Source organism: Streptomyces sp. NPDC026092 (genome assembly GCF_040638605.1).
Lineage (GTDB): Bacteria > Actinomycetota > Actinomycetes > Streptomycetales > Streptomycetaceae > Streptomyces.
Genome location: NZ_JBEZYN010000035.1, coordinates 1 through 53834, shown reverse-complemented (window position 1 = coordinate 53834; position 53834 = coordinate 1). Strand labels below are relative to the sequence as shown.

The 53834-nt window shown below is 71.1% G+C and carries 53 protein-coding genes; 32 read left to right on the top strand and 21 right to left on the bottom strand.

Annotated elements, in window-relative coordinates; all coding sequences use genetic code 11:
- The first annotated feature begins 110 nt into the window (after nt 1–110).
- The 8 genes from AB0F56_RS34915 to AB0F56_RS34880 all read left to right on the top strand — a co-directional run bounded on the left by AB0F56_RS34915 (nt 111) and on the right by AB0F56_RS34880 (nt 6945).
- Nucleotides 111–758: an HAD family hydrolase gene (locus AB0F56_RS34915; RefSeq protein WP_362017178.1), complete on the top strand. Its 648-nt coding sequence runs from the start codon at nt 111–113 to the stop codon at nt 756–758.
- Nucleotides 759–801: 43 nt separating this feature from the next.
- Complete coding sequence (locus AB0F56_RS34910) at nt 802–2004, top strand: MFS transporter (protein WP_362017176.1); 1203 nt, start codon at nt 802–804, stop codon at nt 2002–2004.
- Entirely contained in the window at nt 1973–3151 is a 1179-nt protein-coding gene (locus AB0F56_RS34905; RefSeq protein WP_362017174.1) for an acetoin utilization protein AcuC, read from the top strand. Before AB0F56_RS34910 ends, AB0F56_RS34905 begins: the two co-directional genes overlap by 32 nt.
- Before the next feature lie 91 nt (nt 3152–3242).
- Nucleotides 3243–4058: a phosphatase gene (locus AB0F56_RS34900; protein WP_362017172.1), complete on the top strand. Its 816-nt coding sequence runs from the start codon at nt 3243–3245 to the stop codon at nt 4056–4058.
- Nucleotides 4059–4186: 128 nt separating this feature from the next.
- Nucleotides 4187–4396 (top strand): helix-turn-helix domain-containing protein, encoded by a 210-nt coding sequence (locus AB0F56_RS34895; protein WP_158988220.1) that lies wholly within the window; start codon nt 4187–4189, stop codon nt 4394–4396.
- A gap of 121 nt (nt 4397–4517) precedes the next feature.
- The gene (locus AB0F56_RS34890) at nt 4518–4616 is read left to right on the top strand and encodes an AURKAIP1/COX24 domain-containing protein (protein WP_003948845.1); all 99 of its coding nucleotides are present in this window, start codon (nt 4518–4520) and stop codon (nt 4614–4616) included.
- A gap of 218 nt (nt 4617–4834) precedes the next feature.
- A complete protein-coding gene (locus tag AB0F56_RS34885; protein ID WP_362017170.1) occupies nt 4835–5875 on the top strand; it encodes an NAD-dependent epimerase/dehydratase family protein in 1041 nt (346 codons plus the stop codon).
- Nucleotides 5876–5877: 2 nt separating this feature from the next.
- Nucleotides 5878–6945, top strand: coding sequence for a lysophospholipid acyltransferase family protein (locus AB0F56_RS34880; protein ID WP_362017168.1), 1068 nt, complete (start codon nt 5878–5880; stop codon nt 6943–6945).
- Between the two features lie 71 nt (nt 6946–7016).
- Here the strand turns inward: AB0F56_RS34880 and AB0F56_RS34875 are convergent, their stop codons facing one another.
- The 3 genes from AB0F56_RS34875 to AB0F56_RS34865 all read right to left on the bottom strand — a co-directional run bounded on the left by AB0F56_RS34875 (nt 7017) and on the right by AB0F56_RS34865 (nt 10761).
- Nucleotides 7017–8225 (bottom strand): DUF5667 domain-containing protein, encoded by a 1209-nt coding sequence (locus AB0F56_RS34875; protein WP_362017166.1) that lies wholly within the window; start codon nt 8223–8225, stop codon nt 7017–7019.
- A 340-nt stretch (nt 8226–8565) separates the two neighbouring features.
- The gene (locus AB0F56_RS34870) at nt 8566–9357 is read right to left on the bottom strand and encodes an ECF subfamily RNA polymerase sigma factor, BldN family (protein ID WP_361964681.1); all 792 of its coding nucleotides are present in this window, start codon (nt 9355–9357) and stop codon (nt 8566–8568) included.
- A gap of 447 nt (nt 9358–9804) precedes the next feature.
- The gene (locus tag AB0F56_RS34865) at nt 9805–10761 is read right to left on the bottom strand and encodes an HAD-IB family hydrolase (protein WP_362017164.1); all 957 of its coding nucleotides are present in this window, start codon (nt 10759–10761) and stop codon (nt 9805–9807) included.
- Nucleotides 10762–10926: 165 nt separating this feature from the next.
- Here AB0F56_RS34865 and AB0F56_RS34860 point away from each other — a divergent pair, with 165 nt between their 5' ends.
- From AB0F56_RS34860 to AB0F56_RS34830, 7 genes are all read left to right on the top strand, one after another.
- On the top strand, nt 10927–11211 hold the full coding sequence (locus tag AB0F56_RS34860) for a glutaredoxin family protein (protein WP_362017162.1): 285 nt from the start codon (nt 10927–10929) through the stop codon (nt 11209–11211).
- 272 nt (nt 11212–11483) lie between these two features.
- Nucleotides 11484–12275 carry a redox-sensing transcriptional repressor Rex gene (locus AB0F56_RS34855; protein WP_362017160.1) on the top strand — a complete coding sequence of 264 codons (792 nt, stop codon included), beginning with the start codon at nt 11484–11486 and terminating at the stop codon, nt 12273–12275.
- Nucleotides 12272–13627, top strand: coding sequence for a glutamyl-tRNA reductase (locus AB0F56_RS34850; RefSeq protein WP_362017158.1), 1356 nt, complete (start codon nt 12272–12274; stop codon nt 13625–13627). The genes AB0F56_RS34855 and AB0F56_RS34850 overlap by 4 nt, the downstream gene beginning before the upstream one ends.
- Nucleotides 13624–14610, top strand: coding sequence for a hydroxymethylbilane synthase (gene hemC, locus AB0F56_RS34845; RefSeq protein ID WP_362017156.1), 987 nt, complete (start codon nt 13624–13626; stop codon nt 14608–14610). The genes AB0F56_RS34850 and hemC overlap by 4 nt, the downstream gene beginning before the upstream one ends.
- The gene (locus AB0F56_RS34840; RefSeq protein WP_361964669.1) at nt 14607–16277 is read left to right on the top strand and encodes a uroporphyrinogen-III synthase; all 1671 of its coding nucleotides are present in this window, start codon (nt 14607–14609) and stop codon (nt 16275–16277) included. Before hemC ends, AB0F56_RS34840 begins: the two co-directional genes overlap by 4 nt.
- A 261-nt stretch (nt 16278–16538) precedes the next feature.
- Nucleotides 16539–17546, top strand: coding sequence for a porphobilinogen synthase (gene hemB, locus AB0F56_RS34835; protein WP_362017154.1), 1008 nt, complete (start codon nt 16539–16541; stop codon nt 17544–17546).
- Between the two features lie 81 nt (nt 17547–17627).
- Nucleotides 17628–17897: a DUF1876 domain-containing protein gene (locus AB0F56_RS34830; RefSeq protein WP_362017186.1), complete on the top strand. Its 270-nt coding sequence runs from the start codon at nt 17628–17630 to the stop codon at nt 17895–17897.
- 78 nt (nt 17898–17975) lie between these two features.
- Here the strand turns inward: AB0F56_RS34830 and argS are convergent, their stop codons facing one another.
- Nucleotides 17976–19736, bottom strand: coding sequence for an arginine--tRNA ligase (argS, locus tag AB0F56_RS34825; protein WP_362017152.1), 1761 nt, complete (start codon nt 19734–19736; stop codon nt 17976–17978).
- A 197-nt stretch (nt 19737–19933) separates the two neighbouring features.
- On the opposite strand from argS, the gene lysS reads away from it, so the two are divergent.
- The gene (gene lysS, locus AB0F56_RS34820; protein ID WP_362017150.1) at nt 19934–21658 is read left to right on the top strand and encodes a lysine--tRNA ligase; all 1725 of its coding nucleotides are present in this window, start codon (nt 19934–19936) and stop codon (nt 21656–21658) included.
- 134 nt (nt 21659–21792) lie between these two features.
- Nucleotides 21793–21999 carry a hypothetical protein gene (locus AB0F56_RS34815; protein WP_362017149.1) on the top strand — a complete coding sequence of 69 codons (207 nt, stop codon included), beginning with the start codon at nt 21793–21795 and terminating at the stop codon, nt 21997–21999.
- A 19-nt stretch (nt 22000–22018) separates the two neighbouring features.
- Here AB0F56_RS34815 and AB0F56_RS34810 read toward each other — a convergent pair whose 3' ends face one another.
- The 3 genes from AB0F56_RS34810 to AB0F56_RS34800 form a co-directional block, all read right to left on the bottom strand.
- Nucleotides 22019–23269, bottom strand: a complete 1251-nt coding sequence (locus AB0F56_RS34810; RefSeq protein ID WP_362017147.1) for a DUF2637 domain-containing protein — start codon at nt 23267–23269, stop codon at nt 22019–22021.
- 164 nt (nt 23270–23433) lie between these two features.
- The gene (locus tag AB0F56_RS34805) at nt 23434–24159 is read right to left on the bottom strand and encodes a DUF3558 family protein (RefSeq protein WP_362017146.1); all 726 of its coding nucleotides are present in this window, start codon (nt 24157–24159) and stop codon (nt 23434–23436) included.
- Nucleotides 24160–24265: 106 nt separating this feature from the next.
- Complete coding sequence (locus AB0F56_RS34800; RefSeq protein WP_362017144.1) at nt 24266–25120, bottom strand: DUF3558 domain-containing protein; 855 nt, start codon at nt 25118–25120, stop codon at nt 24266–24268.
- 173 nt (nt 25121–25293) lie between these two features.
- Here AB0F56_RS34800 and AB0F56_RS34795 point away from each other — a divergent pair, with 173 nt between their 5' ends.
- Nucleotides 25294–26487 carry an RtcB family protein gene (locus tag AB0F56_RS34795; RefSeq protein ID WP_362017142.1) on the top strand — a complete coding sequence of 398 codons (1194 nt, stop codon included), beginning with the start codon at nt 25294–25296 and terminating at the stop codon, nt 26485–26487.
- A gap of 140 nt (nt 26488–26627) precedes the next feature.
- On the opposite strand, the gene AB0F56_RS34790 is transcribed toward AB0F56_RS34795, so the two are convergent.
- Nucleotides 26628–27392 carry an SDR family NAD(P)-dependent oxidoreductase gene (locus AB0F56_RS34790; protein ID WP_362017184.1) on the bottom strand — a complete coding sequence of 255 codons (765 nt, stop codon included), beginning with the start codon at nt 27390–27392 and terminating at the stop codon, nt 26628–26630.
- Nucleotides 27393–27570: 178 nt separating this feature from the next.
- Here AB0F56_RS34790 and AB0F56_RS34785 point away from each other — a divergent pair, with 178 nt between their 5' ends.
- Nucleotides 27571–28038 carry a hypothetical protein gene (locus tag AB0F56_RS34785; RefSeq protein ID WP_362017141.1) on the top strand — a complete coding sequence of 156 codons (468 nt, stop codon included), beginning with the start codon at nt 27571–27573 and terminating at the stop codon, nt 28036–28038.
- A gap of 38 nt (nt 28039–28076) precedes the next feature.
- Here AB0F56_RS34785 and AB0F56_RS34780 read toward each other — a convergent pair whose 3' ends face one another.
- Entirely contained in the window at nt 28077–29504 is a 1428-nt protein-coding gene (locus AB0F56_RS34780; protein ID WP_362017139.1) for an FAD-dependent monooxygenase, read from the bottom strand.
- Nucleotides 29505–29631: 127 nt separating this feature from the next.
- On the opposite strand from AB0F56_RS34780, the gene AB0F56_RS34775 reads away from it, so the two are divergent.
- Together AB0F56_RS34775 and AB0F56_RS34770 are read left to right on the top strand one after the other, a co-directional pair.
- A complete protein-coding gene (locus AB0F56_RS34775; RefSeq protein WP_362017137.1) occupies nt 29632–30192 on the top strand; it encodes a TetR family transcriptional regulator in 561 nt (186 codons plus the stop codon).
- Nucleotides 30193–30282: 90 nt separating this feature from the next.
- Nucleotides 30283–30768, top strand: a complete 486-nt coding sequence (locus tag AB0F56_RS34770; protein ID WP_362017135.1) for a MarR family transcriptional regulator — start codon at nt 30283–30285, stop codon at nt 30766–30768.
- A gap of 36 nt (nt 30769–30804) precedes the next feature.
- On the opposite strand, the gene AB0F56_RS34765 is transcribed toward AB0F56_RS34770, so the two are convergent.
- Together AB0F56_RS34765 and AB0F56_RS34760 are read right to left on the bottom strand one after the other, a co-directional pair.
- Complete coding sequence (locus tag AB0F56_RS34765) at nt 30805–31542, bottom strand: Mut7-C RNAse domain-containing protein (RefSeq protein ID WP_362017134.1); 738 nt, start codon at nt 31540–31542, stop codon at nt 30805–30807.
- Complete coding sequence (locus AB0F56_RS34760; protein ID WP_362017132.1) at nt 31539–32588, bottom strand: NAD(P)H-binding protein; 1050 nt, start codon at nt 32586–32588, stop codon at nt 31539–31541. Before AB0F56_RS34760 ends, AB0F56_RS34765 begins: the two co-directional genes overlap by 4 nt.
- A gap of 133 nt (nt 32589–32721) precedes the next feature.
- Between AB0F56_RS34760 and AB0F56_RS34755 the strand changes: the two genes are divergently transcribed.
- Nucleotides 32722–33165, top strand: a complete 444-nt coding sequence (locus AB0F56_RS34755; RefSeq protein WP_362017130.1) for a GNAT family N-acetyltransferase — start codon at nt 32722–32724, stop codon at nt 33163–33165.
- Nucleotides 33166–33172: 7 nt separating this feature from the next.
- Here AB0F56_RS34755 and AB0F56_RS34750 read toward each other — a convergent pair whose 3' ends face one another.
- The 3 genes from AB0F56_RS34750 to AB0F56_RS34740 are packed head-to-tail and all read right to left on the bottom strand — an operon-like array spanning nt 33173 to nt 34859.
- Nucleotides 33173–33739 carry a GNAT family protein gene (locus AB0F56_RS34750; RefSeq protein ID WP_362017128.1) on the bottom strand — a complete coding sequence of 189 codons (567 nt, stop codon included), beginning with the start codon at nt 33737–33739 and terminating at the stop codon, nt 33173–33175.
- Nucleotides 33740–33753: 14 nt separating this feature from the next.
- The gene (locus tag AB0F56_RS34745; protein ID WP_362017126.1) at nt 33754–34617 is read right to left on the bottom strand and encodes a helix-turn-helix domain-containing protein; all 864 of its coding nucleotides are present in this window, start codon (nt 34615–34617) and stop codon (nt 33754–33756) included.
- The gene (locus AB0F56_RS34740) at nt 34614–34859 is read right to left on the bottom strand and encodes a hypothetical protein (RefSeq protein WP_362017125.1); all 246 of its coding nucleotides are present in this window, start codon (nt 34857–34859) and stop codon (nt 34614–34616) included. The genes AB0F56_RS34745 and AB0F56_RS34740 overlap by 4 nt, the downstream gene beginning before the upstream one ends.
- Nucleotides 34860–35166: 307 nt before the next feature.
- On the opposite strand from AB0F56_RS34740, the gene AB0F56_RS34735 reads away from it, so the two are divergent.
- Entirely contained in the window at nt 35167–36039 is an 873-nt protein-coding gene (locus tag AB0F56_RS34735) for an ABC transporter substrate-binding protein (RefSeq protein ID WP_362017123.1), read from the top strand.
- Between the two features lie 164 nt (nt 36040–36203).
- Here the strand turns inward: AB0F56_RS34735 and AB0F56_RS34730 are convergent, their stop codons facing one another.
- On the bottom strand, nt 36204–36590 hold the full coding sequence (locus tag AB0F56_RS34730) for a MerR family transcriptional regulator (RefSeq protein ID WP_362017182.1): 387 nt from the start codon (nt 36588–36590) through the stop codon (nt 36204–36206).
- A 79-nt stretch (nt 36591–36669) separates the two neighbouring features.
- Here AB0F56_RS34730 and AB0F56_RS34725 point away from each other — a divergent pair, with 79 nt between their 5' ends.
- Nucleotides 36670–38655 (top strand): APC family permease, encoded by a 1986-nt coding sequence (locus tag AB0F56_RS34725; RefSeq protein WP_362017121.1) that lies wholly within the window; start codon nt 36670–36672, stop codon nt 38653–38655.
- Between the two features lie 6 nt (nt 38656–38661).
- Here the strand turns inward: AB0F56_RS34725 and AB0F56_RS34720 are convergent, their stop codons facing one another.
- Nucleotides 38662–39264, bottom strand: a complete 603-nt coding sequence (locus AB0F56_RS34720) for a hypothetical protein (protein ID WP_362017120.1) — start codon at nt 39262–39264, stop codon at nt 38662–38664.
- 268 nt (nt 39265–39532) lie between these two features.
- Here AB0F56_RS34720 and hemL point away from each other — a divergent pair, with 268 nt between their 5' ends.
- From hemL to AB0F56_RS34680, 8 genes are all read left to right on the top strand, one after another.
- Entirely contained in the window at nt 39533–40840 is a 1308-nt protein-coding gene (gene hemL, locus AB0F56_RS34715; protein ID WP_362017118.1) for a glutamate-1-semialdehyde 2,1-aminomutase, read from the top strand.
- Entirely contained in the window at nt 40837–41574 is a 738-nt protein-coding gene (locus AB0F56_RS34710; RefSeq protein ID WP_362017116.1) for a histidine phosphatase family protein, read from the top strand. Before hemL ends, AB0F56_RS34710 begins: the two co-directional genes overlap by 4 nt.
- A gap of 285 nt (nt 41575–41859) precedes the next feature.
- Nucleotides 41860–43110 (top strand): hypothetical protein, encoded by a 1251-nt coding sequence (locus tag AB0F56_RS34705; RefSeq protein WP_362017114.1) that lies wholly within the window; start codon nt 41860–41862, stop codon nt 43108–43110.
- A gap of 95 nt (nt 43111–43205) precedes the next feature.
- Entirely contained in the window at nt 43206–43811 is a 606-nt protein-coding gene (locus AB0F56_RS34700) for a TlpA disulfide reductase family protein (RefSeq protein ID WP_362017112.1), read from the top strand.
- 4 nt (nt 43812–43815) lie between these two features.
- Nucleotides 43816–44553 (top strand): cytochrome c biogenesis protein CcdA, encoded by a 738-nt coding sequence (locus tag AB0F56_RS34695; RefSeq protein WP_362017110.1) that lies wholly within the window; start codon nt 43816–43818, stop codon nt 44551–44553.
- Between the two features lie 3 nt (nt 44554–44556).
- Nucleotides 44557–46314, top strand: coding sequence for a cytochrome c biogenesis protein ResB (locus tag AB0F56_RS34690; protein WP_362017108.1), 1758 nt, complete (start codon nt 44557–44559; stop codon nt 46312–46314).
- Between the two features lie 11 nt (nt 46315–46325).
- The gene (ccsB, locus tag AB0F56_RS34685) at nt 46326–47417 is read left to right on the top strand and encodes a c-type cytochrome biogenesis protein CcsB (protein ID WP_362017180.1); all 1092 of its coding nucleotides are present in this window, start codon (nt 46326–46328) and stop codon (nt 47415–47417) included.
- 47 nt (nt 47418–47464) lie between these two features.
- Entirely contained in the window at nt 47465–47995 is a 531-nt protein-coding gene (locus AB0F56_RS34680) for an SRPBCC domain-containing protein (protein ID WP_362017106.1), read from the top strand.
- 20 nt (nt 47996–48015) lie between these two features.
- Here the strand turns inward: AB0F56_RS34680 and AB0F56_RS34675 are convergent, their stop codons facing one another.
- The 5 genes from AB0F56_RS34675 to AB0F56_RS34655 form a co-directional block, all read right to left on the bottom strand.
- Nucleotides 48016–48453, bottom strand: a complete 438-nt coding sequence (locus AB0F56_RS34675) for a DUF5959 family protein (RefSeq protein ID WP_362017104.1) — start codon at nt 48451–48453, stop codon at nt 48016–48018.
- An 84-nt stretch (nt 48454–48537) separates the two neighbouring features.
- Nucleotides 48538–50076, bottom strand: coding sequence for a hypothetical protein (locus AB0F56_RS34670; RefSeq protein WP_362017102.1), 1539 nt, complete (start codon nt 50074–50076; stop codon nt 48538–48540).
- A gap of 4 nt (nt 50077–50080) precedes the next feature.
- A complete protein-coding gene (locus AB0F56_RS34665) occupies nt 50081–52141 on the bottom strand; it encodes a hypothetical protein (protein WP_362017100.1) in 2061 nt (686 codons plus the stop codon).
- 123 nt (nt 52142–52264) lie between these two features.
- Nucleotides 52265–53173, bottom strand: coding sequence for a 2-oxoglutarate and iron-dependent oxygenase domain-containing protein (locus tag AB0F56_RS34660; protein ID WP_362017098.1), 909 nt, complete (start codon nt 53171–53173; stop codon nt 52265–52267).
- The gene (locus AB0F56_RS34655) at nt 53166–53618 is read right to left on the bottom strand and encodes a nucleoside deaminase (RefSeq protein WP_362017096.1); all 453 of its coding nucleotides are present in this window, start codon (nt 53616–53618) and stop codon (nt 53166–53168) included. Before AB0F56_RS34655 ends, AB0F56_RS34660 begins: the two co-directional genes overlap by 8 nt.
- Nucleotides 53619–53834: the final 216 nt, after the last annotated feature.

Here is a 53834-nt window from a genome sequence, read left to right as displayed (position 1 = left end):
AGGGGGGACCCTGTGGGAGAGTAGGACGCCGCCGAACAATCATTGTGGGAAAGCCCCGCACCTTATGGTGCGGGGCTTTTCTGCGTTTACGGCCCGCCTATCGTTGAGCCATGCGCTATGACCTGGTCGTCTTCGACAACGACGGTGTGCTCGTCGACAGTGAGCCCCTCGCCAACACCATCCTGGCCGGCTATCTGACCGAGCTCGGGCACCCCACCTCCTACGAGGACTCCCTGCGCGACTACATGGGCGCCGCCGTCCATCGCGTACACGATCTGATCCACGAGCGGACCGGGCAGCGGCTGCCCGCGGACTTCGACGAGACGCTGCACGCCCGCACGTTCGCCGCCTTCGAGCGGGAGTTGGAGCCCGTCGCCGGGGTGACCGAGGTGTTGAAGCAGCTCGTCGCGGACAGGGTTCCGTACTGTCTCGCGTCCTCCGGGTCCCATGAGCGGATCCGCGTCGGGCACCGGAAGACCGGGCTCGACGCGTGGTTCCGGGACGAGAACATCTTCAGCGCCGAGGACGTCGGTCGGGGCAAGCCGGCGCCCGACCTCTTCCTCCGTGCCGCCGAGCGGATGGGCGTCGCGCCCGAGCGGTGTGTGGTCGTCGAGGACAGCCGGCTCGGGGTCCAGGCCGCGCTGGCCGCCGGGATGGACGTGTACGGGTTCACCGCGATGACGCCTGAGGACCGACTCGTCGGGGCCAACGGGTACTTCGGTGGGATGGCCGAGCTTCCGGCGATATTGGGTCTGTGATCCATCTACCCATGGGTAGATCCGGGGCCTACTCTGTGCCGCCATGACGGATGCGCGGGTGCGGCGTGGGCGGGGATCCCTGGCGGTCAGCTTCTTTGTGCAGGGAGTGACGTTCGCGCTCCTGGTGACCCGAATACCGGCGATCCAGGACCGGTACGGGATCTCCGACGGGCTGCTGCCCGTGTTCCTCGCCGCCGTGCCGATCCTCGCCGGTGTGTCCAGTGTGGCCACGGAGAAGGTCGTGGCGCGGGTGGGGCCGGGCGTGGTGCTGCGGTGGGCTCAGCCGCTCGTACTCCTCGGCCTGCTGGCCGTCGGAGCGGGGACGGAGCTGTGGCAGGCCGCCCTCGCCCTCGGCGTCTTCGGGCTCGCGGTCGGTGCCCTGGACGCCTCCATGAACATGCTCGGGGTGAGCCTCCAGCGGGCGTACGGGCGGAGCATCATGCTCGGGTTCCACGCCGCGTACAGCCTGGGCGGGATCGCCGGGGCCTCGCTGGCCTGGGCCGGGGCGCACTGGGATCTGCCGCTGTTCGTGTCCTACCTGCCCGTGGTGGCGGTGCTCCTGCCGGCGGCGTTCGTGGGGAGCCGGTGGTACTTCGGTGGGGAGACCGTCACCCCGTCCGTTGATATCGGCAAGGGCGAGAGTGGGGGCGTCGCCTTCACGTTGCTGTTGCCGCTCTGTCTCGTCATGACCTTCGCGTACATCGGCGACTCGACCGTCTCCAACTGGAGCGCCAAGTACCTCCAGGACGTGCTCGGCAGCTCGGAGGAGCTGGCGACCGTGCCGTACAACGCGTACATGGTCACCACGCTTCTCGGGCGGGCCGTGGGGGACTTCGGGGTGCGCCGACTGGGGGCCACGGCCGTCGTGCGGGGTGGGGCGGTCCTGGCGGCGCTGGGGTTCGCGGTGGTCGCGGTGGCGCCGGGGGCCTGGGTGGGGATGGCCGGGTTCACGGTCCTGGGGCTCGGGCTGAGTGTGATCGTGCCGCAGACGTTCGCGGCGGCGGGGCGGCTCTTCCCCGGGGCGAGCGACGCGGCGGTCGCGCGGCTGAACGTCTTCAACTACGTGGGGTTCCTGATCGGGTCCCCGTTGGTGGGGGCGCTCGGGGACGCGTGGAGCTATCGGGGGGCGATGCTCGTGCCGATGGTGCTGGTCCTGGTGACGGTGGTGTACGCCACGTCGTTCGGTTCTCGGGCGGCCCGATACGGTGGCGGGCATGAGCGGCCGCGCACTGTTGATGTGGGATGAAGCTGTCACGCAGTACGACTTCGGGTCCCAGCACCCGATGGATCCGGTTCGGCTCGCGCTGACCATGGGTCTGGTGCGGGCCTACGAGCTCGACCGTGCCGTGGACGTGGTGGCGGCGAAGCCGGCCGGTGACTCGACGCTGCGGCTCGTTCACCGCGAGGACTATGTGGCGGCCGTGCGGGCCGCCTCGGCGAACCCGAGGGCCGCGGACCAGGCGTACGGGCTCGGTACGGTCGACGACCCGGCGTTCTCCGGGATGCACGAGGCGTCCGCGCTGATCGCGGGGCAGTCGGTCGGGGCGGCGGAGGCGGTGTGGCGCGGGGAGGCCGCGCACGCGGTGAACTTCGCGGGCGGGCTGCACCACGCGATGCCGGGCTCGGCGTCCGGGTTCTGCATTTACAACGACGCCTCCCTGGCGATCGCCCGGCTGCTGGAGCTGGGCGCGGAGCGGGTCGCGTACGTGGATGTGGACGTGCACCACGGGGACGGGGTGCAGGCGGCGTTCTGGGAGGACCCGAGGGTCCTGACCATCTCGCTGCACGAGCACCCGCGGACGCTGTTCCCGCAGACCGGGTGGCCGGAGGAGACGGGTGCGGCAGGTCCCGGCGAGGGGTCCGCGGTGAACGTGGCGCTGCCGGCGGGGACCGGGGACGCGGGGTGGCTGCGGGCCTTCCACGCCGTCGTACCGGAGCTGATCGCGGACTTCCGGCCGCAGGTCCTGGTGACGCAGCACGGCGCGGACACGCACTTCGAGGACCCGCTGGCGCATCTGGCGGTGTCGCTCGACGCGCAGCGGGCGGTGCAGGTCGCCTGTCATGAGCTGGCCCACGCGCACGTGGACGGCGGGAAGTGGGTCGCGCTGGGTGGCGGCGGGTACGCGGTGGTGGATGTCGTACCGCGGTCGTGGACGCATCTGGTGGGGATCGCCGGGCACGCGGAGATCGATCCGGCGTCGGAGATCCCGTCGTCGTGGCGGGACCTGGTCTACGCGCGGACGCGGCAGCCGGGGCCCGCGCGGATGACGGACGGGCGGTGGCCGGTGGGCTGGCGCGAGTGGGAGGAGGGGTACGACCCCGCCGACCGGCTAGACCAGGCGGTGCTCGCGACGCGGCGGGCGTCGTTCCCGCTGCGGGGGCTGCTCGCGTAAGCCGGCTCGCAGCTGGTCGGCGGTTACGCCGACTGTGGGGTATCGGACGGGTTTTGGCCCCTCGTCAGGTGTGCTGCGTCAGCATCGAGAGGTGCTGAGTACCGGGGCGCTGCGGGCGCATCTGTTGGCGGCGGGGTTGGCCGGGACGGTGGCGACCTCGCGGGAGGAGAGTCTGCGCAGCTATCGGCTCTTCGCCGCGCGGGATCCACGGGTGATGCTGGGTCTCGACCCCGAATGGGGCTGGGGCGAGGGAGACTTGCTGCGGCTGATGGCCGACAAGTGCGGGGTGTCGGGGGATCCGACGCACCGCTCGGGGCTCGATGTCATCGATCCGGAGCGGACGTTGAGCGCGTTGGACGCGTTCGCGGAGCGGCTCGGCGAGGCGGCCGCGCGGCGGGCTCCGGTGCTGTTCGGGACCGGGCATCCGCACCGATTGCTGGGCTTCTACGCCGCGCTCGCAGACGCTCTGTCGGCGGTGGGATGTCTTGTCCTCACCCCCGCGCAGGGGAGATGTGTCGACATAACGACCCGGTTCGGTCTACGCACGTACATCCTCGACTACGCGCGCGGGGTGGCGTTGGTGCGAGAACCCGGTCTGTCGGGAACCGGGCGTGAGACGGGGGCGCACACCCACTCGCCGCTGCCGGTTAGGGCCGCTCTGGAGGGGGTCGTGGAGGGCGGCTGGCCGCTTCCGGAATTGGTCGTGGGGGACCACGGATGGGTCTGCGGGGCAGGTCAGCTGGGTATCGAGGCCATCGGGCTCGCCGATACGGACGATCCCGCGCTGTTCGTCGGGGAGGCCGAGGGGCAGGTCTCCGTGGCCGTTCCGCTTGACGACGGGGTACGTGCGGACCACTACCGGCCGCTCACTCGCTATGTACTCAATCGAGCGTGTCTGTCACGGTAAACGGCCGATGGCTGCTCCTCTTCCCCACTCGTACCACACGCCCCTAGTCTGGAGCGTGAGCGCACAGCGACGCAGGGTCACCGGAGGGGAAGCCGGTGGGCGTCGTGTGCGGAAGGTACAGGTGGGTCATGGCTGCTGGCGATAGGCCTCTGAACGAGGTCAAGTTTCTTACCGTGGCGGAAGTCGCCTCGGTGATGCGTGTGTCGAAGATGACCGTGTACCGCTTGGTGCACAGCGGTCATCTGCCGGCGATTCGGGTGGGGAGGTCCTTCCGAGTCCCGGAACAGGCGGTTCACGAGTACCTCAGGGAGTCTTTCGTGGGGGTGGAGACGGCCTAGCCGGGAGCTCGTGAACCCCTCGGATTACAAGCTCGGCGCTCGGGCCGGTAGGCTAGGCCGACGTAGGTCGTGTGGGCCCAGACGCCCCGCACCGAGTGAGAAGAAGTGAGCGAGGGTAGTCGTGGGCTCTGTTATCAAGAAGCGGCGCAAGCGGATGGCCAAGAAGAAGCACCGCAAGCTGCTCAAGCGCACCCGCGTTCAGCGTCGCAACAAGAAGTAAGCGACGGCTGTAACGACGGCTGTTTGTGCGTCGAGCGTGGCCCCGTACCGGAATCGGTGCGGGGTCACGCTTTTTTCGTGGGGTTTTCGGGTCGGGTTCCCTACCGTTGCCCACGGCGGTCATCGCGGCGCAACACCGAGGCGCTACGGTGGCGCACAGGGCCTCGCGGGAGCATCCGGAGGCCCGTACCGACGGAGAACCGACGGAAGGCGCTGATCTTGGGCAAGGTCGTGCTCGTCACCGGTGCGGCCCGGCATCTCGGAGGCCGTTTCGTACGGCGTCTCCAGCGGGATCCCGACGTGGAGCGGGTGGTCGCCGTGGACGCGGTCGCGCCGCCGCACGACCTCGGTGGGGCCGCCTTCGTCCGGGCGGACATCCGCCAGCCCGCCATCGCCAAGGTGCTCGCGGAGCACGAGGTGGACACGGTGGTCCACATGGACGTCACGGGGACGGCGCTGGGCGCCGGTGGCCGGACCTCCATCAAGGAGACCAACGTCATCGGCACCATGCAGCTGCTCGGCGCCTGCCAGAAGTCGCCGCGGATCGGGCGGCTCGTGATCAAGTCCAGTACGAGTGTCTACGGCTCCGCGCCCCGGGACCCGGCCGTGTTCACCGAGACGACCCCGGCGAAGTCGCTGCCGAGCGGTGGCTTCGCGAAGGACGCCGTCGAGGTCGAGGGGTACGTACGGGGCTTCGCGCGGCGCCGGCCGGACGTGGCCGTGTGCGTGCTGCGGTTCGCGAACATCCTGGGGCCCCGCGTGGACTCCCCGCTCGGCGAGTACCTGTCGCTGCCCGTCATGCCGACGGTGTTCGGCTACGACCCGAGGCTGCAGTTCGTCCACGAGGACGATGTGGTCGACGTGCTGCACCTGGCGGCGGGCGAGCCGCGCCGGGCGACGCTGAACAGCGGCACGTTCAATGTGGCGGGGGACGGTGTGCTGCTGCTCTCGCAGTGCGCGCGGCGGCTGGGGCGGCCGACGGTGCCGGTGCTGCTGCCGGCGGTCACCTGGGTGGGTTCGGCGCTGCGGACGGTCGGGGTGACCGACTTCTCGCCCGAGCAGATCCGGCTCCTCACCCATGGCCGGGTGGTCTCCACGGTCCAGATGCGCGAGACGCTCGGCTTCAGCCCCCGGTACACGACGGCCGAGACGTTCGCGGACTTCGTCCGCAGCAGGGGGCCGGGGCTGCTGCCGCCGGAGACGCTCGCGGGGGCCGTGGACCGGGTCGCTGCCCGGCTGGATCAGAAGGAGCCCAGGTAACGATGGCGGACGCCAAGGTCATTCCGTTCGACGACGACCGTTCCCGGTCGCGCCGGCGCTTCGGCAGGGCGGCCGGGGACGCCGCCGTACGGGCTCTGCCGGGGCAGCACGGGCCGGAGGAGGCCCTCGCCCGGGCCGCGGCGCCGGTGGAGCCCCTGGAGGCCGTGGCGGACGGTGCCGCGGGTGACTCCGCGGACTCCGGGGACGCCTCGGACTCGGCGGCGCGCCGGGACGCGTGGGAGCGGCGGCTCGCGGGTGGACTCGCGTTTCTGCGGCGGCGGGTGACGGGTGAGTACGAGGTCGACGAGTTCGGCTACGACAAGGAGCTCACCGACCAGGTCCTGATGTCGCTCGTGCGGCCGCTCGCGGAGAAGTACTTCCGGGTGGACGTGAAGGGCGTGGAGAACATTCCCGCCGAGGGCGGCGCCCTGGTGGTGGCGAACCACTCCGGGACGCTGCCGCTGGACGGCCTGATGATGCAGGTCGCCGTGCACGACAACCATCCGGCGGGCCGTCATCTGCGGCTGCTCGCGGCGGACCTGGTGTTCATGCTGCCGGTCGTCAACGAGCTGGCCCGCAAGGCCGGGCACACGCTGGCGTGCGCGGAGGACGCGGAGCGGCTGCTGCGGGCCGGGGAGATCGTCGGCGTCATGCCGGAGGGCTTCAAGGGCATCGGGAAGCCGTTCAGCGAGCGGTACAAGCTCCAGCGCTTCGGCCGGGGCGGGTTCGTGTCGACGGCGCTGCGGGCCGGCGTGCCGATCGTGCCGTGCTCGATCGTGGGCGCGGAGGAGATCTACCCGATGCTCGGCAACGCCAAGACGCTGGCGCGGGTGCTCGGCTTCCCGTACTTCCCGATCACGCCGACGTTCCCGTGGCTGGGGCCGCTGGGCGCGGTGCCGCTGCCGACGAAGTGGACGATCCAGTTCGGCGAGCCGATCATGACGGACGGCTATTCGCCGGAGGCGGCGGAGGACCCGATGCTGATGTTCAACCTGACCGACCAGGTCCGCGAGCAGATCCAGCACACCCTCTACAAGCTGCTGGTGCAGCGGAGGTCCGTCTTCTTCTGATCCTTACGCGATACGGCAGTGGGGCGCTCCCTCCGGAGAGGGGGCGCCCCACTGCCGTATCCGTACGCCTCCTAGCGGGCGTCCTCGCTGTCGATGCCGAGGCCGGGGAGCAGGCCCGGCAGCAGCGGCGGCAGGGTGACGTCCGGCATCGGGGGCGTCGGCTGGCTGCCCGACGGGGTCGGCAGGGTGCCGCCCGTCGGCGCCTGGTCGAGGAGTCCGCCGGTGTTTCCACCGAGCAGGCCGTCGCTCTCCGGGGAGCCCGTGCCCGGGCCGCTGCCCGAGGGCTGGGGCCGGGTGGAGCCTTCGCCGCCGGCGGTGGGGGCGGCGGGGGAGGACGGCGGACGCTGGGTGTGCGTCCGTGGTGTGTCCTGCGGGGTGGCGGCGCCTCCACTGTCGACGGCGCCCTTCTCCGGGGTGCGGGGGAGCATGCCCTGGAGCGGCTCGACCTCTTCGTCTATGGCGACGAAGACGTCGTTGACCTCGTTGCCGACGTCGGTGAGCTGGACCGGCAGGCGGTCGCGCAGGCCGATCCAGGTGGACCGGTGGGCCTGCGCGAAGGAGTTGAGCCGGGCCATCGGCCCGATCTCACCGTCCCGTTCGTACGCCTGGCGCAGCAGCCGGTGGCCTTCGGAGGCGTCGTGCTTCATGCCGCCGAGGACGCGCCGGATCTCGCTGAGCGACTCGTGGTCGAGGTCGCCCGCGCGACCGCGCTCCATGAGCCTGCGGGCCTCGCTGAGCCGGGTCGAGGCCTGGTCCAGGTAGATCCCGCCCCGGTCGGCGTCGTCGTCCGCCATCCCGAGCTTGATGTCTTCCATGCCCCGCTTCAGCCCGTAGAGCGAATCACCGGGGAGGGCGTCGGAACTCGCAGCGGCCACACCGCTGAAAGCGCCCGCGGCCACACCGACCGTGAGCCCGCCCGCGGCGATGCCCTTCGACCAGCGGGAGCGGGGGCGCAATTTCCGGAGCGGGGAGGCCCGGTGGGCACCCCGCCCGCTCGATGTCCGCTGCTCCGGCACCGTAGGGCCCGCGGCTGCGCTCCCCTCCGCGAGCATCGCTTCCATGGCGGCGACGAGCTGGGCTCGTTGCACCACCTTGACCTCAGGGTCCATCTCCGGCTTCGGCAGCTCGCCGAGACCGTTCGCCAGGGCCAACAGCCGCCCCTGCTCGGACGGTTCGGCCGAGAGCTCGGGCTGCTCGGCCGTCGCGTCCTCGGGCGTCCGATCGTCCAGGGCCTGGGCGAAGGCGTTCGCCCGCCGGTGCGCCGATACGTTCGCGATCACTGGCGGCACCTCCTCTCGTCATGACGGTCGACTCCCCGGGGTGTCCGGAAGGTTGCACACCTTGAGCACATCCACACGAACGAGTGAGTGGCTGTGGGCATGGCGTGACCACAGGGAGCCTGCATCCCGCACAACGAGCGGCGCGGCACTTGGGTTACGCGCGAAAGATGATCGGACCAGTGCGTCATCGAGGCGTCACCGACTGTGAGTTGGGCGGGGGTCGGGGGACGTGGGGGGAGGGCGCTGATCACCGGCCCGGGGAGGGTGGGGAAAAGCGCGGGAAGGTGGGGGTGGGGGCGCGACGCGGTCGGTGGGGGGCGCGAGTGGGGGGCGCGAAGGGTCAGCGGGCGTCGTCCGGGAGCAGGCGTGCCAGGGTGCGCACGGCCCGGTACTGGAGGGTCTTGATCGCACCCTCGTTCTTGCCCATGACCCGGGCCGTCTCGGCGACGGAGAGGCCCTGCAGGAAGCGCAGGGTCACGCACTCCTGCTGCTGGGGGTTGAGCCGGCGGACGGCGTCGAGGAGCGCGGCGTTGGAGAGGGACTCCAGGACCGAGTCCTCGGGGCTGCGTTCGACCTCGTTGGCGTCGAGCATCTCGCCGGTGGTCACTTCGAGGCGGAAGCGGCTCGACTTGAAGTGGTCGGCGACCAGGTTGCGGGCGATGGTCACCAGCCAGGCGCCGAAGTCGCGGCCCTGCCAGGTGAAGGTGGAGATCCGGCGCAGGGCGCGCAGGAAGGTCTCGCTGGTCAGGTCCTCCGCCGTCGCCTTCCCGCCGACGCGGTAGTAGATGTAGCGGTAGACGGTGTCGCTGTACTGGTCGTACAGCCGGCCGAAGGCCTCGGCCTCACCGGCCTGGGCGCGCTCGACAAGGTCCATCATGCGGGCGCTGTCGCTGTCGGCGGTGGGGCGGCGGGCGGCGGTCGAGGTTCCGGTGCCGCCGCGGCTGCCCCTTCTGCCGACAGCGGCTCCGCTCTCGGCGAGGGCATAGCAGGGACCGGCGGGTGCCGGTGCGGCGAAGGCAAAGGCGGGGACAGGGCCGGCGTACGCGGTGGGGACGAAGCCGCGCAACTGGTCGAGGACCGTTGCGCGCAGCGTAGCCAGGCCCGAGGCGTCAACCCCGACGTGTGGGTACACGGGACTCCCAGAGGCAGAGCTTCCATCACGTGCAGTGCGGGACCGTTCACTCGTCGTGGCGACGCGTGGGTTCCGTTGTGCGTCTGAGGAGAATAACGCTTCGTACAGGCAGCGCTACACCCAGTTGCTCAAATCATCGATTCCGTCGCATTGGTTACTGCTTGTGGGCGGGATCGATCGCGCTTCGTGACCGGTTGTTGATCGCTTTGCTTCCGAGTGTGACTGCGTGCACGCTCTGTTGTGCTCAAGTGCTAGGGCGTGGAGTGATCCGCGCCGCTGCGGGGTAAGAAGCCGCGAATGCGCCCGAGTCGACCTGTGCGGTGGTGTTCGACCACGCACGGGTGAGGAGGGTTGGTCCCGGGTTGTCGGAGATGATCGCAGCCGAAACGTATCGGCAGCGGCCTGCCACGCCGTTGGGCCTGGGGCTTCCGGACCGGCGTAGCGGCGTCAGCGGCGCCGGCGGTGCAGGGCGACCGCGGCGGCCGTGCCGCCCGCGAGCGCGCCGACGCCCGCCGCGGCCGGGATGCCGACCTTGGCGGCCTTGCGGCCCGTCCGGTAGTCGCGCAGTCGCCATTCGCGGGCCTTGGCGTGCTTGCGCAGCTTGGTGTCCGGGTTGATGGCGTAGGGGTGGCCGACCAGCGAGAGCATCGGGATGTCGTTGTGCGAGTCGCTGTACGCCGCGCAGCGGTTGAGGTCCAGGCCCTCGGCGGCGGCGAGCGCGCGCACGGCCTCGGCCTTGGCGGGTCCGTGCAGCGGTTCGCCGACGAGCTTGCCGGTGTAGACGCCGTCGACGGACTCGGCGACCGTGCCGAGCGCGCCGGTCAGGCCGAGGCGCCGGGCGATGATCGTGGCCGTTTCGACGGGTGCGGCGGTGACGAGCCAGACCTTCTGGCCGGCGTCGAGGTGGGCCTGGGCGAGCGCGCGGGTGCCGGGCCAGATGCGGTCGGCCATGTACTCGTCGTAGATCTCCTCGCCGATGGACATCAGCTCGGAGACGCGGTGGCCCTTGACGATGGACAGGGCGCTGTCGCGGGCGTCCTGCATGTGCTCGGGGTCCTCGACGCCGGCCAGCCGGAACCACGCCTGCTGCCAGGCGAACCGGGCCAGTTCGCGGCGCTGGAAGAACTTCCGCTTGTACAGGCCGCGGCCGAAGTGGAAGATCGCGGCGCCCTGCATCACGGTGTTGTCGAGGTCGAAGAAGGCGGCGGCCTCGGAGTCCCCGACGACGGGGAACTCGGGCTCGGCGGGCTTCTCGGGGAGTGCGGTCGCGGCGCGCGCCGTCTCCCGTTCCGCTTCGAGCTGTTGCGAGGTCTTGCGCGCCGCCTCCGCGGCGGCCTCGCCTGCCAGAACGCTGCGCGCGGTGGCGGAGCGCCTACGGGGGGTGAGCCATCCCAATGCGGCCATGTCGTGAGCATAGCCAGTCTGTTCGGTACTTCCCGACCTCCCTGGGTGCCGAGGCGTGAACACTCCGCGACTCTCCTGTTAAACGGACAATGGGGGCAAGCTGGAGACAGGGGCCACGACCGGAAAGGCCGCGGGCAGCGCCGGGCGCGGCGCAGAATGGACGGCATGTTTGGACGAGCGAAGAAGAACACCTCCGCCGCTTCCGACGCCGCCGCGCGGACGGTGACGCTGATCGGGAAGCCGGGCTGTCATCTCTGCGACGATGCCCGGGCCGTGATCGAGGCCGTCTGCGCCGAGACGGGGGCGCGCTGGGAGGAGAAGGACATCACCCAGGACGAGGAGCTCCACCGGGCGTACTGGGAGCAGATTCCGGTGGTTCTGGTCGACGGCGAGCAGCACACCTTCTGGCGTGTGGACGCCGGGCGACTTCGGCGTGAACTGGGTGGCTGACGCGAAGACGGTTACCATCGTGGACGTTTTGTTGGGTTTCGGGGGCGTGACCGTGAGGAGAGTGTGCGGCTTTGCCCCCTTCGGGTACTCAACGGGCTGACGCGCTCCCCGGTTCCGTCCTGGCGCGATCCTGTCGCGTGACCCCGGTCACTTTGGCCGGACAAAACGGACACCATCTTTGTGCACGCGTTCACAAAGACATAGCCTGCATTCGACGGGGCGGTCTTGGGACACACGGCCGCCTGCAGCCCCGCTCATCCCGCAGGAGCACCGTGGCAACTGGCCGAACTCACCGACCGGCGACCCGTAGCCGAGGAATTCCCGAGGCCACCGTCGCCCGGCTTCCGCTGTATCTGCGTGCGCTCACCGCACTGTCGGAGCGCTCCGTACCCACGGTCTCCTCCGAGGAGCTCGCCGCAGCCGCGGGCGTCAACTCCGCGAAGCTGCGCAAGGACTTCAGCTACCTCGGCTCGTACGGGACGCGGGGCGTCGGCTACGACGTCGAGTACCTCGTGTACCAGATCTCCCGTGAGCTCGGCCTGACGCAGGACTGGCCCGTCGTCATCGTCGGTATCGGCAACCTCGGCGCCGCCCTCGCCGGCTACGGCGGGTTCGCCTCCCGAGGCTTCCGCGTCGCGGCCCTGATCGACGCCGACCCCGCCATGACCGGCAAGCCGGTCGCCGGAATCCCCGTCCAGCACAGCGACGACCTCGAGAAGATCATCAGCGAGGACGGCGTCTCCATCGGTGTCATCGCGACCCCCGCCGGCGTCGCCCAGCAGGTCTGCGACCGGCTCGTGGCCGCCGGGGTCACCTCCATCCTGAACTTCGCCCCGACCGTGCTCTCGGTGCCCGACGGCGTGGACGTGCGCAAGGTCGACCTCTCCATCGAGCTGCAGATCCTCGCCTTCCACGAGCAGCGCAAGGCCGGCGAGGAGGCGGAGGCCGAGGCCGCCGCCGTACCGGCGCCGCCCGTGCCGCTCTCCGCGGCGGGCGAGCCCCAGCCCAAGAGCACCGGTCGCAAGGGACCCGACGGGGACGTCCCCGCCGTGATGCCGGCATGAGTCTCCTCGTCGTCGGCCTCAGCCACCGCAGCGCACCCGTCTCCGTCCTGGAGCGGGCCTCGCTCGCCGCGGACACCCAGGCCAAGCTGCTGCAGGACACCCTCGCCGCCGAACCGGCCGCCGAGGGCGCCGTCCTCGCCACCTGCAACCGCATCGAGCTCTACGCCGACGTGGACAAGTTCCACGCCGGTGTCGCCGAGCTGTCCACGCTCCTCGCCCAGCACAGCGGTGTCGGGCTCGAAGAGCTCACCCCTTATCTCTACGTGCACTACGAGGACCGGGCCGTCCACCACCTCTTCTCGGTGGCCTGCGGGCTCGACTCCATGGTCGTCGGCGAGGGCCAGATCCTCGGCCAGATCAAGGACGCCCTCGCGCTCGGCCAGGACCTGCACACCGCGGGACGGCTCCTCAACGACCTGTTCCAGCAGGCGCTGCGGGTCGGCAAGCGCGCCCACAGCGAGACCGGGATCGACCGGGCCGGGCAGTCGCTCGTCACCTTCGGGCTCCAGCAGCTCGCCGACGGGGCGGACGTCGAGAGCTGGGCGAAGGGCAAGCGGGCGCTGGTCATCGGCGCCGGTTCGATGTCCTCGCTGGCCGCCGCCACCCTCGCGCGCGTCGGCGTCTCCGAGATCGTGATCGCCAACCGTACGGCCGCGCGCGCCGACCGGCTGGTCCAGATCCTCACCGAGCCCGGTGGCACGGGCGTGGCCGCCCGAGCGGTCGAGATGGTTGCCGTCGGCGACGAACTGACACGTGCCGACATCGTCGTCTCCTGCACCGGAGCCACCGGACTCGTCCTGACCGGCGACGCCGTCGAGACCGCGATGGCGGGCCGTACGGCCCCGCTCGCCCTGCTCGACCTCGCCATGCCCCGCGACATCGACGCCGCCGCGCACCGCATGCCGGGCGTCCGGCTCGTCGACATCGAGTCGCTCGCCGAGGCCTCCGCCGACGCCCCCATGGCCGCCGACGTCGACCAGGTCCGCTCGATCGTCTCCGACGAGGTGGCCGCCTTCGGCGCCGCCCAGCGCGCCGCGCACATCACGCCGACCGTCGTCGCGCTCAGGACCATGGCCGCCGACGTCGTCGCCGGTGAGGTCGCCCGTCTTGAAGGGCGCCTGCCCGACCTCGACGACAAGCAGCGCGCCGAGATCACCCAGACCGTCCGCCGGGTGGTCGACAAGCTCCTGCACGCGCCGACCGTGCGGGTCAAGCAGCTGGCCAGCGAGCCCGGCGGCGCCGGGTACGCGGACGCGCTGCGGACACTCTTCGACCTCGACCCGGAGACGGTCGCCTCCGTCTCCCGGGCCGACCTGAATGACGCCGACGTCAAGAACCGAGGGCGAGTATGACCGAGAGGGCACTGAGGCTCGGGACCAGGCGCAGCAAGCTCGCCATGGCCCAGTCCGGCCAGGTGGCCGACGCCGTGCGGCGCGCGACCGGCCGGTCCGTCGAGCTCGTGGAGATCACGACGTACGGGGACGTCTCCCGTGAGCACCTCGCGCAGATCGGCGGCACCGGCGTGTTCGTCGCCGCCCTGCGCGACGCGCTCCTGGCCGGCGAGGTGGACTTCGCCGTCCACTCCCTGAAGGACCTGCCGACGGCCCAGCACCCCGAGCTTGTGCTGGCCGCCATCCCCGAGCGCGAGGACCCGCGCGACGTCCTCGTCACCCGCGAGGGGCTGTCGCTGGACCGGCTGCCCTCGGGCGCCCGGATCGGCACCGGTTCGCCGCGCAGGACCGCTCAGCTCAACGCGTACGCGCGGAGCCACGGGCTGACCATCGAGACCGTGCCGATCCGCGGGAACATCGACACCCGCGTCGGTTACGTACGAAGCGGAGAGCTGGACGCGGTGGTTCTCGCCGCGGCCGGTCTCAACCGCATCGGCGGGACGGCGGAGCTCACCGGCTCCCTGTCGCTCGACCACCTGTCGGTCGACTCCGTCCTGCCCGCCCCCGGCCAGGGGGCACTGGCGATCGAGTGTCCGGCGTCCGACGCCGGTCTCGTCGCCGCGCTCGGCGCACTCGACGACCCGCTCACCCGGGCCGCCGTCACCGCCGAGCGGTCCCTGCTCGCCGCCCTGGAGGCCGGCTGCTCCGCACCTGTGGGTGCGCTGGCCGACCTGCTGGCCGAGGATTCCGGCCGCGGGCAGATTGTCACTGAAATGCGCCTGCGTGGCGTCGTCGGCACCACCGACGGCTCGACGCTGGTGCAGCTGTCCACCACCGGTCCCGTACCCGCGTCGCACGACGAGGCGATGGCGCTCGGACGCGAACTCGCGGACGAGATGCTCGCCAAGGGTGCGGCCGGTCTTATGGGGGAGCGAGCACTTTGAGCCCCACCAGCCCGACCACCAGCCCCGCGCCCGCGGCCGTCTTCGGACACGGGAGCGTCACCTTCCTCGGCGCCGGACCCGGCGACCCCGGACTGCTGACACTCCGGGCCGTCGAAGCCCTCGCCGGCGCGGACGTACTGATCGCCGAGCCCGAGGTGCTCGAAGTAGTCCGGTGCCATGCGCGCGCGGGGGTGAGCACGCCTGAGCTGACCGTTGTTGACGAGGCGTCAACAACCGCCGGGGTCCCCGTGTTGAGGGATGCGACCAATCTTGTCATGGAGGCCGCGAGGGGCGGCAAGCGGGTCGTCCGTGCGGTGACCGGCGACCCCGGCCTCGACGGAAACGCAGGTCAGGAGATGCTCGCCTGCGCCGCCGAGGGCATCCCCTTCGAGGTCGTCCCCGGTGTCGCGACGGCCGTCGGCGTACCGGCGTACGCCGGTGTCCCGCTGCGTGACGCGCAGGGCACCGACGTGCGGTTCGTGGACGCCCGTACCGCCGACGACCGCTGCTGGACCGAGGTCGGCGCCTCGGACGGCACCGTGGTCGTCTCCACCTCGCTCGACGCGGTGGCGGCGGCGGCCGGTGAACTGGTGGCGGCTGGCCGTAAGCCGGACACCCCGCTCACCGTCACCATCGGCGGCACCACGACCCGGCAGCGGACCTGGACCGCGACGCTCGGCACCATCGCCCAGGTCTTCAAGCAGGGCAAGGTGCTCCCCTCGCCCGAGGGACACCGGCCCGTTATAGCCGTGGTCGGCGAGCGCAGCGCCCCGGCGCAGCGGGACCAGCTGGCGTGGTTCGAGTCCAAGCCGCTCTTCGGCTGGCGGGTGCTCGTGCCGCGCACGAAGGAGCAGGCCGCGTCGCTCTCCGACCAGCTGCGTTCGTACGGCGCGGTGCCGCACGAGGTGCCGACGATCGCCGTCGAGCCGCCGCGGACGCCGCAGCAGATGGAGCGGGCCGTCAAGGGGCTCGTGACCGGACGCTACGAGTGGATCGCGTTCACGTCGGTCAACGCCGTGAAGGCGGTGCGGGAGAAGTTCGAGGAGTACGGGCTCGACGCGCGCGCCTTCGCCGGGATCAAGGTCGCGGCGGTGGGCGAGCAGACGGCGGCGGCGCTGGTCGACTTCGGGGTGAAGCCGGATCTGGTGCCCAGTGGGGAGCAGTCGGCCGCGGGTCTTCTCGAGGACTGGCCGCCCTACGACCCCGTCTTCGATCCGATCGACCGGGTGTTCCTGCCGCGGGCCGACATCGCCACGGAGACGCTGGTCGCGGGCCTCATCGAGCTCGGGTGGGAGGTCGACGACGTCACCGCCTACCGGACGGTGCGGGCGTCGCCGCCGCCGGCGGACACGCGTGAGGCGATCAAGGGCGGTGGCTTCGACGCCGTGCTCTTCACGTCCTCGTCGACGGTGCGGAACCTGGTCGGCATCGCCGGGAAGCCGCACAACGTGACCGTCATCGCCTGCATCGGCCCTGCCACCGCCAAGACGGCGGAGGAGCACGGGCTGCGGGTGGACGTGCTCTCGCCGGAGCCGTCGGTGCACAAGCTCGCGGAGGCGCTCGCGGACTTCGGTCTGCGGCGGCGGGCCGCGGCGCTGGAGGCGGGCGATCCGGTGACGCGGCCGTCGGAGCGGCGGCCGGGGGCGCGGAGGCGTCGGACGACGTAGCGGGTTTTCCTGGGGTGCGGGGCCTTGTCGGGTCCCGCACCCCGGTGCGTTTCGGGGGCCTGTGAAGGCGCCGGCCCTGGTGCGGAGGGGTGCATGGAGCGGTCGCGCCCTTGAGGGCGCCGTCCCGTGTGCCCACCCTCCCCCTAGAGCTTCGCTCTGGGGGGACCCCCACCGCCCTGCGGGACGATTGCCCACACGGGGGGCGTCATCCGCAACATCGTGTCGGTAAGTGCATGGTTCGGGCGGGCGTAGCCTCGGGCTATGAACTCGTACGGAACCTTTCCCGGGGCGCGGCCGCGGCGGCTGCGGACGACTCCTGCCATGCGGCGGATGGTGGCCGAGACGCGGCTGAGCCCGGCCGACCTGATCCTTCCCGCCTTCGTGCGCGAGGGGATCACCGAGCCCCGGCCGATCACCGCGATGCCCGGCGTGGTGCAGCACTCGCGGGACACCCTGCGCAAGGCCGCCGTGGAGGCGCTGGAGGCCGGGGTCTCCGGGATCATGCTCTTCGGCGTCCCCGAGGACGCGAAGAAGGACGCCGTCGGGACCGCCGGGACCGATCCGGACGGGATTCTGCAGGTCGCCATTCGGGACGTCCGCGCGGAGGTCGGCGACGAGCTCGTCATCATGTCCGACCTCTGCCTCGACGAGTACACCGACCACGGGCACTGCGGCGTCCTGGACGAGAACGGGCGCGTCGACAACGACGCGACGCTGGAACGTTACGCCGAGATGGCCCAGGTCCAGGCCGACGCCGGCGTCCACGTCGTCGGTCCCTCCGGGATGATGGACGGCCAGGTCGGGGTGATCCGGGACGCCCTGGACACCATCGGCAAGGAGGACGTGTCGATCCTCGCGTACACCGCCAAGTACTCCTCCGCCTTCTACGGCCCCTTCCGGGAGGCCGTCGGCTCCTCCCTGCAGGGCGACCGCAAGACCTACCAGCAGGACCCGGCCAACCTCCGCGAGTCGCTGCGCGAGCTCGCGCTCGACCTGGAGGAGGGCGCCGACATGGTGATGGTGAAGCCCGCAGGCCCCTACCTGGACGTGCTCGCGAAGGTCGCCGAGTCCGTGGACGTGCCGGTCGCCGCGTACCAGATCAGTGGCGAGTACGCGATGGTCGAGGCCGCCGCCGAGAAGGGCTGGATCGACCGCGACAAGGCCATCCTGGAGACGCTCACCGGGATCAGGCGCGCCGGTGCGCAGATGATCCTGACCTACTGGGCCACCGAGGCCGCCCAGAAGCTCGGGCGTCCCTTCACGGGCTGACCCGCAGGTCGACCGGGGAGCGGTTGGTAAGGGAGGGCCCGGCGGCGCACCCTGGAAGTACCTCAGGAGGTGGTCCTCATGATGCACACGCTCGTGGGATGGCACGTCGAGATGGAGTTCCAGGAGGAAGGCGACCGGACGAGGGCGGCCGCCATGGTGCGGTTGGGTGACGGCACGGAGTTCCGCGCCCACGGCAACGCCCAGCGGCACCCGTCCGACCCGGAGCAGTTGCGGGTCGGCGAGGAGATCGCGGGCGCCCGCGCGCTCATGGATCTCGCCTCGCAGCTTCTTCAGAAGGCCCACATGGAGATCGACGAGGTGTCGGGACGCACGTCCCACCCGATTCGGTGACGGAAAGGCCCCGGCACGGTTTCCCGTGCCGGGGCCTTTCTCAGGTCCCTAGGTCCTCAGGTCCTCGGACCGTACGGATCAGAGGCGCTCGGGCGTCCGGATGCCCAGCAGGGCCATGCCCTGGTGGAGCGTGCGCGCCGTCAGGTCGCAGATGAACAGCCGGTTCTCCGCGATCTCCTTCGGCGGCTCCGGCTTGATGACCGGGCACTGGTCGTAGAACGTCGTGTACAGCGAGGCCAGCTGGTACAGGTACGCCGCCAGCTTGTGCGGGGCGTACTCGGCGGCGGCCTCGGCCACCGTCTCGCCGAACTGGTCCAGGTGCAGACCGAGCGCGCGCTCCGCCGGGGCCAGCTCCAGCTCGGGGTGGGCGACCGGGGTGCGGTCGCCGGCCTTGCCGAAGATCGACTTGATACGCGCGTACGCGTACTGGAGGTACACCGACGTGTCGCCGTTGAGCGACACCATCTGGTCCAGGTCGAACTTGTAGTCCCGCGCCGCCGACGTCGACAGGTCCGCGTACTTGACCGCGCCGATGCCGACCTGGGCACCACGCTCGGCGATCTCGTCCTCGGTCAGGTCGCGCGCCTTCTCGCGGACCACGGACGCGGCCCGGTCGATCGCCTCGTCCAGCAGGTCCACCAGCCGGACCGTCTCGCCCTCACGGGTCTTGAACGGCTTGCCGTCCTTGCCGAGCACCGTGCCGAAGGCCAGCTGGACCGCCTTCACGTCCTCGTTCAGCCAGCCGGCCCGGCGGGCGGTCTCGAAGACCATCTTGAAGTGCAGGGACTGCCGGGCGTCGACCACGTACAGCAGGGTCGTCGCCTTCAGGTTCCCCACCCGGTCCCGGATCGCCGACAGGTCCGTCGCCGCGTAGCCGAAGCCGCCGTCGGACTTCTGGACGATCAGCGGCGTCGGGTTGCCGTCCGGGCCCTTGACGTCGTCGAAGAACACGCAGAGCGCGCCGTTGGAGCGGACCGCGACGCCCGACTCCTCGAGGATGCGGCAGGTCTCCGTCAGCATGTCGTTGTAGCCCGACTCGCCGACGATGTCGGGGTCCCGGATGTCCATGTCCAGCTTCTCGAAGACGGAGAAGAAGTAGATCTTCGACTCGTCGACGAACTTCTGCCACATGGCGAGCGTCTGCGGGTCCCCGGCCTGGAGGTCGACCACCCGGCGACGCGCCCGGGTCTTGAACTCCTCGTCGGAGTCGAAGAACTTCCGCGCGGCCTTGTAGAGGCGGTCGAGGTTCGACATGGCCTCTTCGCCGGAGACCTGGGCGTCCTTGTGGTCCAGCTCGTGCGGGTGCTCCTCCAGGTACTGGATGAGCATGCCGAACTGGGTGCCCCAGTCGCCGATGTGGTGGCGACGGACCACCTTCTCGCCCGTGAACTCCAGGATCTCGACCATCGCGGCGCCGATCACGGCCGACCGGAGGTGGCCGACGTGCATCTCCTTGGCCACGTTCGGCTGGGCGTAGTCGATCACCGTCGTGCCCGCGTCCTCGGCGAACGGCACCCCGAGCCGGTCGTCGAGGGCCCGCGCGGCGAGGGTCTTGATGATCGCCTCGTCCGTGACCGTGATGTTCAGGAAGCCGGGGCCCGAGACCTCGATCTCCTTCAGCACGTCGTTCGCCGGGATTCCGTCGACGACCTTCGTCGCCAGCTCACGCGGGTTGCCCTTGAGCTGCTTGGCGAGCGCCAGGATGCCGTTGGCCTGGAAGTCGGCCCGGTCGCTTCGTCGCAGCAGCGGGTCGGCGGAACCGGCCTCCGGCAGGGCTGCCGAGAGACCTTCCGCGAGACGCTGCTGCACGGTCGAAGCGAGGGAAGGGACCGAGGCCATGAGCTTCCGTTCCTGTCGGTGGTTCGTGGTGGGCTTTATCGCTTGTCAAGTGTCCCATGGGCGGGCAACGTGTTTTCTCCACCTGTGGACAACTTCAGGGCTGTGGACAACCTCGGGGTGGCCGCTTTCGTCTGGGAGAATGGCCGACGTAAGGCTGCAAGGCGTCGAGGGAATCAAGGAAGAAGGACGTACCGACCGTGGCTCAGAGCAGCACAGAGACCGACTGGGTCTCCCGTTTCGCGGACGAGGTCATCGCCGAGTCGGAGCGACGTGCGCCTGGCAAACCGGTCGTCGTCGCCTCCGGACTCTCCCCCTCCGGCCCGATCCACCTCGGCAACCTCCGCGAGGTCATGACCCCGCACCTGGTCGCCGACGAGATCCGCCGGCGCGGCCACGAGGTCCGGCACCTCATCTCCTGGGACGACTACGACCGGTACCGCAAGGTGCCGAACGGCGTCGAGGGCATCGACCAGTCCTGGGCCGAGCACATCGGCAAGCCGCTGACCTCCGTCCCGGCCCCCGCCGGTTCGGCGTACGCGAACTGGGCCGAGCACTTCAAGGCCGCCATGGTCGAGGCGCTCGCCGAGCTGGGCGTCGAGTACGACCCGATCAGCCAGACGGAGCAGTACACGGCGGGCACCTACCGCGAGCAGATCCTGCACGCCATGAAGCACCGCGGCGACATCGACGCCATCCTCGACCAGTACCGGACGAAGAAGGCGCCGAAGAAGCAGTCGCAGAAGCCCGTCGACGCCGCCGAGCTGGAGGCCGAGGAGGGTTCCGGCGCGGCCGACGAGGACGACGGCTCCGGCGGCACCGGCGGCTACTACCCGTACAAGCCGTACTGCGGCCGCTGCGAGAAGGACCTGACGGCCGTCACGTCGTACGACGACGAGACGACCGAGCTCGCCTACACCTGCGCGGACTGCGGCTTCGCCGAGACCGTGAAGCTCAGCGAGTTCAACCGCGGCAAGCTGGTCTGGAAGGTCGACTGGCCCATGCGCTGGGCGTTCGAGGGCGTCATCTTCGAGCCGTCCGGGGTGGACCACTCGTCCCCCGGCTCGTCGTTCGTCGTCGGCGGCCAGATCGTCCGCGAGATCTTCGACGGCGTCCAGCCGATCGGCCCCATGTACGCCTTCGTCGGCATCAGCGGCATGGCCAAGATGTCCTCCTCGAAGGGCGGCGTGCCCACCCCGGCCGACGCACTGAAGATCATGGAGGCGCCGCTGCTGCGCTGGCTCTACGCCCGCCGCAAGCCCAACCAGTCCTTCAAGATCGCCTTCGACCAGGAGATCCAGCGGCTCTACGACGAGTGGGACAAGCTGGAGGCCAAGGTCGCCGACGGCACCGTGCTCCCGGCGGACGCCGCCGCGCACACGCGTGCCGCCCGCACCGCCGCCGGTGAGCTGCCGCGCACCCCGCGCCCGCTGCCGTACCGCACGCTCGCCTCGGTCATGGACATCACCGCCGGCCACGACGAGCAGACCCTCCGGATCCTCACCGAGCTGGACCCGGAGCAGCCGGTGACCAGCCTCGACGAGGTCCGGCCCCGCCTGGACCGCGCCGAGAACTGGATCACCACCCAGGTCCCGGCCGACCAGCGCACCATCGTCCGCGACGAGCCCGACACCGAGCTTCTCGGCTCCCTCGACGACGAGGGCCGCGAGTCCCTGCGCCTCCTCCTGGAGGGCCTGGACACGCACTGGTCCCTGGACGGCCTCACCACGCTCGTCTACGGCGTCCCGAAGGTCATGGCGGGCCTCGACCCCGAGGCCAAGCCGACCCCGGAGCTGAAGGTCGCCCAGCGCTCCTTCTTCGCCCTGCTCTACAAGCTCCTCGTCAGCCGCGAGACCGGGCCCCGCCTGCCCACCCTCCTCCTCGCGGTCGGTGCGGGTCGGGTGCGCAAGCTGCTCGGCGCGTAACCGAACGGATGTGACGACGGGCCGCCACCGGGTTCCGGTGACGGCCCTTCGCCGTGCTTCTGCGACCTTCGGAGTAGACCCGGTTCCGACGTGCGCACGACGAAACGCGGCGCCCCGCGCGAGACCGTGAAGACATGAAGAACGAAGCCATCGCAATCATCGGCTGGGTCGCCCTCATCCAGGGCGGACTCGGCGCCGGCGGGCAGATCTTCGGCGACAAGGCCTGGGGCCTGCTCCAGAAGTGGTGGGAGATCTCCACCGCCGGATACATCGTCCTCGCCCTCGCAGGACTCGCGCTCGCCCTCTGGGGCGAGGGCGCGAAGAAGCGGGCCAAGGCCTGAGCGAGGCGGCAGTCGCCGTTCAGGCGATGTGGTCCTCCGACAGCTCCCGTTCCATGCGCTGCCGCAGACCCGGCATCCACTGCCGGAGCAGCGAGGCACTGCGCGGGTGATGGACGCCGTACCGGTCGCTCAGCAGTATGTCGAGCTGCTCCACGCTCGGCGGAAGTTCGTTCTCCCCGTAGTACGTCAGCAGCGCCTTGTACGCCGCCTCCGCGAACTCCTCCAGGGGCGGTTCCTGGTCGACGTACTCCGGGTACTCCTCGAACTGCTCCGCGCCCTGCTCCTGGCGCGGGTCGGGGATCGGGAGCTCCTCCGGGCCGTAGGGCACCGCCACAGGCGTGGGCTCCAGGCCTTCGACGATCTGGGGCGCGTACGCCCCCTCGTACGCCTCCTGTTGCATCTGCTGGGCATGGAACCACGGGTTCCCCTGGCTCCCCTGGTTCGCGTCCTGCTGCGGGCCCTGCTCCTGAGGCTGCTCCTCGGCCTGGCCCTGCGGAAGCTGGGGCGCCATCGGTGCCACCGGTGCCGGAACCGCCACCGGCTCCGCCTGCGCGACCACCGGCTGCGGGGGCAGCAGCATCGGCTCCACGCCGGCCGCCGCGAGACCGGCCGCGGCCGTCTCCGCGAGCGGAACGCCGTACTTCGCGAGCCGCAGCGGCATCAGGGCCTCGACGGGCGCCTTGCGACGCCACGCACGCCCGAACCGGGCCTGCAGCCGCGCCTGGTAGATCAGCCGGTCCTGCTCCAGCTTGATGACCTGCTCGTACGAGCGCAGCTCCCAGAGCTTCATCCGCCGCCACAGCCGGAACGTCGGGATCGGCGACAGCAGCCAACGCGTGAGCCGCACGCCCTCCATGTGCTTGTCGGCGGTGATGTCGGCTATTCGGCCCACCGCGTGACGCGCGGCCTCCACCGCTACCACGAACAGCACCGGGATCACCGCGTGCATACCGACACCCAGCGGGTCCGGCCACGCCGCCGCGCCGTTGAACGCGATCGTCGCCGCCGTCAGCACCCACGCCGTCTGGCGCAGCAGGGGGAACGGGATCCGGATCCACGTCAGCAGCAGATCCAGTGCGAGCAGCACACAGATACCGGCGTCGATACCGATCGGGAAGAAGTACGAGAAGGTGCCGAAGCCCTTCTCCACGGCGAGCTCGCGCACAGCTGCGTACGAACCCGCGAAACCGATGCCGGCGATGACCACCGCACCGGCGATCACCACGCCAATCAGCACCTTGTGCGTGCGTGTCAGCTGCACCGCGGCCACCCGCGATCCCCTCCCGTCAATCCACATCTCGCGGGCACAGCGTGGCACATGCGCGAGGAGCCCGGCCCCCGGGGGAGGGACAGGCTCCTCGAAAACACGTGCAAAATCGGGTGTACGCGACGTGAACGCGCTCCCCGACGGCCTGCTCGGCCGCTGCTTGTCCGCTACTTGTTCGCCGCCGCGACCGCCGCGACCGCCTCCTTCGAGGCCTTCACCGCGCCGTCCATCACCGTCTTGTCGGAGGGGGCGTCCGCACCCGCGTACCCGGCGCCGTTGTACGTCAGCAGCACCAGCACGTTGCCCGTGCGGGCGACGACCGAGACGTACTTGAAGTCCTCGTCCGTCTTCTTCAGCTCGTACGCCACCGTCTTCGCCTGCTCGCCGATGCCCGAGGCGTCCGCCGTACGGATCTTCTTCGCGCCCTCGGTGGCCTCGACCTTCGCCAGCTCCTTGGCGAAGTTGGTCTGGGCGCGCTCCTGGCCGCTGCCGAGCGAGCCGTCCGAGGCGTAGCGGTAGAACGAGACGTCGAGCCAGCGGTACTGCGAGCCCTTCACGCCCTTGTCGTCCAGACCGTTCCACGAGCAGCCGCCACGGCTCTCGACATCGCTGGACGGCGCCGCCGTACCGTTCTTCGCCTTCGCCTTCGGCACCAGAGCCGCGGTCGTCTGGGCGGTGATCGACTTGCAGACATCGGGCAGCTTCGCGAACTTCGCGGGCTCGACCGTCTTCGTCGACTGCGAGGCGTTCGGCGCCGACGACGCGGAACCCTTGCCCTTGTCCGGGGTGCCCGAGGCGCCGTCGGAGTCGGAGGAGCAGCCGGCGACGACGAGCATCACCGGGACGGCTGCGCAGGCGAGTATGCGGGTGAGTCGCGGGGCTGATCGGTGCATGGTTCCTTCAGTCGCTTGTCGTACGGTCCGGTCAGGAGGGGGTACGCCGACACGTTACGTGGTCCGGGAACGGGCGCGGAGGGACTCCCGGACGCCCGTCCCGCGGCTACTCCTCCAGGCGCTCGGCGAGCAGCCGGGCCAGATTCCGGGCCTTTTCCTGCAGTTCCTGGCTGTCGGGGGCCTCCGCGGAACCCGTCGTCTGCTCGACGTACTCGACCGTCACGATCACGTTGGATGTGCGGAACACCACGCTGACCGTGCGGTGCCGGCCGTTCGCGCCGCCCGCGCTGAGCGCGTCGTCGAGGAACGCCACCTGACCGAGACCCTGCAGGACGCGGGGCTCCAGACCGGTGGTGGGGGCGGTGGTGGGCGTGGGGGGCGCGGTGCCGGTGGGGGTGCCCGAGGGCGTGCCCTGGGGGGTGCCGGGGGCCGTCGTGGCGCTCGGGGTGCCGGTCGCCGTGGAGCCGGGGGTGCCCGTGCCGCTCGGGGTGGTGCCCGTCGGGGGCGGCGGGGGCTGGGGGAGGTCCGCGGCGAGCTGCTTGCCGGCGAAGACCTCCTGCGCGCGGTCGTCGTCGCTCACGGCCGGGTCGTACGACACCACCCGCTCGATGTCGAGCCGCAGCCGGTGCATCGAGTCGGGCGTGTCCGCCTTCCAGCTGCAGCCGACCCTGCGGTCGGTGTCGTACGTGACGGAGGCCGTGCCGCGGTACGCGGCGTCCCGCTCGTCGTCGGGGAGCTCGGTGGCGCCGGGGAGCAGGTCGCGGAGGGTGTTCTGCGGGACCGCGCCGCAGGGTTCGAAGAGTGTGCGGTAGCGGCCTGGGGGCGCGGCGGGGGCGGCCGGGCCGGCCTTGGAGTCGACCGCGCCGGTGCCCGCCCCGCTGCCGGCGGAGCATCCGGTGAGCCCGAGGACGAGCGCGGCGCAGAGCGCCGTCAGACCGGGTACGTACGCCTGTCGCTGCACGCTCGCAGGCTCCCTTCTCCCGAGGACTCCCCGAAAACCCTTTGCCGCCGGAGACCGGTCGGTGGACACAATGTCTATCGCACGCGCTGCCGTTGATGCCGGTCCGTCGTCACCTGTACGGGCCTTGGAACCGGTTTTTGCGTTATCAGGCTTTTTGGGGGAATCGAGGAAGTATGTCGTATGTAGAGGTACCGGGTGCGAAGGTGCCCATCCGGATGTGGACCGATCCTTCCATGATCGACGAGGGCGCGATGCGCCAGCTCCACAACACGGCCACCCTTCCGTGGATCAAGGGCCTCGCTGTGATGCCGGACGTGCACTACGGCAAGGGCGCCACGGTCGGTTCGGTGATCGCCATGCAAGGGGCGGTGTGTCCGGCGGCGGTGGGCGTGGACATCGGCTGCGGGATGTCGGCGGTGAAGACTTCCCTGACGGCGAACGACCTGCCGGGGGACCTGTCGCGGCTGCGGTCGAAGATCGAGCAGGCGATTCCGGTGGGGCGTGGGATGCACCGCGACATGGTGGATCCGACGAGGCTCTACCAGTTCGGGACGAAGGGGTGGGACGACCTGTGGTCGCGGTTCGACGGGATCGCGGAATCGGTCAAGTTCCGTCACGAGCGTGCCGAGAAGCAGATGGGAACGCTCGGGAGCGGTAACCACTTCGTCGAGTTCTGTCTCGATGAGGAGGGGTCCGTCTGGCTGATGCTGCACTCCGGTTCGCGGAACATCGGCAAGGAGCTTGCCGAGTACCACATCGGTGAGGCGCAGAAGCTGCCGCACAACCAGGGTCTGGTCGACCGGGACCTGGCCGTCTTCGTCGCGGACACCCCGCAGATGGCGGCGTACCGGAACGATCTCTTCTGGGCGCAGGAGTACGCGAAGTACAACCGCGCGGTCATGATGGCGCTCTTCCAGGAGGTCGTGCGCCGGGAGTTCCGCAAGGCGAAGGTGACCTTCGACCCGGTGATCTCCTGCCACCACAACTACGTGGCGGAGGAGCGGTACGAGGGCATGGACCTGCTTGTCACCCGTAAGGGAGCGATCCGGGCCGGCTCCGGCGACTTCGGGATCATCCCGGGGTCGATGGGCACGGGCTCGTACATCGTGAAGGGGCTCGGCAACGACGCCTCCTTCAACTCGGCCTCGCACGGCGCCGGCCGGAAGATGAGCCGGTCCGCGGCGAAGCGGCGCTTCTCTACGCGGGACCTGGAGGAGCAGACGCGGGGCGTGGAGTGCCGTAAGGACTCCGGTGTCGTGGACGAGATCCCGGGTGCGTACAAGCCGATCGAGAAGGTCATGGAGCAGCAGCGGGACCTGGTCGAGGTCGTCGCCAAGCTGAAGCAGGTCATCTGTGTGAAGGGCTGAGCGTGTGGCGAGGCGTTGAGTGTGCGGTGAGGCGTTGAGTGCGCGGCGGCGAGGGACGGGGGACGTCCTCGCCGCCGCGCACTTCGTGTGCGTCGGGCACTCGCGTACGCCGCGCACGTCGCGGCGACCGGCCGGTGTCGTCAGAGTTCGCGGTGGACCTTGGTGTTGGAGGCCTGGGCACGGGGGCGGACGACGAGGAGGTCGATGTTGACGTGCGGGGGGCGGGTGCAGGCCCAGGTGATGGTGTCGGCGACGTCGTCGGCCGTGAGGGGCTCGGCCACGCCCGCGTAGACCTTGGCGGCCTTCTCGGTGTCGCCGCGGAAGCGGGTGGTGGCGAACTCGTCGGTCTTGACCATGCCGGGGGCGATCTCGATGACGCGGACGGGGGTGCCGACGATCTCCAGGCGGAGGGTCTCGGCGAGCACGCGGGCGCCGTTCTTGGCGGCGACGTAGCCCGCGCCGCCCTCGTAGGTGGAGTGGCCGGCGGTGGAGGAGAGGACGACGACCGTGCCGTCGCCGCTCGCGGTGAGGGCCGGGAGCAGGGCCTGGGTGACGTTCAGCGTGCCGATGACGTTGACCTCGTACATCTGGCGCCAGTCGTCGGGGTCGCCGGTGGCGACGGGGTCGGCGCCGAGGGCGCCGCCGGCGTTGTTGACGAGCACGGCGAGGGTGCGGAACGCGGTCGCGAACTCCTCGACGGCGGCGCGGTCGGTGACGTCGAGGGCGTAGGCGGTGGCCTGGTGGCCCGCTTCGACGATCTCGGCGGCGAGGGCCTCGACGCGGTCCTTGCGGCGGGCGGTCAGGACCACGCGGTATCCGGCGGCGGCGAGCTGCTTGGCCGTGGCGGCGCCGATGCCGCCGCTCGCTCCGGTGACGACGGCGATGGGGGTACCGGCGGCGGTCATGACGTGCTCCTCGCGCATGTGGTCGATTGTGTCGATCGCGTGGTCAGGATAGGTCGGGGCGGTCGGGGCGGTCGGGGCGGTCGGGGCGGTCGGCGGCCGCGGGGTGTCATCGGACACGCTGGCTGATGGATAGTCAGAAAATGTGCCGATTCGTCGGTATCTTCTGACTATGGGTGCGATGCGCAAGGTTCTGCTCGGTGTGGTTCTCGCGGGCGTGATGGTGGTCGGTACGGGTGGTGGTGCGGGTGCCCGTGCTGTGGGGGATGAGGCCGATCTGGCTCATCATGGGCATCTCTCCCTGTGGGAGTGGCGGATCGGGGTGCGGCTGGTCAGTGAGAACCACGGGCCGTCGGACGTGTCCCAGGCGACGGTGCGGCTGGCCTTCTCCGAGCCGATGGCAGGTGGGCAGGAGCTGCCGCCGTCCTGCCTGTGGGGGAGCGACCGGGTGGTCGTCTGCCGGACGGGTGAGCTGCGGGCCGCGGGGGCGGCGGAGGAACTGGCGCTGGAGCTGCGGACGGCGGCGTCCCCGGACGAGGTCACCGTCGACATCTCCACGATGTGGCTGGACGGGGCCGTCGACGGGAACCCCCGGAACGATCGGCATCGCGTGCTCGTGCTCGCCACGGGTGATCCGTATGTCTTCTGATGTCCTCTGACGCCTTCTGATGTCTCTGGGTCGCGTGGTCAGTAGGTGTAGCCGTCGGGGCGGACCAGGAGTGCCGTGGTGCGGGTGGGGTCGGTCCAGGTGGCCCGGACGAGGCGGGGCGGTGTGGTGGGGGCGGCGGCCGGGAGGTCGGGTGTGGTGCCTTCGGGGGCGATCAGGACGAACTCGCCGGCCCGCAGCAGTTCGTAGAGCCTGCCCTCGCGCAGCTTCAGGTCGGAGACGCGTCGGTGGGCCCGGCCGTAGTCGATGCCGACGCCGCTGATCATGCCCATCGCCTTGGCTGAGGCCGCGGGCACCTTGCCGAGCAGCTGCGCGGCGAGGGCGCGGGCGGTGCGCAGGAGGGGGCCGCGGGCCATGGCGAGGCGGAGGATGGCGCCGCTGCTGCGAAGCACCGCCGCGCCGACGGGGTGCCGTTCGGCCTGGTAGCTGTCGAGGAGGGCCTCGGGGTCGGGGGCGTCGCCGTGGAGGACGGCGGCGAGCTTCCAGGAGAGGTTGGTGGCGTCCTGGAGGCCGGTGTTCATGCCCTGGCCGCCGGCGGGGGAGTGGACGTGGGCGGCGTCGCCGGCGAGGAAGGCGCGGCCGACGCGGTAGCGGGGTGCCTGGCGTTCGTCGCTGTGGAAGCGGGAGATCCAGCGGGGGTCGTGCATGCCGTAGTCGGTGCCGAAGGCGAGGCGGGTGATCTCGCGGACCTCGTCGAGGTCGACGGGGTCGCTGTCGGGGACCTGGCGGGTGCGGTTCCAGCCCATGACGCGGTACCAGCCGTCGCCGAAGGGGGCGATGAAGGCGAAGGCGTCGTCCACTCCGTTGACGCGGAGCAGGTCCTCGGGTTCCTCGGCGAGGCGGACGTCGGCGAGGACGAGGGAGCGGATCGCCGCGGTCCCGGGGAAGGGCAGGCCGAGCGCGGTCCGGACGGCGCTGCGGGCGCCGTCGGTGCCGACGAGATAGCGGGCGTGGAGGGTGAGCGGGGTGTCGTCGGCGTCGGTGGCCTCGACGGTGACCCGGTCGGCGTCCTGGGTGAGTCCGCGCAGCCGCGTGCCGTACCGGATGTCCACACCTGTGGATCGCGCCCGGCGTTCGAGGACCCGCTCGACTTCGTACTGGGGGATGACGAGCAGGTACGGGAAGCGGGAGGGGAGCCGGGTCAGGTCGAGCGCGGGGCGGCCGAAGAGCCGCAGCCGGGTGATGGGGGTGCCGGTCGCGACGAGCTCGTCGGCGAGGCCGCGGGCGTCGAGCTGCTCCAGGGTGCGGGCGTGCACGGCGAAGGCCCGGGTGATGTTGCTGATGCCCTGGGGTCGGCGTTCGAGGAGGGTGACGCGCAGGCCCGCGGCGGCGAGGTCGCCGGCGAGGAGCATCCCGGTGGGGCCCGCGCCGACGACGAGGACGTCCGTGTCGACGGCGTCCGTGCGCGGGGAGTCTGCGTGGGGGGAGTCGGTGTCGCGGTGGTTCATGGCTGCCTCCAGGTGGGTGCGTGCGCCATCAACGGTCGTTTGCCAACGGTTGTTGGTCAACGCTTGTTGGCAACGGTAGAGCCGTCCGGTCTGGTGCGTCAACACCTGTTGGCCTACAGTTGTTGGCATGACGACCGCCCGCCGCTCCGACGCCACCCGCGCCGCGATCCTCGAGGCCGCCCGCGAACGCTTCGCGTCCGACGGCTACGAGCGCGCCACCATCCGGGCCATCGCCCGTGACGCCGGAATCGACCCGTCGATGGTGATGCGCTACTACGGCAGCAAGGAGGGGCTGTTCACCGCGGCGTCCGACTTCGAGCTGGACCTGCCCGAACTCGCCGCCCTGCCGTCCCGGCACATCGGCGCGGTCCTGGTCACGCACTTCCTCGAACGTTGGGAGCGTGACGACGTCCTGACCGCGCTCCTGCGGGTCGGGGTCACCAACCCGGCGGGCGTCGAGCGCATGCAGGCGATCTTCGAGGCGCAGCTCGGTCCGATCACCCGGGGGGTCTGCCCGGACCCCGCGCAGGCGCCGAGGCGGGCCGCGCTGGTCGCCTCGCAGATACTCGGCATGGCCCTCACCCGCTATGTGCTGCGGCTGCCGCCCGCGGTCGAGATGTCCACGGACGAGATCGTCGCCTGGCTGGGCCCGACCGTCCAGCGCTACCTGACGGCCCCGGAGCCGTAGAGGCGGGGTGTCCGCGGGACTGAGGTGCCTGCGGCGCCGAGGCGTCGCAGGGGAGAGCGCCCGCGGGAGTCTGCTTCGTACACTTTCTGTATGCCGCAGAAGAATTCCGCCCGGCGCGACGGCCTCATGAGCGAGCTGTACGACGAGTCCCGCCGCTACATGGCCGCCTACGCGCTCTTCAACCAGGCCGTCGCCGATCATCTGCGGCTCCACCCGACCGACGTGCAGTGCCTGAACCTGCTCTCCCTGGAGTCCGGCCCCGTGACCACAGGGCGGATCGCCGAACTGACCGGGCTGACCACCGGCTCCGCGACCCGGCTCGTCGACCGTCTGGAGCGGGCCGGGTACCTCACGCGCGAGCGGGACTCCGAGGACCGGCGGCGGGTGCTCGTCACCGTCGTGCCGGAGCGGATGGCGGAGCTGGGCGCGTTCTGGCGGCGGCTCAACGGCGCCTGGGGCACCATGTTCGACGCCTACAGCGACGCCGAAGTCGCCCTGCTCATCGCCCATATGAAGCGGACGGTGGAGCTCGGCGCGGCCCAGGTCGAGCGGTTGCGCACGGGCGACCTCGACTGACGGAGCGGCCGGCCTTCGCGGGGCCGAGGGCTCCGGTCAGTGGGCCGCCGCGCCGCCGAACTCGCGCACGGCGTCGGTGACGATCGCCTCCAGGCGGGCGTGGTGGGCGCCCCGCCAGTACACGCGCTCGCACTCCGTGCACCGGGCGAAGACGTCGTACGTCTTCTCCGTGCCCTGCTCCAGGCGCTCGCGCACCGAGTCCTTGTCGGCGGTGGTCAGCGGCCCGTTGCAGGCCGTGCAGCGGGTCCAGGGCCTCAGGGGCGGCGCGAACCGCTCCAGTACGTCTCGGAGTTGGTCGTCGGGCTGGTCGCTGTACACATAGGCGCCCGCCCACAGCTCCCGGCGGCGCAGCAGCCCCCGGTCCCGGGAGAGCATCACGCGCCGCTCCCGCGCGGAGAGCGTCGCGAGCGCGGGGTCGCCGATGTCCTCGCTCTCGTACGCCGCGTCGACTCCGAGGAGCCGCAACCGCCGTGCGAGCGTGCCCAGGTGGACGTCGAGGAGGAACCGGAGCGGGGCGCCGGGCACCGACTGGGGGCGCTCGACGTCCTCGACCTCGATCGTCTCGCCGGCGGCCGGGATGTGGGACACCTCCACCAGGCGCCCGTCGACCAGGATCCGGCCGGCCTCGGTCAGCGGCACGCCCAGCGACTCCACGACATGGCCGAGCGTCGAGGAGCCGTCCGTGGCCACAGGGGTGCGCCCCGCGCGCCGCTCCGCCGAGACGAAGAGCCTCAGGCCGGGGGCGAAACTGATCTGGATCTCCGGTCCGTTCACGGGGACAGGATGTCACCGGGGCCCGCGGCGCGGCCAGGTATTTCGGCCGGTCGCGCTCGCCGCCGCGGCCTGGGCTGCGGCACCGCGGCGGCACTGGCGGAGGTCTCGGAGGTGCCCCGGAGGCGGTCGTCCCTAGGGCCTGCCCGGCGGAAGGCCTCCGCGTGCTCGGCGGCCCACTGGGCGAAGGTCCGCGCCGGGTGCCCGGTCAGCGCCTCCACGGTCCGGGACAGCGGCACGGGCCGGCCGTCGTACGAAGCCCAGTAGGAGAGCAGGGCGTCGGCGAAGGTCTCCGGGATGTGCGCGGAGGCGGACGCCTTCCACTGCTCCGGGGTGATCGGCGTGTGGGGCGCGGGGCGGCCGGTCGCCTCGGCGAGTAGCGCCAGCTGCTCGGTGAACGTCAGTGACTCCGGGCCGGTCAGCAGGTAGGAGGAGCCGCGCAGCCGGGGTTCGGTCAGGACCGCGAACGCGGCCTCGGCGACGTCCCGCTCGTGGATCGGGTCACCGTGCGAAGCGGGGTACGGCAGCTCCACCGGGTGCCCCGCCCTGATCGCCCAGGACCATTGCAGCGCGTTGGTCGCGAACGCGCCCGGCTGGAGGTGGGTCGCCTCGACGTCGCCCCGGGCGGCGGCGGCCTCCAGGGCGCGCTCGACGGCCAGGTGCGAGGCGGCGATCGGGTTCTCGGCCGCGTCCGGTGCGAGCACCGAGCTGGAGGACAGCAGGGCGATGTGCCGGACCCCGGCCGCGGAGGCCCGGGCGAGGAAGGTCTCGATGTGCGAGGGCTCCGCGTACAGGAAGACCGAGTCCACGCCGTCGAGCGCGGCGTCGAAGTCCGCCGGGTCGGAGAGGTCGCAGCGGACGGTCTCGATACCGGCGCCGCCGCCGGGGCCGCCGGCGATGTCGCTGTCGGTGTCGCTGTCGGTGCCGCCGGGTGGTGAGAGATCCGCGGGGTTCTTGGACGCGGCCCTGACCTTGATGCCCGCGCTGTGGAGCAGGCCGAGGAGGGTCGAGGCCACGCGGCCGCGGCTTCCGGTGACGAGGACGGTCATGGGAGGGGTCCTTTCGGTGAGGGTGACTGCGTAAGGAAGAATCTGTGTCCCGCAGATAAATATCCGCGAGGGTCCCCGTCCCGTCAACCCTGAATCAACCCTGCCGGGAGAACCCTGGGATACCGTCCCCGGCATGAAGATCGTCGACCTCGAGCCCGGTGACCCGCGCCTGGACTCCGACCTGCTCCCCGTCCTGCGCGAGCTGCGCCCCCACCTCACGCCCCCGCTCTTCCACGAGGTGCAGGAGCGGGGCCACGCCCAGGGGCTGCGCTTCACCGCCGCCTACGCGGACGACGGCGCCTGCGTGGGCGCCGCCGGCTGGCGGATCATCGACAACACCAGCTCCATCCGCCAGCTCTACGTCGACGACCTGGTGACCGCAGCCGACGCCCGCTCCACCGGCGTCGGCCACGCGCTCCTGGCCCACCTGGAGGGGCACGCGCGCGAGGAGGGCTGCCGGGAGCTGAACCTCGACTCCGGCACGCACCGCACCGGAGCCCACCGCTTCTACCTGCGCGAGCGTCTCGACATCGTCGCCTTCCACTTCGCCAAGGACCTCACGAACGAGGACGGCTAGAGGACCGTCAGGCGCGAGCCTCCCGGTTGGCCTCCAGGTCCGTCCCCCGGTCCGCCTCCAGGTCCAGGCGCCAGTCGTTGCACCGCAGCGGGTGGCCCGGCGGGTACTCCAGCTCGCGCTCGCCGCGCAGCACGAAACCGGCCTTGCGGCACACCGCGTTCGACGGCCCGTTGTCCGTCGACGGGAACGCGTGCAGGTGGCGGCGGGCGCGCGTGGCGCGGGCGCGCTCGGCCACCGCGCGCGTGGCCGCCGTCGCGACGCCCCGGCCCTGGAAGCCAGGCAGCACCGTCCAGCCCGTCTCGTACACGGGCTCCCTGTCCCAGGTCTGCTCCCAGAAGCCGATGCTGCCGACCGCGACCTCTTCGGGGAGCGGCACGATCCGGAACATCAGCCCCGCGTTCGTCCGCCGCTCGCTCAGGTCCACGTAGCGCCGGTGCCGCTTGAGCAGGGCCTCCTCGGTCTCGGGGCCGCCCAGGTGCTCCATGAGCTCGGGGGCGTTCATGGCGCGCAGCAGCCACAGGTCGTCCTCGGACCATGCTTCGAGGCGTATGGGGGAGGCCTTGTCCGTGTCCATGGCCGCACTGTAGGTCAGGGGTCCGACACCTGGCGGGCGTACGCGGTGGGTGGCACGCCGACCGTGGCCGTGAAGTCCCGTACGAGATGGGCCTGATCGCTGTAGCCCAGCTCGGCGGCGAGGCCGGCCCAGTCCGGGGCGCCCTCGGTCCCGGTGGCCTCGGCGCGCTCCAGAGCCTCGTGGATGCGGTAGCGGAGGATGACCCATTTCGGGCCCACGCCGACGTGGTGGGCGAAGAGCCGCTGGAGCGAGCGGCTGGACAGGCCCGCCGCGCGGGCCAGTTCGGAGACGCGGCGGATCGACCGGTCGGTACGGGCCAGCTGCACCAGCTCCATGGCCTGCGTGGCCTGCGGATCGGGTGCGGGGCCGTGGGCGAGCAGGAAGGCGTCGAGCGCCGCCACGCGCGCGTGGTCGGTCTCCGGGTCGAGGACGGCCGCGACGGAGGCGGCGTCGGCGTCGGTGAACACCGTGTCGAGCGGGACGCGCAGGCCGGTCCACTCCGACACCGGCCGGTCGGGGGCGAAGGGCCGGAAGCCGCCCGGCCGGAACTGCACGCCGCAGACCCGGCCGACGCCGGTGAGCTTCTTCGTGAACAGTTCGAGGCCGATCCCGGCGACCTCCGCGAAGGTCGTGTCCTCGTCCCGGTAGCGCTGGAAGACCACGTTCACCGAGGGGTGCGGGACGACGTGGCTCGCGTACGGCTCGGAGAGCTCCCAGTCGATGAACCAGTAGTGCTCCAGGTACGGGCGCAGTTCCGGTGCCGGGTCGTGGCGGCGGAACCGGACGCGGGCGAGGAGTTCGGCGGCGTCGACGATGCCTCGGGTGTCGCGGCGCGGACCGGGCCCTTCGGCGGCGGGGGTGCGCGGCGCGGGGCTCACCGCAGGCGGCCCGCCGAGCCCACCGTGAGGCGGGAGACGACCTGGCCGAAGGCGTCCTCCTCGGCCGGGGTCAGGGACACGGTCTCCTGGGGGTGCCAGACCCGCTCCAGGGGTGCGGCCGCCCGCGCGCGGCGGGCATGGGAGCGCAGGCTCACCGCCACCCACACGGCGGTGGACACGGCGAGCAGCCCGACGAGGGTGATCACACGGGGGTCCGAGAACTGGCCCGGCAAGGACGACATGGCTGACTCCGGGGAGCGAGGGGCCCTGCGGTGACGCGCCCTGGCAGACGGCGCGCGCGCACGGCGCTGACGATTCCTGCTGCTTCCTCCCGACCTGTTCAGTCAACACCATTCCGGGGACTTTCGGCAGGGGGGTCCGGGACCTTGGGCCCGGCCGGTGGTCCCGGCCGGTCCGTGCCGCTTCGGATGGGCCGGAGGCCCTCTTGTGCGGGCCGGTGAAGCGCCCCAAGGTGGCGGCATTGGCGGCATTGGCGGGAACGGCGGAATGGCGGGTTTCGGCCGGGGAGGCCGGGGAGGGAGCAGCCGCATGTCGGAGACGAGGGCGTGGGGGTTCACCGACGACAGGGGCACGGCGGTGGAGGCCGTACGCGCGCCGGTGAGGGTGGCGGCCTATGTGCGGGCGGGGGCGGCCCTGCTCGACCTCGGGGTGACGCCGGTCGCGGTGTACGGCTCCGGGCACGACGGGGACGTCCTGGATGCGGTCAAGGCGGGGCGGCTGGAATCGGCCGGCGTGCCGTACCTGGGGGCGGGGCGGGCGCTGGACGAGGCGCGGTTGGGGGGTGTGCGGCCGGATCTGATCGTCGACGTCACGTACGACGGGAAGAGCGCGTACGCGCTGGACGAGGGGGTCGCGGAGCGGGTGGGGGTGCCGGTGGTGGCGCTTTCGGTGGGGAACGAGGGGGCGCTGTCGACGATCATCGGGCGGTTCGGGGAGTTGGCGGTGGCGTTGGGTGGGGGCGGGGGTGTTGTGGGGCTTGGGGTGGACGGCTCCGGCGACCCCGTGGCCTCCGCGGAGGCGGTCTTGCGGTCCGCGGCTGCGGGGGTGGACGTGCGGGTGCTCGCGCTTTCCGGGGCCGGTCCCGATCAGGTTCACCTTGCTCGGCCGCAGGCGTGGCCCGAGCTGGCGCGGCTTGCTGAGCTGGGGGTCCGGTTGGTGGATCCGGGCCCCGGCCCCGGGGCGAACTGGCTGACGGGGGACTGGGGGCGGGTGGCCGCCTTGGAGCCGGGGCTCGTGCTGTACGACAGCCGCGCGAACGCGGTGCGGCCGCCGGGGGCGGTGGGGTCGGTGGGGGATGCGGGTGCGCGGGCGCGGGTGGCGCCTTGGAATCCGGAGACGCCGCCGAGTGCGGTGGCGTACGCGGCGTTCTTCCTGGAGCTTGCGGAGGCGCTCCGGGCGTAGGGCCTCGCCTTGGCCCTGGCCCCGGCCCCGTCCCGGCCCGGTTTACGGCCCCGGGTGCGGGGCCCGGGCCGAACGGCCCCTGGACGGGCACCGCCCCCGTGGGTTGTGCCCACCCGTCCCGCCCCGCGGGACGATTGCCCACAACCGCGGGGTGTGAGAACGGCCTACCCCAACCTCGCCCGCAGCGATCCCGCGAATTCCTCCGCCCTTGCCAGTTGGGCGCGGAGTTCCGCGACTCGTTGCGTTGCCGCTTGTTCGTAGTGGTGGATTCGGGTGAGGAGGGTGGTGCGGTCGGTGGGGGTGAGGGTGGGGTCGGTGAGGCGGGCGACCGCTTCCAGGAGGTCGCGGGTCTCTTCGATGGTGAAGCCCAGGGGCTTCATCCGGCGGATCACCATCAAGCGGTCCACGTCCGCGTCCGTGTAGAGCGGGAAGCCGCCCTGGGACGAGGCGGAGGGGACGACGAGGCCGCTGTCCTCGTACTGGCGGATCGTCCGCAGGGACAGTTCCGTCCGCGCGGCGACCTCCCCGATCTGCATGGGTTCGCCGGCCATGCGCAGTCTGCTCACGGCACCCGTCCTTCCCGCGCGGCTTCCGCGCACCCAGAAGTCATTTGTCCTAACTTCAGCACTTATGAGAGCTGGAAGTGCGGCGAAACGCCTGCTCGTCGGACGGCCATTGGACAGCGGCCGGCTCGGCGAGACCCTGCTGCCCAAGCGGCTCGCCCTGCCGATCTTCTGCAGCGACCCGCTCTCCTCCGTCGCGTACGCCACCGAGGAGATCCTGCTGATCCTCGCCCTCGGCGGGCTCGCCGTGCTCCATCTGGCCTGGTACGCGGCGGTCGCGATCGTCATCCTGCTGCTGGTCGTCGTCGCGTCCTACCGGCAGACCTGCTACGCCTACCCGGGCGGCGGCGGGGCCTATGTCGTCTCCGCCGAGAACCTCGGCCAGACCGCCGCGCTCACCGCAGCCAGCGCCCTGCTCATCGACTACGTCATGACCGTCGCCGTCTCGATCGTCTCCGGCGTCGCGGCCATCACCTCCGCCGCGCCCGCGCTCGACGGGTATGCCGTCGCCCTGTCCGTCACCTTCGTGGCGGTCCTCGCGTGGCTCAATCTGCGGGGTGTTCGTGAGTCCGGGCGCTACTTCGCCATCCCCACGTACGCCTTCATCGCCACCATCTACCTGATGTTCGCCGTCGCCGCCGTCCGGATGGCCACCGGCGCGACCATCCGCGCCGAATCCGCCGACCTGCCGGTGAACGCCGAATCCACCTACGCCGGACTCGCGCTCGTGCTCCTCGCCATGCGCGCCTTCGCCTCCGGCTGTACGGCCCTGACCGGTGTCGAGGCCATCAGCAACGGCGTACCCGCCTTCGAGAAGCCCAAGAGCCGCAACGCGGCCACCACCCTCGCGATCATGGGCGGCTTCGCCGTGACCATGTTCTTCGGCATCACCACCCTCGCGATGATCTACGAGGTGCACGTCGCCGAGGACCCCACCGAACTCGGGCTGGCCCCCGGCACCGCCATGCCGACCGCGCTCGCCCAGATCGGCCGCGCCACCTTCGGAAGCTGGCACTTCCTCTTCTACCTGCTCCAGGCCGTCACCGCCGCCGTCCTGATCATGGCGGCCAACACCGCCTTCAACGGCTTCCCCATGCTCGCCTCCGTCCTCGGCCGCGACCGCTACGCGCCCCGTCAGCTCTTTCACCGCGGCGACCGGCTCGTCTACTCCAACGGCGTCCTGCTGCTCTCGCTGGCCGCCATCGCCCTGATCGTCGCCTTCGACGCCAACCTCACCCGGCTCATCCAGCTCTACATCATCGGCGTCTTCGTCTCCTTCACCCTGTCCCAGGCGGGCATGGTCAAGCACTGGCGGCGAGAACTCGCCACCCCGGCGGGCGCGGCGAACCGCGTCCACATCCTGCGCCGCCTCGCCATCAACGCCTTCGGCGCCTGCCTCACCGCCGTCGTCCTCGTCATCGTGCTCATCACCAAGTTCACGCACGGCGCCTGGATCGTCGTCCTCGCCATGCCCGTCCTCTTCGCCGGCATGAAGGGCGTGCGCCGGCACTACGAGGCCGTCGCCGCCGAGGTCGCCGTCCCGCCCGGCGCCCGCCCCCGCCCGCTCTCCGGGAACCACGTGATGGTCCTCGTGGCCTCCATCAACGCGCCGAGCCTGCGGGCCCTCTCCTACGCCAAGACCCTGCGCCCCGCCTCACTGACGGCGGTCACCGTCGCGGAGGACCCCGCCGAGGCCGAGGTCCTCCGCGCCACCTGGGAGGCCCACGGCATCGACGTACCGCTGCGGGTGCTCAGCTCTCCGTACCGCTCCATCGTCCAGCCGGTCCTGCGGCACATCCGGGACGCGCCCGAGCGGACGGAGGACTCGGTGGTGTCGGTCGTCATCCCCGAGTACGTCGTCGGGCACTGGTGGGAGCAGCCCCTGCACAACCAGAGCGCCCTGCGGCTCAAGGCCCGGCTGCTGTTCATGAAGAACGTCGTCGTCATCGACGTCCCCTACCGGCTCGCCTCCGCCCGCGAGCTGGCCGCCGAGCGGGCCAAGGCCGCCGAGGAGGCCCAAGCGGCCGCCGCGCGTGACAGGGAAGGCAAGTAAGACCTACTACGGCCAGACCAGGCAGTACGGCTGGTGGCCCGCCTCGTGCAGGCGGTGGGAGAAGTCCTGCCACTCGTGCAGCAGCTGGTAGACGTTGAACGCGTCGCGAGGGCCGCCGCGGTCAGGGACCGTGGACCAGATGAAGGCCGCCGCGCCCACCGACTCCTCGCCGATGCCGCGCAGCGGGTCGACCACGGTCATGGGCAGCTTCACCACGGCGTAGTCGGGGTGGAGGACCACCAGTTCCAGCGGGGGCACCTTGTGCAGGGGCATGCCCTGGATGCCCGTGAGGACCATCGCGGCTATCGTCTCGGGCTTGATCTTGGTGAACATGCCACCCATGCCGAGCTCGTCGCCGCCCAGCTCCTCGGGGCGCATCGAGATCGGGACGCGGGCCGCCGTGGCACCGTCGGGCGCACCGAAGTACTTGTACGTCACCCCCAACCGGCCACTCCCGCTTCCCGTCGTGTGCTCCGTCGACCCCGGTCCGCCCGTGGGGCCTGGGGACTGCGCGGGCTCTTCCGTACGCCGTCGCCGGTGCCTCCCCCGACGGGCAGGCTCCGGACCCAGATCGTCCGTCCCCTCACCCAGTCCGCCACCGCGATGCATATCTCCACCCGACTGCTTTTTCGGCAACACGACCCCGGTCGTGCGACCCGATCAACGTGACAGTGACCTCCCCCACGCTCTCGCGGTGAAACACCTGTCCGCAAGAACGTCCGGCCCTCTGACACCATGGATTCCGTGAGTCATCCCTTTGACGCCCCAGTTTCGCAGACGCGGAGGATCTACGCCCCGGCGTAATGCACGGGGCACGTCAAGGAGTGCTCACACCCTCCCTCCGTACTCGCAGCCGTACTCGCAGGTCAGGACCACAGTGCCGTATTCATACGAAGCCCCAGTCTCACAGACGCTTTTCGACCGCGCGTCCCTCGTGACGCCCGGCGGCGTGAACTCACCGGTGCGCGCCTTCCGAGCCGTGGGCGGTACGCCCCGGTTCATGGTGTCCGGTACCGGCCCGTACCTCACCGACGCGGACGGCCGTGAGTATGTCGACCTCGTCTGCTCGTGGGGGCCGATGATTCTCGGCCACTCCCACCCCGAGGTCACCGCCGCCGTGCAGGCCGCCGTCTCCCGCGGCACCTCCTTCGGTACGCCCGGCGAAGGTGAGGTCGCCCTCGCCGAGGAGATCGTCGGCCGGATCGAGCCCGTCGAGCAGGTTCGGCTGGTTTCCTCCGGTACGGAGGCCACGATGTCGGCGATCCGGCTCGCCCGGGGCTTCACCGGCCGGGCGAAGGTCGTGAAGTTCGCCGGCTGCTACCACGGTCACGTGGACGCGCTGCTCGCCGCCGCCGGCTCCGGTGTGGCCACCTTCGGCCTGCCCGACACGCCCGGCGTGACCGGCGCGCAGGCCGGCGACACGATCGTCCTGCCGTACAACGACCTGGAGGCCGTGCACGAGGCCTTCCACAAGTACCCGGGCGAGATCGCCTGCGTCATCACCGAGGCCTCGCCCGGCAACATGGGCGTCGTCCCGCCGCGGCCCGGCTTCAACCAGGGCCTGAAGGACGCCTGCGCGAAGAACGGCGCCCTGTACATCTCCGACGAGGTCATGACCGGCTTCCGGACCTCGCGCGCCGGCTGGTACGGCGTCGACGGCGTGAAGCCCGACCTGATGACCTTCGGCAAGGTCATGGGCGGCGGCTTCCCCGCCGCGGCATTCGGCGGCCGCGCCGACGTGATGGGGCACCTCGCCCCGGCCGGCCCGGTCTACCAGGCGGGCACCCTCTCCGGTAACCCGATCGCCACCGCCGCGGGCCTCGCGCAGCTGCGGCTGCTCGACCAGGCCGCGTACGACAAGGTCGACGCGGTCTCGACGGAGATCCAGGGGCTCGTCACCGACGCGCTCGCCAAGGAGGGCGTCGCGCACCGGCTGCAGACCGCCTCCAACATGTTCTCCGTCTTCTTCACGGCCACCGAGGTCCGCAACTACGACGACGCGAAGAAGCAGGAAGCGTTCCGCTTCAACGCCTTCTTCCACTCGATGCTGGCCGACGGCGTCTACCTGCCGCCGTCCGCCTTCGAGTCCTGGTTCGTGTCGACGGCCCACGACGAGCGCGCGGTCGAGCGGATCGCCGCCGCGCTGCCCGCCGCCGCGCGCGCCGCAGCGGAGGCCACCGCATGAGCGTCAGCGGGAGCCTTCCGAGCGGCGACAGCAGCAGCGGCAGCAACGGCGACGGCGTGCACGACGAGATCACCGTCGTCCACCTGGTGCGCCACGGCGAGGTGCACAACCCCGACGGCGTCCTCTACGGCCGCCGCTCCGGCTACCACCTCTCCGAGCTCGGCCGCCAGATGGCCGACCGGGTCGCCGAGCACCTGGCCGACCGGGACATCCGTCACGTCGTGGCCTCCCCGCTGGAGCGGGCGCAGGAGACGGCGCAGCCGGTCGCCAAGAGCCACGGCCTGGACCTGGCCACGGACGGGCGGCTGATCGAGGCCGGGAACGTCTTCGAGGGCAAGACCTTCGGCGTCGGCGACGGGGCCCTGCGCAAGCCGGGCAACTGGAAGCACCTCACCAACCCGTTCAAGCCGTCCTGGGGCGAGCCGTACGTCGAGCAGGTCGTCCGGATGATGGGCGCGCTGGACGCGGCGAAGGACGCGGCGCGCGGGCACGAGGCGGTCCTCGTCAGCCACCAGCTGCCGATCTGGATCGTGCGGAGCTTCGTGGAGAAGCGGCGGCTGTGGCACGACCCGCGCCGCCGCCAGTGCACGCTGGCCTCGCTGACCTCGTTCACGTACCGGGGCGACAAGATCGTCTCCGTCGGCTACAGCGAGCCGGCGCGCGACCTCGTCCCCGCGCACCTGCTCGCGGGCGCGAAGCCGGCCAAGGGGAAGTCGAAGGCCTTCGGCGCGTAGCGCTCCGCGGGAAGACCGGTAAGAGCCACAAGGGTCGGTGCGCACGTGCCGGTCCGTCGTGGCTGGTCGCGCAGTTCCCCGCGCCCCTACCGGGGCGGCCCCTAGGTACTTAGTTCGAGTCCCGCAAATCCGGGTACACCGTCAAGGCGATCGGATGACGTGAAGTCATCTGGTCGCCTTGAAATTTTTGTGCTAATTCCCGGAACCTCCGTGTTCCTCCCGGCATCTCACTCATTGTCGGTTTGGATGACCGTTCGGTCATACGTAAACGCGAATGGGGACGTCATGCGCGGGATCACTCGAAGGGGCCTCATCGGGGCAGGCGTTGGCGCGGCCGCAGCGATCGGGATCGCCGGTTGCAGCACCAACGGATCGGACAAATCGGGAACTTCCGGACCTGGTAAGGGTGGCGACGCCTCGGGGTCGCCGAGCCCCGCCAAGCCCACCGGTCCAGAGGCGAAACTCATCGGTGACGGTTCCACCGCGGACACCGGAAAGCAGCCGAACCAGCCCGACGCCCCCGTCCCGCTCGAACCCGGCCAGACCCCGCCCCAGTTCGTGATCTTCTCCTGGGACGGTGCGGGCGAGGTCGGCAACGGTCTCTTCCCGCGCTTCCTGGAACTCGCCAAGAACCACGACGCCGCGATGACCTTCTTCCTCTCCGGGATCTACCTCCTCCCGGAGTCCAAGAAGAGCCTCTACCGCCCGCCGAACAACCGCGTCGGCGCCTCCGACATCGGCTACCTCACCGACGACCACATCAAGGACACCCTCAAGAACGTCCGCCAGGCCTGGCTCGACGGCCACGAGATCGGCACGCACTTCAACGGCCACTTCTGCGGCGGCTCCGGCTCGGTCGGCAACTGGACCCCGGCCCAGTGGCAGAGCGAGATCGACCAGGCGACGAAGTTCGTCACCGAGTGGAAGACCAACAGCGGCTGGACCGACCTCGACCCGCTGCCCTTCGACTACGGCAAGGAACTCGTCGGCGGCCGCACCCCCTGCCTCCTCGGCCAGGACAAGCTGCTGCCCACGGCCAAGCGCCTCGGCTGGCGCTACGACGCCAGCTCGCCCGGCGGCCGCCAGATGTGGCCGGACAAGCGCCAGGGCATCTGGGACCTCCCGCTGCAGGCCGTGCCCTTCCCCGGCCACTCCTTCGAGGTCCTGTCCATGGACTACAACATGCTCGCCAACCAGTCGAAGAACACCACCAAGGGCATGCCCTCGCGCTACCCGGGCTGGCGCAAGCAGGCCACCGAGGCGTACCTCGCCGGGTTCAACCGCGCCTACGAGTCCAACCGCGCGCCCTTCTTCATCGGCAACCACTTCGAGCAGTGGAACGGCGGCATCTACATGGACGCCGTCGAGGAGTCGCTCAAGGGCATGGCCGGCAAGAAGGACGTACGGCTCGTCTCCTTCCGGCAGTTCGTGGACTGGCTGGACGTGCAGGACCCGAAGATCCTCGCCAAGCTCCGTACGCTCGAAGTCGGCCAGTCGCCCACCGGTGGCTGGAGCACGTTCCTCAAGGCCGCTTAGCCCGTGTACGTCCCTTAAGCCCCCTTGACAAGGGGCTTTACGGGCACCCAGGGGGGCGCCCAAGATCCCCCAAACGCCCATGCGAAACTTTTCACATGAGCCTTAGCCGCGCCCCTCGACGCACCCTGCTCGCCGTCGGAGCCCTGTCGGCCGCCCTCGCTCTGTCGGCCTGCAGCTCGGACTCCAACGGCAAGTCGGGAGGCGGCGGCGGAACCAACTTCGTGACCAACACGGGCGGTATCTCCACCGTCGCCAAGGGCGAGCGCACAGCACCCAACAAGATCGCGGGCGAGACCCTCGAAGGCGAGAAGCTCGACGTCGCCGACCTCAAGGGCAAGGTCGTCGTCCTCAACGCCTGGGGATCGTGGTGCGGCCCCTGCCGCGCCGAGGCCCCGCACTTCGCCAAGGTCTCGAAGGAGCTCAAGGCCAAGGGCGTGGAGTTCGTCGGCCTCAACACCCGCGACTTCAACAAGCAGCAGGCGATCACCTTCGAAGAGGACTACGGAGTCCCCTACCCGAGCCTGTACGACCCGGCCGGCAAGGTGATCCTCAACGGATTCCCCAAGGGCACGCTCAACCTCCAGGCCATTCCGTCCACCGTCGTCCTCGACAAGGACGGCAAGATCGCCGCCCGCGCCCTCATGGCCCTCGACGAGAAGAAGCTCCGCTCGATGATCGAGCCGCTTCTCGCGGAGAAGTGATCCGGTGAACGAGACGGTCTTCAGCGGGGCTCTCCTGCTCGCCCTGCCCATCGCCGTCCTCGGCGGCCTGGTCTCCTTCTTCTCCCCGTGCGTCCTGCCGCTCGTCCCCGGCTACCTCAGTTACGTGACCGGCGTCACCGGCACCGACCTGGCCGAGGCCAAGCGCGGCCGGATGGCGGGCGGGGCCGCGCTCTTCGTCCTGGGCTTCACCGCCGTCTTCGTCTCCGGCGGCGCCCTCTTCGGCGGCTTCGGCAACACCCTGCAGGAACACCGCGAGATCATCTCCAAGGTCCTCGGCGCCCTGACCATCCTGCTCGGCCTCTTCTTCATGGGCGCGATGCCCTCGATCACGAGGCGCGAGTTCCGCTTCCACAAGCGGCCCGTGACCGGACTCCTCGGCGCGCCCATGCTGGGCGTGCTGTTCGGCGTCGGCTGGGTGCCCTGCATCGGCCCGACCCTCGCCGCCGTCCTCGCCCTCGCCTCCAACGAGGCCAGCGCCGGACGCGGGGCCGTCCTCACCGTGGCCTACTGCCTGGGCCTCGGCCTGCCGTTCATCCTCACCGCGATCGCCTTCCGCCGGGCCCTTGGCGCCTTCGGCTGGGTGAAGCGGCATTATGTCTGGGTCATGCGCGTCGGCGGCATCATGCTGATCGCGACCGGCCTGCTGCTCGTCACCGGAGCCTGGGATCGCATCGTGTCCGAGATGCAGGTCTGGACTGCCGGCTTCACCCCGGGGATCTGATCCATGACCCACACCAGCCCGAACGAGACCGAAGCACGCGACGACCTGACCGTGGCGGGCTCCCAGCTCTCCACCGCCCCGCAGGAGGAGACCGCCGTCGCCGGCCCCACCCTCGGGGTCATCGGCTGGATCCGCTGGTTCTGGCGGCAGCTCACCTCCATGCGGGTGGCGCTGATCCTGCTCTTCCTGCTCTCCCTCGGCGCGATCCCCGGCTCCCTCATCCCGCAGACCAACGTGGACGAGCTGAAGGCGCAGACCTTCAAGGACGCCCACCCGACGCTGACGCCGATCTACGAGAAGCTCCAGCTCTTCGACGTCTACAGCTCGGTGTGGTTCTCCGCGATCTACATACTGCTGTTCGTCTCCCTCATCGGCTGCATCGTCCCGCGCAGCTGGCAGTTCGTCGGCCAGCTCCGCGGCCGCCCGCCCGGCGCCCCCGGCCGCCTCACCCGGCTCCCCGCGTACACGACGTGGCGGACCGAGGCCGAGCCCGAGCAGGTCCGCGAGGCCGCGCTCACGCTCCTCAAGGGCCGCCGGTTCCGCGCGCACACCGTCAAGGACGCCGTCGCCGCCGAGAAGGGCTACCTCCGCGAGACGGGGAACCTGCTCTTCCACATCGCCCTGATCGTGATGCTGGTCGCCTTCGCCTGGGGCCAGCTCTTCAAGTCCGAGGGCGGCAAGCTGATCATCGAGGGCGACGGCTTCGCCAACACCCTCACCCAGTACGACGACTTCAAGTCCGGCTCGCTCTACAGCACCGACGACCTCGCCCCGTTCAGCTTCCAGCTGGACACCTTCACCGGTACGTACGAGAAGAACGGCCCGCAGCGCGGCACCCCGCGCACCTTCGAGGCCGCCGTCACGTACTCCGAGGCGGGCGGCAAGGACAAGAAGGCGATCATCCGGGTCAACGAGCCGCTGAAGGTCGGCGGCTCCAAGGTCTATCTGATCGCCCACGGGTACGCGCCCGTCGTCACTGTCAAGGACGGCCGCGGCAAGGTCGTCTTCCACGGCGCCGTCCCGCTGCTGCCGTTCGACAACAACATCACCTCGACCGGCGCGATCAAGGTGATGGACGGCTACCGCGACAAGAACGGCAAGAAGGAGCAGCTGGGCTTCCAGGCCTTCTTCGTGCCGACGTTCGCGGGCGCCGGCAAGGGCGACATGTTCTCCCAGTTCCCGGCGCTCGAGTTCCCCGTCATGGCCCTCACCGGCTACCACGGCGACCTGCGCGTCAACTCGGGGCTGCCGCAGAACGTGTACCAGCTCGACACGTCCAAGATGAAGCAGTTCAAGGTCGAGTCGGGGACCGGCGTCGCGCAGCGCATGCTGCCCGGCGAGACGATGACCCTGCCCGACGGTGCCGGCTCGATCACCTTCGAGAAGGACATCAAGGAGTGGGCGAGCTTCCAGATCTCCCAGCAGCCGGGCAACGGCCTCGCCCTCGCGGGAGCGGTCGCGGCGATCGCGGGCCTGACCGGCTCGCTCTTCATCCAGCGCCGCCGGGTCTGGGTGCGGGCCGTACGGGGGAAGGACGGCGTGACCGTCGTCGAGATGGCGGGTCTTGGCCGGAGCGAGTCCGCCAAGCTCCCGGAGGAGCTGGCCGAACTGGCGGCCGCGCTCCACGCACAGGCGCCGACCGCGCCGGAAACCGCGGAGCCCGCGGCCGATCCCGCGGACGCCGCACCCGCCGAACCCGCGGAACCCGCGGCTGATCCCGTAGCAGCCGATCCTGCCGAAGCCGAAGGGGCTGAGAAGTGAATCTCGCCGTCGTGAGTCTCGCCGCCGAGACCAACGAGAGCCTGGCGCAGATGAGCAACACGCTCATCTACTCCTCGATGGCCGTCTACACCCTGGCCTTCCTCGCGCACATCGCCGAGTGGGTGCTCGGCAGCCGCAGCAAGGTCGGCCGTACGGCCGCCGCGCTGACGGACCGGGCGAAGGCGACGGCTTCCGCCTCCGCCCCCGCCGTCCAGGTGAAGCAGGCCGGCGGTGCCACCGCCGTCCTCGACAAGCCGACGGTCGTCACCCGGTCCGGCGCGGGCGTCCGCGACGTGCCCGACGGCCCCGGCGCGGCCGGCGGCACGGTCAAGGGCGACCTGTACGGCCGTATCGCCGTCTCGCTCACCGCGCTCGCGTTCCTGATCGAGGCGGCGGGTGTGGTCTCCCGGGCCCTCGCGGTGCAGCGTGCCCCCTGGGGCAACATGTACGAGTTCTCCACCACGTTCTCCACGGTGGCGGTCGGCGCGTACCTCGGCTTCCTCGTCGCGAAGAAGAACGTCCGCTGGATCGGTCTGCCGCTGGTGACGACCGTCCTGCTCGACCTCGGCCTGGCCACCACCTGGCTGTACACCGACAGCGACCAGCTGGTCCCGGCGCTCGACTCGTACTGGCTGTGGATCCACGTCTCCACCGCGATCTTCTGTGGCGCCGTCTTCTACCTGGGCGCGGTCGCCACGCTGCTGTACCTCTTCCGCGACTCGTACGAGAACAAGCTCGCCACCGGCGGCAACCCGGGCTCCTTCGCCCGCTCCGTCCTGGAGCGGCTGCCGTCCGCGGCCTCCCTGGACAAGTTCTCGTACCGGGTCAACGCGGCGATCTTCCCGCTGTGGACGTTCACGATCATCGCGGGCGCGATCTGGGCCGGCGACGCGTGGGGCCGCTACTGGGGCTGGGACGCCAAGGAGGTCTGGTCCTTCATCACCTGGGTCGGTTACGCGGCGTACCTGCACGCGCGCGCCACGGCCGGCTGGAAGGGCCGCAAGGCCGCGTACATCGCGCTCATCGCCTTCGGTTGCTTCCTCTTCAACTACTACGGCGTGAACATCTTCGTGAACAGCAAGCACTCGTACGCGGGCGTCTGAGCCGGTCTGCGCTGGCAGGCCGCCTGCCCCGGCGGGACGCTTGAGGTATGAGCGAGATACCCCGGGGCAGCTGCGAGACCCACGACGGCAACCTGCGTCACCTGCGGTACGTGATCGATCTGCCCCACCCGCCCGTACGGGTGTGGGCGGCGGTCGCGACGCCGGAGGGCCTGCCGCAGTGGCTCTGCGCGGCGGATCCGCTGGAGCCGAGGCTCGGCGGCTCGGTGACGCTGCGCTGGCTGAACGGCGACACGGTGGTCTCGGGGACGGTGACGGCCTGGGACCCGGAGTACGTGGCGGAGTACACGGTCGAGCCGACGCACGGCCGGATCCGGTTCCACCTGGAACCGTCCGGCGGGGGCGGCGGCTCGACCGTGCTGCGTTTCACCAACGAGTTCCGGGCGACGCGCGACGAGAAGCTGGACGTCATGGCGGGCTGGCACGACCACTTCGAGCGGCTCGTCCGCGCGCTGGACGGCGACCCCACGGACTGGCGGACCTGGACGGCCGAGCGGTGGCAGCACCTACGGGATCTGTACGAGCGGGACGAGGCACCCTGGCCGAAGTGGGAGCCGTAGGGACTCCGGGCGCGCCGGGGTCAGTCCGCCCAGGTCTTGCGGACCTCCGCCAGCCGGGCGCGGTGGTCCTGGAGCCAGTCCTCGGCCGGCTCCAGGACGAGCTGGGCGGTCGCCCGTGACCCCGTGCGGTCGGCGACGGAGACCCGGATCATCCCCTCGGCCAGTTCGGGGGCGTCGACGTCCAGATGCAGTTCGGTCGCTCGCCTGTCCTTCCGCCAGGAGACGTTCTCGCCCCGGGCGAGCGCGTCCAGGCACTCCTCCCACGTGGTGAGGTCTTCGGGGAACAGCCAGGTCTTCACGCTCCCCTTCAGGAACCTCGTGTGGATGACGAACTCGCCGACCAGCACCGGCACCTCCGGATACCCGCTGAACTCACGGCCCGTCACCCGGAGACTCACACCTCCGAAGCCGTCGAAGCCGTCGGTGAGGCGGACGAGGTCGATCGGAGCTGCTTCCATTCCGGTTCCCCCTTGGGACGAGCGCGGATCCGCGACCCTACAGCAGTGACCTCAGCGCCCCCGGGCGCCCCTGCGCCCGCCCTCCTAGCCCCGCCTCGGTGGGAGGCAGTTCTCCTTTGGTGGGGTGCGTTCCGGCCAGGCGATCTGGACGAACTTCTGCGTGCCGTCCTCCGACAGCTCCACGATCGGGACCGCCTTGTTGAACGGGTTGCCGTAGTTGTCGAGGCAGATCCAGCCGCTCGCGCCCTCGACCCGGAGCGAGCCCTTCACCTGCGGCCACTGCGTGCCCACGTCCGCCGGTTCCGGGTACTGCGCGCCCTGCGGGGTCGCCTGGCGGATCGCGTGGACCGCCGTCGCCATCGCGTCGTACGCCACGATCGCCTGGCCGTCCGCCAGCGGGATCGGCTTCTTCGACGCGCGGGCGATGTCCGCGAGGAACGTCTCGTACGCGGCCGTCGAACCGCCCGTCGCCGGAACCGCGCGGCCGGGGGCCGGCTTCCAGGCGTCGGGGTGGGCGAGGGAGGCGTAGCGGACGGTCAGCTTCGCCTTCAGGGCGGACCGGTTGAGCTTCGCGTCCGCGCCCAGGTACGAGCCCTCGTCGCCGGTCAGGATCGTGAACGGCCGCTCGGCGCAGCCCCGCGCGCCGAGCGCGTTGATGAACTGGCGCAGCTGGGTGTGGCGGCCCGCGAAGAAGACCGTCTCCGCCCTCGTGTCGCAGATGAGGTGCGTGATCTGGCGGAAGGTGTTCGCGGTCGTGCCCTCCTCCGTCGGGTCCGGCGGCGAGGTGAAGAGCTGCGGCTCGTACGGCGCGCCCTTGAGAGAGGCGGAGAACGCCGCCTTCAGGGTGTCCGTGTAGTGGTCGCCGGTCCGGGTGTCCTGGACGAGCAGCGCCTTCGCCCCCTCGACCTTGCCGAAGTGGGCGAGCGCCTTGGCCTCGTCGCCGTTGGTGGGGGAGACCCGGGCGAGACCGGGGTAACGGTTCTTCCCGGCGCCCGCGCCGTTGGCGATGTCGTCGGCGGTGATGGTGGTGCCGACGACGGCGATGCCCGCGCCGGTCAGCGCCGCCACCGCCTGCCGTATCTCGGTGGAGGAGGTCGCGACCCCGGAGACCGCGCGCAGCCGGTCCTCCCCGCCGGTCATCCCCTTCAGCCGCTCGACCGTCGCACTCCAATGGGCGTTGCCCTTGCCGGTGTTGGCGAGGACGAGCCGGATCTTCGGGGTCTCGCTGTTCGACTCGTGGTTGGCCCGGTACTGGCGGGCGTACGCGCCCGCGACCTCGTACAGCATCTTCTCCCGCATGCCGGAGTCGGTGGAGGTCAGCGGCAGCAGCAGGGCGACCGTCGCGTACTCGCCGGACTTGAGCGTGCGGTTCTCGGTGCGGATGAGACCGGCGATCTCGGTGAGCGTCGGGACGCCGAAGTCGTACCCGTCGCCGTTGACACCGACGCACTCCGAGCTGCCCTCCGGCCGCTCCACGCCCGCGGCGCAGGAACGGTCCTCCGGGGTCAGGGCGCGGTCGACGGCGTACCCGGCGACGGAGCCGACGACGGCCACGGCGACCACGCTGGTGAGGATCTTCTGACGGGCGGTGTACCAGAAGCGGGCGCGCAGCCGGCTGACCATGGCCTCAGTCTCCGTTCTCCGTGCCGGGCGGGAGCGAGAGGCCCCGCCAGGCGCGGATGTCCCTCGGCCAGTGGGTGGCCGCGTCCCAGAGCGGACTGTTCCCCGTGCGGTGGCGGCCGGAGAGCTGGCGCAGCTCGTGCGCCAGCTTGTCGGTGACCGCCTCGTCGGGCAGCGCGAGCGGATCGGTGAGCAGCCAGACGGCGTGCAGCAACCGCCGCAGCGAGAGGTGGAGTTCGACGGTGTCGTCGTCGTACGCGGCCGGCAACGGGTCGCCGGTGACCTGGCCGAGCGCGGTCGCCCGGCGCGGATCGGGCCGCCCGGGTCTGTGCCGGTCGCGCGGGTACGGCGCCGAGGCGATGAACCGGAGCCGGTCGAGCCAGCCGAGGACGTCCGCCTCGGGGAACGTGACGCGCAGATGGGTCACCGCGTCCTCGGTGCGGCCGAGCGCCAGCTCCTGGTGCAGCCGGTACGGGACGGGCCCGGGGGCGTAGTGCCGGTGCAGGGTCTCGTGGACGGCGCGCCAGGTCGCGTACTCCTCGCCGTCCTCGAAGCGGAGCCGGTGCAGGAGCAGGGCGCGCAGCAGCGGGTCGGCGACGAAGCGCTCGGGGCCCTCGGGCCAGTCCTCGGCGCGCAGCAGGTCCCGTACGCGCAGCGCCATGTCGCCGTCGAGGGACTCGCCGCGCAGCCGGGTCCGGGCGAGCAGCCGGGCCGAGTCCTCGTCGTGGGCGGCGGCGAGGACGGCGAAGGGGCCGTGGCGCAGGCCGGGCAGGAGCTCTTCGAGGAGGGTGGGCGCGACGGGCACGGGCGCGCTGTCCTCGCGCAGTTCCACGGTCAGGTCCAGGAGCGCGCCGGGGGTCAGCGAGGGCTTCTGGTCGGCCGGCGCCTCGCCGGCCGCGCGGCCGAGGAGGACCACGCCGAGGGGCCGGCCGCCGGTCAGCCGGTGGACGGCGCGGGCCAGTTCGGCGGGGGTGCGGCCGGCCGGGTCGAAGCGGTCGAAGGCGCTGCGGGTCTGGGCGGGCGACAGCGCGGGCAGTTCGACGGCGAGGATGCCGGAGGTGACGTCCGGGCCGCGCGGGCAGGGCGCGCGGTGCGCGGTCTCGGGCAGCCGCAGCCGGGTCGCGTGCCGGATGCCGTCGTGGTCGCGGACGCGGGAGGCGGCGATGACGACGACCCGGTCGCGGCGGCCGTCGGCGCGGGCCCGCAGGATCGGCTCGATCAGGCGCCGGCCGAGCGGCTCGTGGGCGTTGTCGAGGAGGAGCACGGGTCTGCCCCGGCGGGCGCCGCGGTTGGCGAGGCCGGTGAAGGCGCGGGCCAGGTCCTCGACGAGGGCGCCGACGAGGAAGTCCTCGGCCTCGCGGCGGCGGCCGCCGCCCTGCGAGAAGTCCATCGCGAGCTGCTGGAGCCCGGACGTACCGCGTCCGCCCGCGTTCCGGTACGTCCCGTACCAGCTCTCGGCCTTCTGCTGGAAGCGGCCGAACACCTCCTCCAGGACCGTCTCGACGGTGGCCTCGGCGAGCAGCCCGGCCATCGGGGCCGTCGCCTCGGCGAAGTTGGCGGCCAGCTTGGCGAGGACCTTCGTGACCCAGTTCGCGGCGGCGCCCTTGGCCGCGTCGACGGTCGACAGGACCGGCCCGAGCCGCTGCAGGTCGCGCCGGGCCCGCTCGTCGTCCTCCTGGGACCAGCTGATCGAGGCGACGGCGACGAGACCGAGCGAGAGCCGCGGGAACTGCACGGGCTTCGCGGCGAGCACGCGCGGCGACAACTGGACGGCGAGCTCGGCGAGGGCGCCGGTGAGCGGGTTCCAGCCGGGGCCGTGGTCGGCGGGCGGCTCGATGTGCGCGCAGTCGAGCAGGGCGAGCGGGGTGGCGGCCTTGTAGGCGTTGCGGACCTGCTTCAGCAGGGCGGTCTTGCCCATGCCCCGGCCGCCGGTGAAGACGGTGACGGGCGGGTCGTCGGCGTGCTCGTACGGGGTACGGGCGTACCGGTACGGCGTGAGCCCGATCAGTCGCGAGGCGAGCCCGGCGTCCTGGAAGACCGCCTCCCGCCCGTACAGCTCCCTGTCCACGTGCCGCCACCCCCGTCACGCCACCGGTCAACCTCAACTCCAGGATATCGAGGGGGTGTTGGAATCGCGGCTGCCCTTTCGACTCTGTTGTGGGTCTGTTGTGGGTCTGTTGCGTGGAAGGGGTCAGTCCGTGGCAATCGCGTCGAGTTGGCCCCGGAGGTAGGAGTGGGACTCGATGCCGTGGATGGTGGTGCCGGGGTTGCACTCGTAGAAGTAGACGAGCGAGATCAGCTCCTCGGTGGGTACGTCGGCGGGCGGCGGCAGCACGCGATGCCGGCCGGAGCGCCAGCGCGTCCCGGTCCAACCCGCCATCAGGTCCCCGATGTTGACGGTGAAGGCGTCGGGATCGTACGGCGCGTCCTGCCAGCCGTGCGTGTCCGTGTACACCTGGAGCCCGCCCTTGCCGGCCTGCCGGTCGAGGATCGTGACCGTGCCGAAGTCGGTGTGCGGACCGATCCGGAACTGCCCGGGCTCGGGCTCACCGGTCCGCTCGCGCCCCGGGTACCAGTTGATGTTGAAGCCGAAGGTGGGGTGCCCGGTGTGCCGGGTGAAGAAGTCCCGCTCCTCGCCGAGGGCTTCGCCGAGGAGATCGAGGACGTGGTCGGAGAGCGTCTGCATCTGCGTGAGGTAGGTCTGGACGAGCGGCTTCAGCTCGGGGACCTCGGCGGGCCAGGTGTTGGGCAGGAACCACTCGGCGTCGATGACGGGGTCGCCGGTGGGCCGGTCGGCGGCGAAGGAGAGCGACTCCTTCAGGTCGGGCGGGGTGACGGTCCCCTCCGCGTACCCGTTCGCCTCAGCCCCGGGCCCGAGCCACCCGCGCCCACCGACGCGGACGGCGTACGGCTCCTTTACGACGGCGGGGAGGTGGAAGAACCGCCGGGCGACGTCCCGGATCTCGGCCCGCAGTCCCGGCTCGACCCCATGCCCGCTGACCAGCAGAAACCCGGCGTCGCGCAGGGCACGGTCGACGGCGGGGAGCTGGGGGGCGGGGTCGCGGGCGAGGTCGATGGTGGGGAGGCCGGCTTCACTCATTTCCGATGTCCTCGTTCCAGAGAGCGGGGTGGTGAGCGACGAACTCCCGCATGAGCGCGACGCATTCGGGATCGTGGAGGTGGACGATCTCCACCCCGTGCTCGGCCAGCCACTCGTCCCCGCCCCGGAAGGTCTCGGCCTCCCCGACGACCACCCGCGAGATCCCGAACTGCCGAACGAGCCCGGAGCAGTACCAGCACGGCGAGAGCGTCGTCACCATCGTGGCCCCCCGATACGACCGCTGCCGCCCGGCGGCCCGGAAGGCGGCGGTTTCGGCGTGCAGGGAGGGGTCCCCGTCCTGCACGCGCCGGTTCCGGCCCCGCCCGAGGAGGGTCCCGTCGGCGGAGTAGAGGGCGGCGCCGATCGGGATCCCGCCTTCGTCCCGTCCGGCCCGGGCCTCGGCGAGGGCGGTGGCGAGCCACTGGTGTGCCTGTTCCTGGTCCACGGGAAGGAGCCTTCCCCGGAGGGCAGCTCGCCTCACGCGGGGAAGGGGTGAAGGGGTACGGGGCGGGGGCTTCCTTGGGGGTCGGGTGTCGGGCTCTTCGCGGGCTTCTGGTTCGGCCGCCCTCGTTCTGAGTGTGGCGGCCGGAGGGGGTGCGTCAAGGGTGGAGCGGAGCGGAATCGGCGGAGCCGACGCGACCGCAGGGAGCGCCCTTGACGC

Coding starts and splice junctions, on each gene's coding strand:
- AB0F56_RS34795 (WP_362017142.1), top strand. CDS start 25,294: ATGTCGTATGTAGAGGTACCGGGTGCGAAGGTGCCCATCCGGATGTGG.
- AB0F56_RS34690 (WP_362017108.1), top strand. CDS start 44,557: ATGACCCACACCAGCCCGAACGAGACCGAAGCACGCGACGACCTGACC.
- AB0F56_RS34805 (WP_362017146.1), bottom strand. CDS start 24,159: ATGCACCGATCAGCCCCGCGACTCACCCGCATACTCGCCTGCGCAGCC.
- AB0F56_RS34790 (WP_362017184.1), bottom strand. CDS start 27,392: ATGACCGCCGCCGGTACCCCCATCGCCGTCGTCACCGGAGCGAGCGGC.
- AB0F56_RS34865 (WP_362017164.1), bottom strand. CDS start 10,761: ATGGCCGCATTGGGATGGCTCACCCCCCGTAGGCGCTCCGCCACCGCG.
- AB0F56_RS34915 (WP_362017178.1), top strand. CDS start 111: ATGCGCTATGACCTGGTCGTCTTCGACAACGACGGTGTGCTCGTCGAC.
- AB0F56_RS34670 (WP_362017102.1), bottom strand. CDS start 50,076: ATGGTCAGCCGGCTGCGCGCCCGCTTCTGGTACACCGCCCGTCAGAAG.
- hemB (WP_362017154.1), top strand. CDS start 16,539: ATGAACTCGTACGGAACCTTTCCCGGGGCGCGGCCGCGGCGGCTGCGG.
- AB0F56_RS34770 (WP_362017135.1), top strand. CDS start 30,283: ATGCCGCAGAAGAATTCCGCCCGGCGCGACGGCCTCATGAGCGAGCTG.
- AB0F56_RS34910 (WP_362017176.1), top strand. CDS start 802: ATGACGGATGCGCGGGTGCGGCGTGGGCGGGGATCCCTGGCGGTCAGC.
- AB0F56_RS34880 (WP_362017168.1), top strand. CDS start 5,878: ATGGCGGACGCCAAGGTCATTCCGTTCGACGACGACCGTTCCCGGTCG.
- AB0F56_RS34815 (WP_362017149.1), top strand. CDS start 21,793: ATGAAGAACGAAGCCATCGCAATCATCGGCTGGGTCGCCCTCATCCAG.
- hemC (WP_362017156.1), top strand. CDS start 13,624: ATGACCGAGAGGGCACTGAGGCTCGGGACCAGGCGCAGCAAGCTCGCC.
- AB0F56_RS34740 (WP_362017125.1), bottom strand. CDS start 34,859: ATGTCGTCCTTGCCGGGCCAGTTCTCGGACCCCCGTGTGATCACCCTC.
- argS (WP_362017152.1), bottom strand. CDS start 19,736: ATGGCCTCGGTCCCTTCCCTCGCTTCGACCGTGCAGCAGCGTCTCGCG.
- AB0F56_RS34705 (WP_362017114.1), top strand. CDS start 41,860: ATGCGCGGGATCACTCGAAGGGGCCTCATCGGGGCAGGCGTTGGCGCG.
- AB0F56_RS34780 (WP_362017139.1), bottom strand. CDS start 29,504: ATGAACCACCGCGACACCGACTCCCCCCACGCAGACTCCCCGCGCACG.
- AB0F56_RS34860 (WP_362017162.1), top strand. CDS start 10,927: ATGTTTGGACGAGCGAAGAAGAACACCTCCGCCGCTTCCGACGCCGCC.
- AB0F56_RS34850 (WP_362017158.1), top strand. CDS start 12,272: ATGAGTCTCCTCGTCGTCGGCCTCAGCCACCGCAGCGCACCCGTCTCC.
- AB0F56_RS34660 (WP_362017098.1), bottom strand. CDS start 53,173: ATGAGTGAAGCCGGCCTCCCCACCATCGACCTCGCCCGCGACCCCGCC.
- AB0F56_RS34750 (WP_362017128.1), bottom strand. CDS start 33,739: ATGGACACGGACAAGGCCTCCCCCATACGCCTCGAAGCATGGTCCGAG.
- AB0F56_RS34680 (WP_362017106.1), top strand. CDS start 47,465: ATGAGCGAGATACCCCGGGGCAGCTGCGAGACCCACGACGGCAACCTG.
- AB0F56_RS34905 (WP_362017174.1), top strand. CDS start 1,973: ATGAGCGGCCGCGCACTGTTGATGTGGGATGAAGCTGTCACGCAGTAC.
- AB0F56_RS34710 (WP_362017116.1), top strand. CDS start 40,837: ATGAGCGTCAGCGGGAGCCTTCCGAGCGGCGACAGCAGCAGCGGCAGC.
- AB0F56_RS34830 (WP_362017186.1), top strand. CDS start 17,628: ATGCACACGCTCGTGGGATGGCACGTCGAGATGGAGTTCCAGGAGGAA.
- AB0F56_RS34730 (WP_362017182.1), bottom strand. CDS start 36,590: ATGGCCGGCGAACCCATGCAGATCGGGGAGGTCGCCGCGCGGACGGAA.
- AB0F56_RS34760 (WP_362017132.1), bottom strand. CDS start 32,588: ATGACCGTCCTCGTCACCGGAAGCCGCGGCCGCGTGGCCTCGACCCTC.
- AB0F56_RS34775 (WP_362017137.1), top strand. CDS start 29,632: ATGACGACCGCCCGCCGCTCCGACGCCACCCGCGCCGCGATCCTCGAG.
- AB0F56_RS34700 (WP_362017112.1), top strand. CDS start 43,206: ATGAGCCTTAGCCGCGCCCCTCGACGCACCCTGCTCGCCGTCGGAGCC.
- AB0F56_RS34755 (WP_362017130.1), top strand. CDS start 32,722: ATGAAGATCGTCGACCTCGAGCCCGGTGACCCGCGCCTGGACTCCGAC.
- AB0F56_RS34675 (WP_362017104.1), bottom strand. CDS start 48,453: ATGGAAGCAGCTCCGATCGACCTCGTCCGCCTCACCGACGGCTTCGAC.
- AB0F56_RS34785 (WP_362017141.1), top strand. CDS start 27,571: ATGCGCAAGGTTCTGCTCGGTGTGGTTCTCGCGGGCGTGATGGTGGTC.
- AB0F56_RS34725 (WP_362017121.1), top strand. CDS start 36,670: ATGAGAGCTGGAAGTGCGGCGAAACGCCTGCTCGTCGGACGGCCATTG.
- AB0F56_RS34720 (WP_362017120.1), bottom strand. CDS start 39,264: ATGCATCGCGGTGGCGGACTGGGTGAGGGGACGGACGATCTGGGTCCG.
- AB0F56_RS34895 (WP_158988220.1), top strand. CDS start 4,187: ATGGCTGCTGGCGATAGGCCTCTGAACGAGGTCAAGTTTCTTACCGTG.
- AB0F56_RS34735 (WP_362017123.1), top strand. CDS start 35,167: ATGTCGGAGACGAGGGCGTGGGGGTTCACCGACGACAGGGGCACGGCG.